We start from the raw sequence: 57,671 nt of genomic DNA, 5'->3' as shown, positions 1-57,671 counted from the left end.
CTACATCGCCCGGCGGGTGGTGCGCATGGCCTCGGAGGATATCGGCAACGCCGACCCGCGCGCGCTGGAGATCGCGCTCAACGCCTGGCAGGCCCAGGAGCGCCTCGGCAGCCCGGAGGGGGAGCTGGTGATCGCCCAGGCGGTGGTCTACCTGGCCTGTGCCCCCAAGAGCAACGCGGTCTACATGGCCTGGAAGCAGGCCCTGTCGGTGGCGAAGAAGTCAGGCTCTCTGGAGGTACCGCTGCATCTACGTAACGCCCCCACCAAACTGATGAAGGAACTCGACTACGGCAAGGCCTACCGCTATGCCCACGATGAACCCCACGCCTACGCCGCCGCTGAAAACTACTTTCCGGAGAGGCTGGAAGGAAGCTGCTTCTACCGTCCAGTCGATCGCGGCATGGAGATCAAGATTGGTGAGAAGCTCGAATTCCTCAAGCGACTCGACCGGGAGCAGGGCGCTGGTTGAGTGACAAGTGGATCGAGAGAGGGTAGGGCGTCTGTCTGTCGTTTGGTGTTATTACAATAGATCTGCCGTTCAGCCTGACCTGTCCGTCTGAAGGCGGACTACGACCTGCCTGTTCGAGGCCGGCCAACGAAGGCCCCGCTATCATTCACGGCAGGCTATTTCAATCGTTGTGGGCTGCAGCGATTTCGCTGCATCCTGCTGCGTTTCACGGCCCGCTGCGATGGGTGTAGAATGCGGCAGTTTATCATTCTAGAGACTCGGAATTCTGATGCAGATGATCGCCATCGCAGCCGGAGGCGCAGCAGGAGCGCTGTTCCGGTTCTGGGTCTCCAGCGGGGTTTACGGGCTGCTTGGCCGGGCCTTTCCCTTCGGCACCCTGGCAGTGAATCTCATCGGCTCGCTGTTGATGGGCTTTCTCTACGTCTACCTGTTGGAGCGTGCTAGTGTCGGGCCGGAGCTGCGTGCGGCACTACTGGTCGGTCTGCTCGGTGCCTTTACCACCTTCTCCACCTTCTCCATTGAGACCCTCAATCTGCTGGAGCAGGCGGACTATCTGAAGGCAATGTTAAATGTGCTGATCAGCGTTATCGCCTGTCTCTCAGCCTGCTGGCTGGGGTTGACCCTGGGAAGACAGTTATGAAACAAGAGAGCGTTACCATGGTGCGGGTCTACCTTACCGAGGGTGATCACCAGATGCAGCGACTGATGCACTTTCTACATGCGGAGGAGAAGGTGCGCGGTATCACCGCGTTTCGTGGTATCGCTGGCATTGGCGCCTCGGGGCGCATGCATACTTCATCGCTGATCGATGTCTCGTTGGACCTGCCGCTGGTGGTGGAGTTCTTCGACCGCACGGACAAGGTGGAGGGGATCCTCGAGGATCTCAACAAGATTGTGGAACCGGGCCATGTGGTGAGCTGGCCCGCAAGTTTGAATATGGGTGAATAAACGATGCTGGACCCCCGTCTGTTAAGAAACGATCTGGAGAATGTCGCGGCGCAACTGGCGCGACGCGGCTTTCAACTCGACACGGATAAGATCACTGCGCTGGAGGCGCAGCGCAAGTCGCTGCAGGTTGCAGCCCAGGAGCTGCAGAATCAGCGCAACAGCCGCTCCAAGTCGATCGGCAAGGCGAAGGCGGCAGGCGAGGATATCCAGCCGCTGCTGGCCGAGGTGGCGTCGCTGGGAGACCGCCTGAAGCAGACCCAGGAGGCGCTGAACCAGGTCCAGGCTGAGCTGGGCGCGATCACCCTCGGCATCCCCAATATTCCCCATGAGTCGGTGCCCGATGGCAAAGATGAGGCGGATAACCGAGAGGAGCGTCGCTGGGGTGAGCCGCCACAGTTCGACTTCGAAGCAAAAGATCATGTGGATCTAGGCATCGAAAACGGGCTGCTGGATGCAGAGGCGGCGGCCAAGCTGACCGGCTCGCGCTTCACCGTGATGTCAGGCCCGCTGGCGCGCATGCACCGGGCGCTGATCCAACTGATGCTCGATACCCACATCCAGCACGGCTACACCGAGGCCTATGTGCCCTATCTGGTCAATACCGACAGCCTGCGTGGCACCGGTCAGCTGCCCAAGTTCGAAGAGGAGCTGTTTAAGCTACAGGGCGAGCATGAATACTATCTGATCCCCACCGCCGAGGTGCCGCTCACCAACCTGGTGCGTGATGTAATCATCGACGCCGACGAGATGCCGCGCCGCTATGTAGCCCACACGCCTTGTTTCCGCTCCGAGGCGGGCTCCTACGGCAAGGACACCCGCGGCATGATCCGCCAGCATCAGTTTGAGAAGGTAGAGCTGGTGCAGGTGGTCCGGGCCGAAGATTCCTTCGATGCGCTGGAGCAGCTCACCTCGCATGCCGAGGCGATCCTGCAGAAGCTGGAGCTGCCCTACCGGGTGGTGACCCTCTGTACCGGGGATATCGGTTTCTCCGCCACCAAGACCTACGATCTGGAAGTTTGGCTGCCGGGGCAGGGCAAATATCGGGAGATCTCCTCCTGCTCCAATTTCGTGGATTTTCAGGCACGCCGGCTGCAGGCGCGCTGGCGCAATCCCGAAACTGGCAAGCCGGAACTGGTACACACTGTGAACGGCTCCGGTCTGGCGGTCGGTCGTACCCTGGTGGCGGTGATGGAGAACTATCAGGATGCGGAAGGCAGGGTCAGGGTACCCGAGGCGTTACGTCCCTACATGGGCGGCATCGAGGTAATCTGATCAGGGGAAAGCGGTCCCGGCACTGGCGGGGCCGCTAGACTTCAGACCATCGCCATCAGCAGGATCACAAAGCCAATCACGGCACCGATCGGCAGCAGCACCGCCATCCAGTCACCTTTCTCTGCCTTAGGGCCGTTCTGGCTCCAGTGTTTGTAGGCGGGCCACATCGCAAACAGCATCATCACCATTGCAGCGGCGGCCAAAATCTTCATCCAGTCCATCGATTTTCCTCCTCAGCAGATATAAAAAAACCCCGGCACCGGGCCGGGGTTTGCCGTCAGACAAGGGTCTGATCAGTCATCACTCATCACGCCGAGCAGATGCAGCAGGCTGATGAAGATGTTGAAGATGCTGATGTAGATGCCATAAGTGGCCATGATGTAGTTGGTCTCACCGCCGTGGATGATGCGGCTGGTGTCGAACAGGATGAAACCGCTCATCAGCAGGATGATACCGGCAGAGAGCGCCAGCGAGAGGGCTGGCATCGCGAGGAAGATATTGGCCAGCATTGCGACCACCACAACCATCATGCCGGCAAACAGGAAGCCCCCCATGAAGCTGAAGTTCTTGCGGGTGGTCAGTGCATAGCCAGAGAGACCGAGGAAGATCACGCCGGTGCCGCCGAAAGCGGTGGTGATGATTTCAGGGCCTTTTGGCAGTGCAGCGTAGATGGAGAGGATGGCGCCCAGTCCAAAACCCATCAGACCGGTGATCATGAAGATCACGCCGATACCGGCGGAGGAGTTGGCGGTACGGGGCAGCACAAAGATGCCGAGCACCATGGCGACGATGACAGAGACCATGTAGGTCATCGGCGGCATCGCGATGAACATCGAGATGCCGGCCATGACTGCGCTGAATGCCAGTGTGGCAGAGAGCAGCATGTAGGTGTTCTTCAGCACCTTGTTACTCGCCAGTACCGATTCCTGGGTACGGGTAGAGGTGAAATCAATCTGGTTCATGTCGGCTTTGCCTCCTGGGTAAATGCCAGCAAATCAATAGGTTGTGTATAAGACACTGGATATCCGTTTCGGTTCCGCAAGGATACATCTATCCAGCCAAAGATCAACACGATGAAAGTAGAGTTTCGACTGGTATTTTCAAGTCGATTTCAGGTATCCTAGCGCGCTCTTGGAGAGGTGGCAGAGCGGTTGAATGCACCGGTCTTGAAAACCGGCGTGGGTTTGTAGCCCACCCAGGGTTCGAATCCCTGCCTCTCCGCCACTCAATAAGCATAAGCCATTGATATAACAGCTTATTAATCAATTGGCGGCTTACGCTTCCCACAAATTAATCCACAATATAATGCTGGATTGCTCTGTGCCTCTTTGAACGACAGTACGTGATGATGTGTTATTTGGTAACACTTAGCACCGTTTACTGGAAGTTTGTCTGAGCATTTTCTGAAAGTCTGCCGGCCTTGCGATGTAACAGCACACTGTGATGTAGCGCAATGATGCGGTCGGCTAGAGCCTGGTGAGCGGCATACAACAGCCCGCGATGGTTCATGAAGGTGGAATCTGGTCGGTTAAGCTCCATGGGGTGGCCGTAGATATCGGAGGCCACGGCCCCAGCCTCATGGAACAGGCAGGCGGTAGCGGCATAGTCCCATAAACTGCCGCCGCTATTGTCGCTGCGGGGGTATTTGAAGTAGCAGATGTTGGGGTCTTCGAGGATGCCGCAGGCATTCATTACACCACCAGTGCGAAACTGAATATCGGAGCCGTCCAGACCCAGTTGCCGGGCGATATCATGTAAACCAGTCCGGGTATGTTCCAACCAGGGATGTGACTGGAAACTGAAGTCGATACTCAGGATTAGGGGCTGTTTCGGGTCCAGGTCAGGGATCTGTATGGGGTGTCCATTTTTGTATGCCCCCTGGCCACGGATGGCATGAAACAGGACTTGCTCCACCGGATCATACGCCACACCGATCAGCGGGTCGCCATTCCGAGCCACCAGGGCAATAGAGACGGAAAAGCCGGGGGTGTTGTTGATGAAGGCCAGCGTGCCGTCCAGGGGATCGATACACCAGAAGGCGGGTTTTTCCTGGCGTTGACCGTCATCGGGGGACTCCTCCGTGAGCAAAGCGAGATCATATTCAGCACGGCTGGGTTCCAGTATCTCCAAAATAGCGGCTTGAGCCTTGTGATCCACTTCAGTGACCACCTGACCGGCGAGGCTGGCGCTACTCTCTTTGTGGTGAAACTGGATCTTGGTTTGTCGGTGGGTTTCGATGATATGGCCTGCGGCATGGGCCGCGCTGAAGGCCAGCTGGCTCAGTTCGTAGAGTTGATCATTGCTGAAGATCATGGGGTGTCCTGTAATTGGCTCACCACCTCATGGGCGAGGCGTTCACTGTAACTGTGAATTTTCCAGTGGCCGGGGCTCCAGCCTTTGAGGAAACGATAGAAATCGATCCAGGCCACGCTATACAAGGGCCGCCAGGCCGCTTCCACAGCTGCAGCATCGATCCGGGGGTGGTGCAGAGCCAGGGCCTGTTTCAGGACAGCGAAGTAGGCGTTGAGCAGGGGTTCCTCCCAGCGTTCGCATTCGTCTTCGTTGAGGCAGCTGCCGATGAAATAGGCCACGTCCTTCATGCCACAACCGCCGCCCACGTATTGAAAGTCCACTGCCGCGACCTGGATTCCGTCCAGCGAGAAACAGAAATTGGCCAGCTTGGCATCGCCATGCACAAAGGTTTGGAAGGGGGGCCTCGTTCAGAGTCCGGTCCAGAACCTCTGCAGCCTGTTTTAGTTCACCCTCCTCCATGGTGGCCAGTTCATCGGGGCGTGTGTCCAGGTGCCAATAGGTGCCTATGTCCCACAGCCCTTCCGGTTTCTCGTCCATGAAGGTGGCATGGAAGTGGGCAAGCCAGCTCAGGCAGCGGATCATTTCGGCCTCGGTAACACTGCCCTTGCGGGCCGGGAAACCGCTGCCGTCCAGATCTTCCAGCACCATCAACACTTCATCGTCGTGATGTTCCAGGGCCAGACAATGGGGGATGCGGCAGTGGTCATCACAGCGTGCGGCCCAATGTTCGTACCAGGCGGTTTCCACCTGATAGGAGTGCAGTTTGCGTTGGTGGGATCGATCGGTGTTCCAGCCACGCGGGTGTCTGCTCTGATCCGGTAACCGTACGTGTTTGACCACCACGGTGTTCAGTTCCGAACCGATCAGGCCGTAGCGGTCGATACTACCGTAACCACTCCACAGACTTTGAATTGAACCGCCTTCGAACAAATCATCGGCGCCGGTGGCATTGAGGATAATGCCGCGTACGTGTGAATCCATGAATTAACACTAATTAGGGAATATGGGCAATCATACCCTGAGCGGATACGGGGGAATTCCAGCATTTGCTGCCTGTGATGTGTGGAGCTGAAGGTAATATCAGCGTAGCCCTCACAGCTCCACTTCCGGCTGCTGGTCTGTCAGCCAATAGAAGCGGTAGGGCGGTATCACCAATTGCTCTTTGAACAGGGCTGGTGACTCGCCGCTGCAGAGGTCTTTAACCTGGCCGTAGCAGAACATGCCGCGGTTGCCGAGTTCGTTCAGGTTGATGTATTGGGGTGAGGCGTCGAAGTTGGCGACTACCAGCACCCGGTCGCCGCTCTGGTTGGGGTGGCTGCGCCAGAAGGCGAACAGGTGTGGGTTGTCGAGTTCGAGCAATTCGCGGTTGTTGAAGTCGGCGAAGGCGGGAATGCTCTTGCGCACCGCGATTATCTTCTTCAGGCCGTCAAAAATTTGCTGTTCGACAGTGCCGTGGCGTAGCCGCAGCTCGGCTTTCTCCCAGTCGAGCTGCGGACGGTGCATCCAGCGGTTATCGCCGGCCTTGCTCTCATCCTGCAGAAAACTGCAGTCGTTGAGAGTACCGATCTCGTCACCGTAGTAGAGCAGCGGGATGCCGCCAAAGGAGAGGATCATGCTGTGCAGCAGCAGGATCAGTTTGACAGCGCGCTCGATCGCCTCCGGATCGTCCTGTTCCAGTGCCCACTCTAGCCCCACCAGCGAGGCCAGCGAGCCGGAGATACGGGCGTCACCGGTCTTCTCATTGACGCCGAAGGGTTGTCCCTTGGCCTCGGAGTCGTCGTAGGCGCCGGTGAAGTAGTCCACCAGAAAGCGTCGGTGGGCGAGGGGTTCGTAACCGGCAAGGCGGATGTCCCGGTCATCGAAGCCGAGGCCGATATCGTCGTGGCAGCGGATATAGTTGAGCCAAGTGGCACGGTCGAGTTTGCCCGGCAGGTTGCGGATACCCTGGTTGAGCAGCTTGGCATTGCGGGTAGCGATCGCATCCCAGAGTAGCGCCATGAAGGTGGCGTTGTAGGCGATCTCACACTCCTTGGCGATCACAGCATCCTCGCCGAAGTATTTGATGATCTCTACCGGTGCGACGATCGCCTCGGCGATGAACAATACGCCGGGGGCGGTGACTTGGCAGCAGTCCTTCATCAACTGCAGGATCAGGTGGGCCTCGCGCTCATTCTGACAGTTGGTGCCAATCTTCTTCCAGAGGAAGGCCACCGCATCGAGGCGCACGATGTCGGCCCCCTGGTTGGCCCAGAACAGGATGATGTCGATCATCTCGATGAACACCGCCGGATTGCTGTAGTTCAGATCCCACTGGTAGTCGTGAAACACGCTCATCACCCACTTGCCCATCGTCTCGTCCCAGGTGAAGTTGCCGGGTGAGGTCTCGGGGAAGATCTCAGGCATGGTCTCCTCAAACATGTCGGGCACGTCGCGGTTGTCGAAGATGTAGTAGTAGTCCTGATATTTTTGCTCGCCGCTGCGGGCCATCTGCGCCCAAGCGTGTTCGTCGGAGGTGTGGTTGACCACCACGTCGAACACCAGCAGCATCTCCCGTTTGTGCATGGACTCGGCCAGCTCGCGCAGGTCGTCGAGGTTGCCGATGCGGCTGTCGAGCTGGCGGAAATCACTCACCGCATAGCCGCCATCGCTGGCGCTCTCGGGGCACTTCAGCACCGGCATCAGGTGAACCATGTTGATCCCCAGCTCCTGCAGATAGGGAAGCCGTGAGCGGCCCCCCCGCAGGTCGTCGGCGAAGCCGTCGGCATAGAGCGCCATGCCAACCCACTGCTGGCTGAGAAACCAGTTGTGCTCCTTCTCCCGTGCTATATCGCTCTGTTCCAGCCGCTTGCTGCGGGTGATGTATTGGTTGGCCATTACTTCCACCAGATTGATCATCTGTTCGGTGAAGTCGCTACGCTTGCCGTAGAGCAAGTGGAACAGGCTGTGGATGGCGTAGAAGTTGGCGCCGAGACGAGTGTAGAAGTGGCGCAGATCCTGGCGCCGGATCTCCGGCTTGAGGCGGTCGAGGATCTCGTTCAGTAGGGAGTGGGCGACCTGTTCGTACATGCTTGGCTTCTTTTATGTTGGGGTGGGACGGGGTACCAGAGTCCCCACTGCTGTTTCAGTCTCTGGTAGAGGGCGGTATCCCGCACGGTTGCGCCGCGCATGCCGACGATCAGCGAGGCAAACACCTGGGCGCGACTCAGCATGCTGGCAAGATCCCAGTCCCTGAGCAGCCCCAGGATGCAGACGCTGGCGAAGGCGTCACCGGCACCCACTGTGTCGACCACCCTGGTGTCGCTGGTGGGAACGATCTCGGCGTGGTGCTGCTGGCTGTCCAATGCAAACGCGCCCTGGCTGCCGCGGGTGACGATGATCAGCTCGAGTTGATGGCACTGCAGCAGGTGCTCCGCTTTGTTCCGCAGGTTCTCGCTGCCCGGCAGCAGGGCATTCACCTCGTCATCATTGAGCTTGGCCCAGGTGGCGTCATCCAGCATCTGGTTGATCGATTCCGCATCCCACCAAGGGGGGCGCAGGTTGACGTCCAGGAAGATCGGGGCTGGATGGCTCTGTTTCAGACTGGCGAGGGCGCTGGCCGAGTGGGGCTGGCGTAGCGCCAGACTGCCATGGTAGATCAGGGTGGCCTCGAGCGATGGTAGCGCATTGGCCTGAATGAAATCATAGGCGCGCTCGGCGACAATCTCAAAGTGTGGCTCGCCATCCTGGATGGTCACCTCGACGCTGCCGGTGGGGTGGGCAGAGTCGAGCTGCAGCGCGGCGCTGCTCAGCCCCCACTGCTGCATGGTGTCGCGGATCTGCCGCCCCAGCGGGTCGTCCCCCACGCGGCTGATGAAGAGGGGGGCTGCGCCCAACGCCTGCAGATGCCAGGCGACATTGAAGGGGGCACCGCCCAACACACGGCTGCCATCTTCAAAGCAGTCGAACAGCACTTCGCCAAAGATGATCGGGTGTGATTCCATTTCTGCCTCAGCTTATTGGGTGGCTTGTCTGATAACTCGGCAATCAAACATCGCGCCTGCTGGCCCGACCCTATCTGACTGGAGCCGGCTCTACAAATGACTCTCCACCCCCTCGATCAGTGGCTGCAACTCGGGGTGGAAGTGGGCGACGCCCTCCAGAATGCCGGCGCTGTAGTTGCCATTCATGCCGAACAGCCCGCCGCTGGCCAGGTAGAGTGCAGGGAGGGTGCCGTTGACGCGACTGGCGGCGATCGCATCCTCTACCACTGAGGGCATGGCGTTGGCGACCAGCACCGAGGGGATCGGGCTCGCCAGCACCGGCAGATCGTTACCGCTATCACCGGCAAACAGGGTCTGATGGCGCGGGATGCCGAGATAATCTTGCAGGAACTCTACTGCATGCAGCTTGCTGGCTCGGCGCGGAAGGATATCAAGCAGGCCAACGCCAGCCGGCTCATCGACGCTAAGAATCAGGTTGGCGGCGACACCATACTGCTGAAAGCGTGCCTCTATCTTTTTCACCAGCGACTGATGCTCCAGGTGCAGTGGCAGATAGTAGCTGAGCTTGTAGCGGTTCTGTTTGCTGTGCTCTTGCAACCGCAGGTTGTCGAGATCACTCAGCAGCAGGCGCAGTGCCTGGTGATCGAGACCGTTCCAGTCGGGAGCGATCTCCTCCTGCCAGTGAGACCAGAGCTGCCAAGCTCCCTGTCGAAGGTCGTAGATCGTGCTGCCGACATTACTGATGACAAAATCGGGACGTGGCAGCAGATAGTTCTTGATCGCCTCCTGCACCAGACGACGATCGCGTCCGCTGACAAACACCAGGATTACTTCTGGCTGCTCGACCAAATGGGTGAAGCGCCAGCGTGCATCCGGTGATTCAGGCTCGACCCCGTTGGGCAACAGAGTGCGGTCGAGGTCGGTACAAAGCAGCAGCGGAGTCGTCATCTGGCGCTCCCATCGGGCTCCGCCAGCTGACAGCTGCGGAAGAAGTCGTAGTGCTGCAGCGCTTCGAGGATGCCCGCGGCGTAGGGGGCATGGGCGAAATAGATGCGCTCGGCGTCTTCCAGCTGCGACAGCTCCTCATGGTGGCGGTTACCCACCACCACCGCCAGGGTATTGCCACGCATCATATCCTCGTCGGCGCCGGAGCCGCCAGCCACCAGGATGCGTTCCAGTGGGATGCCCCAGTGCGTCGCCATGAAGCGCAGCGCCAGCCCCTTGGAGGCGCGGATCGGCAACACATCGAGGAACTGGCCGAACGAGAGCACCACGTTGACCGAGAGCTCCTCCTGGTGCAGCAGCTGGTTGATCTCGTCGAGGCAGGGCGCCTTCTCCGGATCGATGTAGTAGCTGATCTTGAAGTGGCTCTGTTCGACCCGTGGCTGCGGCTGCAGACCGGGCAGCGCATTTAACACCCGGCGCACGAGTTGCGGGGTCCACTGTTTTTCAATGTGGCGAGTCCAAGCCGTGTCCTCGGTCAATTTCGGCGCATAGTGGATGGCGCTGCCGCCGCTGGTGATCAGCACGTCTGGCTCCGGGATGTGGTACTTTTTCATCATCTTCAGGGCCGAGTCGAGGCGGCGTCCGGTGGCGATACCGAAGGAGACGCACTTACGATTTTTTCGTAGCAGGCTGACCAGCTCCGCCAGTGATTTCTTATCACCCAGCAGATTTTGATCGAGGTCGGTAAAGATCGCCCGGTCGTGATAAAGCATGGGACGCCGACCGCGTGCAGTGCGCACCAGCGGTGGGGCCGTCTTCGCCACGACCGGCAGCACCATCTCCAGATAGCGCTGCGCATGGGCATTCCAGACGTAGTGTTCACGCACCCCCTGCAGGCCGAGAACCGAACGCTGCTGCCACTGCTCCCAGTCGAGCAGCACGCTCTTCAGGGCGAGGGCGATATCTTCCGGGTCGAGGGGGTCAATCAGCAGGCCATTCTGACAGTTGGCGGTGATGTCGCGGGGGCCGCCATCCTCAGTGGCGACGATCGGCAGGCCGCTGGCCGCCGCCTCGATCAGGGTTAGACCGAAGGGCTCGGTCAGCGCTGGATTGACGAACACGCCGTTGGAGAGCGCTGCCAACCGATAGATCAGCGGCACGTCATCCGCTGTGTGGTGTTTGGGGTAGGCAACCTTGCCATACAGGTCGAAACGGTCGACCAGCTGCAATAGCTCACCCAACACCTCCTGGGCACCACCATCCAGCTCGGCAATATCGTCCCGGTTACCCACCACCACCACCAGGTTTGCCATCTCCTGCAACTCTTCGTCCTCGCCGTAGGCGGTGAGCAGGGCGGCGATGTTTTTACGTGGATCGGGGCGCGACAGGGCAAGGATGATGGGGCGTTCGGGTTCGCGCAGGAAGCGCCCCAGCTCGGCGGCGATATGGGTTTGCCACTCACCACCCTGGGGTGGATGGAAGCGGGTCAGGTCGGTGCCGGGTGGAATCACCACCATCTGTTCGGGTTGGTAGTGGTCGTAGAGCTCGTACTGCTCCTCGATCTCCTGATGGGTGCTAGTGATGACCCGCTCGGCGGAGGCCAGGGTCATCTCCTCTGCTTCGATGCGCCGCGACATCCGGTAGCGCTCCTCCACCTCGGTGGCGCTGATGCCGCTGGCGAGCAGGCGGCGGCGCTTGACCCGGCCCAGTGAGTGGCCGGTGTGGATCAGCGGCAGGCCGAGGATGTGTGAGAGGCGACTGCCGATATAGCCTGCATCCGCATAGTGGCTGTGCAACAGGTCGGGCAGCTGCTGTTGTTCATCGAACAGCCTGGTGGTGTTGTCGATGAAGCTGTCGAGATGTTCCCAAAGCGCCTCTTTTGGGAGATAACCCCGAGGCCCTGCCTCGATGCGAACGATGCGTGCGCCGTTGCCCAGATCCTCCAGTGGCTGCGCATAATCCTGGTTCACGTCCGGATCGTCGACCAGGCGTGTGAGCAGGTCGACCCTGCCGACAGCAGGTTGATTGGCCAGCGCCTTGGCCAGTTCAACCACATATTTGGTCTGACCGCCGGTATCGGCATCACGGCCCAGTTCCAGGTCCTCGCCCCGGATCAAGCCATGCACACTAATCAGACAGAGGTAGAGTGGTTTGCTGTTATCGATGGTGGCTCCTGAGCCAAGATGCGTCACTGACTGGTCTCACCTGTTCGACTTCCGCCCCGGCCGTTCTCTGGGGGGCGTTTTCTGTCACTGATGATAGTCGAAATGGTATCGCTCACACCACAGAAGATGTTTTACAACAGGCTCTTTTGCTGGGCTGCAGGAGTGTGGGACGAGTCGTCTCCTGGGGAGGGCAACCGGCCCGACCCTGCTGTGTAGTGCTCAGGAGCCTCTTCAGCAGCTCGTTGCGCAGATGGAGACGTGGCAGGTGGGGCGAAAAAAGGTCTGTGTTTTTCTAAACGGGCATACAGTATGCCAGATGACGGCCGAAGATTTCAGCAACAAATATGCCATTTATCTGCTAAGCGTGAGCCTTATCACGGCGCCAAATCATCCTGGTTGATCAGTTTTTCGGAAGAAGTAATTTTAATTCGCATATAAAGAGGAAGAAAAAATCAACGATTAACAGGGTGATCGACCATGGCATGGGGCACTTTTCAGCGGCAGATTTTTGCCCCGATTCTTTTCGCAGCGGTTCTCTTGAGTATTTCGATTGAGAGTCATGCAACCACCATGGCGGCGATGACCGGCCCTCTGGGCCCTGGAGTGACCTATACCGACAGTTCCACCCCGGTCATCGTCAAGGCCGCCCAGGGAGGGCAGCCCAACACCATTGTCTACATGCCGCCGGGCAGCCCGGCTCGTGGCAGCCAGTTTGGACCCTACACCTACGAACACGGCTTCATCTGTATCGGGCCTCCCGAGGACGGGCCGAGGCAGTTCCACTCCTGCCTGAACGATGCTGGCCTCACCTGGAACACCCAGAATGCCGGTGGCACCGGCGGCCCGGATGACCGTGAGGTGCGTGAGCATGCCGCTGCCCTGGGTTCTGACTTCGAGGAGATGGCGGAGCTGATCGCACCGGAGGCGATCCCCAACACGGTATTGCAGACCGGGCCTTCCCGCAATGGCGGGATGCGCACCGCCTACATCCGCAGCAACGGTATCAATGAGTTGGGTCCGGATGACCCCTTCTACCTGGTGGGGTTTAAGGAGATAGGCTTCTGGAGCGAAGTCAACAACATGGATAACTGGAGTCGAGGTGATCCGAATCTGTTTGAGGTGCGCGATCTCGCCCACATTTGGCACATGCACAATCCGACCTCGATCTGGGGCAGCATGACAGTGCCGAACCATCGCCTGATCTGGATCACCGCCGGTCCGAGCAACTATGGGCCGTTTATCCCGTTCAGCATCGATGATCCCTACATCCATGAAGCCTTCAAAGACAGTAGCTACGAAAGCTCGATTATCAGCAATCCCTATACGCATGAGGAGATTGCTGAGATCGAGGATCTGATCATGGCGCCGGATGGCGCGGTGATGGGTGATATCCGCGAGATTCAGCGGCGCATCGTCGAGCGGCTGCCGATCATCCCCGGCGCGGTCCTGCTCACCAGCAGCAGCCTGCCAGACGGCAACGTGCTGGAGAACTACAGTGCCAGCCTGAGCGCCTACGGTGGTGCCAAGCCCTACAGCTGGCATCTGGTGGATGGTGCGCTGCCGCCCGGTCTGCTGCTGGCCGATGGTGTCATCAGCGGCCTGCCCATCGACGATGGCCTCTACCCCTTTACCATCGAGGTGATGGATGCCAATGGTAACAGTGCTAGACGCGAACTCTCGATCAAGCTCAGTGACCCGGAATCGACCCTGTTGGAGGCGCGCTTCGATAGCGGTAACGACGGCTTCGTCTATCAGGACGACAGCTTCCGAGGCACCAGCCAGCCGGTCTATGCTGCCGGCGTCTGGCAGCCTGCCGGCGGCACCAGTGGCGGTGCTCTGGAGGTGATCCTGGGGGGAATGGACAATGCCACTATCCAGGACATGTCGGGTGGCTGGCAGCGCAGCTTCAGCCTCGACGTACCCACTGAGCTGATCCTCTCATTCCGCTACAAGCTGAGTCAGAGCCCCTTCTATGCGGGGAATGAGCTGGTTCAGCTGATGCTGAACCTCGACGGTGAACTGGTCGGTCTGGGCAGTGATGATTTTCTCACCCAACAGCAGGCGGGTGACAATGCGCAGACCGATCAGTGGCACAGCGTCGAGATCAACCTAGGTAACCTGGCGGTGGGCGAGCACAGCCTGATCGTCGGTGCCTACAGCGACAGGAAATCCGACCTGAACCAGACCAGCACGCTGCGCTTCGACGACCTGATGCTGGTCTACGCCAACCGACGCCCGCAGGCGCAAATCTCAGCCAGCCGCACGCTTGGTGCCATCCCGATGGATGTGGGCTTCAGCAGCAGCGGCTCCATCGACACCGATGGCACCATCGAGAGCTATCTGTGGAACTTCGGTGACGGCAACAGCTCCAGTGATGCAGATCCGCTCCACATCTTCGAGACCCCCGGCCTCTACAGCGCGACCCTCACCGTCACCGATGACCAGGGCGCCACTGACAGCGCCACCCTTACCATCGAGGTGGCGGAGGAGGAGGATGTCGATCCGCCCAGTGAACCGGCGAATCTTAGCGCGACCCCGATCAAGTCGGATCGCATCCAGCTGAGTTGGGATGCCTCCACAGACAACACCGGGGTGGCCGGCTACCGTATCTTTCGCGACGCGATAGAGATTGCGGATATTCAGGAGACCAGCTATCTGGACCAGGCACTCAGCCCGGCTACGCTCTACGACTACTGGGTTATCAGCTACGACGCTTGGGGCAATGAGAGCACGGAAGCCATGTTGGCGGTCACCACTGGTGACGCGCCGACACTGGCCACTCTGAGCCTAACCCCGACCACACTGCTGGTCGAGGTGGGGGGCACCCGCCAGTTCGATGCCCAAGGCACAGATCAGTATGGTGACCCGATCACGGAGACCTATAGCTGGTCATTGACCGGCGGCGGCACGCTCAACCAAAGCGGCTACTTCTACGCTGAAACGGTCGGTGAGTTCACCCTGACGGCAGCTTCAGGGGGCGTCAGCGCCAGCGCCGCGCTCACCATCATCCCGTTCAATGATCCCCCGGTGGCGCGCAACAGCAGCGTGACTACCGATGAGGACCAGCCTGTCAGCGCCAGCCTCGATGTGGAGGATGTCGACAATGAGCAGCTCAACTACCATCTGCTCACTGCACCGAGCATGGGAACCCTGGAGCTGAATCCCAGCACTGGCGCCTTCATCTACACCCCGGCGCTCAATGAGCACGGCAGCGACAGCTTCACCTTCAAGGCCGACGACGGCGAGAAGGAGTCCGGCATCGCCACTGTCAGCCTCACCATCACCTCGGTGAACGATGCGCCGCAGATCGTTCAGGGTGAGCAGCTCAACATGGCCGCCAGCGAGGATACCCCGGCAAGCCTGAATCTGAGCGCCACGGATGTGGACGGTGATGTGCTGAGCTGGTCGATTCAGACCCCGCCAGAGCAGGGTAGCGCCAGTGTCGATGCTGATGGTCTGGTGAGCTATACTCCCGTGGCTGATGCTAGCGGGACCGCCCAGTTCGTGGTCGAGGTGAGTGACGGCAGCTTGAGCGACCGCATCACCATCGATGTCACCATTACCGCAGTCAACGATGCCCCCACTGTCAGCGGCGCCAGCCTCACCACCGACGAAGACCAGCCGGCCAGTGGCACCCTGAGCGGGGCGGATATCGACAGCGAGGCGCTGAGCTACCGCATCAGCCGCCAGCCCACCCTGGGTAGTGTGACTTTGGTTGCCGAAACCGGCGTCTTCACCTACACCCCGACAGCTGATGCCCATGGCAGTGATAGCTTCGCGTTTGTGGTAAGCGATGGCGAGGTGGAATCTGAGCCTGCCGAGATTGCCATCACCATCAGCCCGGTGAACGATGCGCCGCAGATCGTTCAGGGTGAGCAGCTCAACATGGCCGCCAGCGAGGATACCCCAGCAAGCCTGAATCTGAGCGCCACGGATGTGGATGGTGATGCGCTGAGCTGGTCGCTCCCAACCCCGCCAGAGCAGGGTAGCGCCAGTGTCGATGCTGATGGTCTGGTGAGCTATACCCCCGCGGCTGATGCCAGTGGGACCGCCCAGTTCGTGGTCGAGGTGAGTGACGGCAGCTTGAGCGACCGCATCACCATCGATGTCACCATTACCGCAGTCAATGATGCCCCCACTGTCAGCGGCGCCAGCCTCACCACCGACGAAGACCAGCCGGCCAGTGGCACCCTGAGCGGAGCGGATATCGACAGCGAGGCGCTGAGCTACCGCATCAGCCGCCAGCCCACCCTGGGTAGTGTGACTTTGGTTGCCGAAACCGGCGCCTTCACCTACACCCCGACAGCTGATGCCCATGGCAGTGATAGCTTCGCGTTTGTGGTAAGCGATGGCGAGGTGGAATCTGAGCCTGCCGAGATTGCCATCACCATCAACCCGGTGAACGATGCGCCACAGATCACTCTGGGTGAACAGACCACCATTGCAACCGCTGAAGATACTCCGCTGAGCCTGGCTTTGAGTGCCAGCGACGTGGATGGTGACACGCTGAGCTGGTCGATTCAGACCCCGCCTGGGCAGGGAAGCGCCACTATCGATGCGAGTGGCCTGGTGCGCTATACGCCCAATCCGGATGTGAATGGCACGGATGAGCTTCAAGTGCGCGTGATCGACCCCAATGGGGCAGTCGACAGCATCACCATCCGGATCCTGATCGGTATCGAAAACGATACGCCGAGAGCCACTAGCGCCAGCTTGACTACCGATGAGGACAGACCGCTAGTGGGCACGCTGATCGCCAGTGATCCCGACGGAGATCCACTGCGCTTTATCATCCTGACGCCACCCAGCACGGGCAGCCTTGCGCTGGATGAGCAGAGCGGTGCATTCACCTTCACACCGTCGCCTAACCTGCATGCTTCGGACAGCTTTAGCTTCAAGGTGAATGACGGCATGCTGGACTCCAGCCCCGCGATTGTCCGCATCGATATTCGATCGATCAACGACCGCCCGACAGTGAGCGGCACCAGGTTGAATCTCGTTGAGGATGGTGTGGCCAGTGGCAGACTGCAGGCCAGCGACGCCGATGGAGACAGGCTCCTCTACACTCTTGTCGCCGAACCTGCCAAAGGGGCGCTGAGCCTCGATGGCGCCACCGGCGAGTTCAGCTATACTCCGGCAGCGCATGCCAATGGCGATGACAGCTTCAGCTTCAAGGTTAGTGATGGGCAGTTCGATTCCGAGATCGCCCAGGTTGAGATCCATATCAACTCGATCAACGATGCCCCACTTGCCTCAGCCGCATCGCTTGAAATAGATGAAGATGGTGCGATTCAGGGCACCTTGGTAGCCAGCGATGCCGATGGGGATGCGCTCAGCTACAGGCTGATGAGTCAACCCACCAAGGGCAGTCTGCGACTCGACAGCAGCAGCGGTGAGTTCAGCTACACGCCGAAGACCAATCTGAATGGCCGCGACAGCTTCAGCTTTAAGGTCAGCGATGGCAGGCTGGAGAGTGCTGTGGCTACGGTCAAAATCAGCATCAAGGCCGTGAATGACAGGCCGTTGCTGCAACGAGGCATCAACGGCCTGGTGCTGAAACAGGGTGAGAGCCGCCGGATCCGCTTTGTCGTGCGGGATGCTGATCTGGATGATGAACACAGCTTCACCATCACCGAGAGTAGTCTTGGTAAGGTCGAATTTGATGCCAACCAGATGAGCTTCACTGCCAGCCAGGTCGGTAGCGAGACCCTGCAGGTCAGGGTGAGCGACACTGCTGGCGCCAGCAACACATTGGATCTGAAGATTACCGTCAATTCGGCAGAGATAGCGGATGCCAACGGCGATGGCCTGAGTGATGAGCAGGCGCAGCAGCAGGGGCTCGATCCTGCCGCTGAGAATGCTGATTCCGACGCGGATGGGGTGCCAGATGCCCAGGAGTTGGGCGATCCTGAACATCCTAGTGACCGAGACGGCGACGGCATCATCGATGCTTTGGAGGTCGGCTTGGAGGCCTCCCAGGATTCGACCAGCCTCGCTTTTCGGATCCCCGCACCGACGGCTGAGAGGCTGGGCCTGCCAGCGCTGCAGGGGCAGGCGATCACAATCGCATCGAGTGACGGGCAGCGCCTGATCGCGCACAGCAGTGGGGAAACTGGTCTGCCGATCCTCAATGAGGAACAGGGCGTCGAAGATAACCGGCATCGCTTCCCGCTGGGCATCTTCGACTTCAGCGTCGAGGCCCCCAATGGCAGCGCTAGGGTGGTGTTCAGCTTTCCTGAAGGGGTCGACCTGCCCGCTGATGCGGTGGTGCGAAAGCTCGACACCAATAATCAGTGGCAGGACTACCCATACGCCACCATCGACCATGCCTCACGCACCCTCACCCTCGAGCTAACTGACAACGATGGCTGGGACCGGGATCCAGCCGTAGGTGTGATCCGCGACCCGGTGGGGCTGGCAGTGGCCGAGGAAGGCACCAGTACGCAAGCGACAAGCAGTGGTGGCGAGAGCGGTGGCGGCGGCAGCATCGGCCCGCTGTTTGGGTTGCTGCTGCTATTGCTACCGGGAGTGCAATCCCGGCGGCGGAGGGGCTGATTTTTCAGGCTGGCAGCCTGAGGGATCGGGATAGCGCAGCTCAGCCTTTCCCCAACAGGTCGATCAGCAATTGTCTTGAGAGATCCCGTCCCAGCTCGCCGATGGCGGTGGTGATAGGTATCCGCTTGGGGCAAACTGAGATACAGACCTGGGCGTTGCCACAGTCGCTCAGGCCCCCGTCGCCCATGATCACATGCAGCCGTTCGGTTTTGCTGTAGCGCCCGGTGGGGTGGCGGTTTTTGTGCTGAACTTGAACCAGTGCAGCAGGGCCGAGGAAGGCACTCTGTTCGCCATACTGGGGGCAGGCCTCCAGGCAGCAGCCGCAGCTCATGCAGCGGCTGTAGGCGTAGCTGTTGAGCCACTGCTGGGGCGAGATGCGCGGGGCCCGTTCGTGGATGTCGTAGGGGCCATCCAGGGGCACCCAGGCCTTGACCTGTTTGAGGCTGTCGAAGATGCGGCTGCGATCCACCAGCAGATCCCGCACCACAGGAAACTTGCTCAATGGCTGTAGCCGGATCGGCTGTTCCAGCTCATCCACCAGGGCGGAACAGGCCTGGCGCGGCGTGCCGTTGATCAGCATGCTGCAGGCACCGCACACCTCCTCCATGCAGTTGTGCTCCCAGACTACCGGCTCCACCAGTTGGCCATCGGTGGTGACCGGGTTTTCGCGGATCACCATCAGCACTGAGACCAGGTTGTGCCCCGGCCGCCAGGGGATCTCAAATCCCTGCCAGTAGGGCGCCGACTGCGGGTTGTCGCGACGTTCGATCTGCAACCGAATGGGGGCTTTCATCGATAGTCCCTCGGCTCTTCTGGGGCGATGATGCTGAGATCCACCGCCTCATAGCTGATGCGCGGCCCCGCACTGTTGTGCTCGGCAATGGTGGTCTTGAGCCAGTTGTCGTTGTTCTCTTTCCAGGCCTTGCGATAGGCTTCAAACTCCGGGTCGCCGGGGAACTTGCCCTGCGGAATCTCAAGGTTGAAGGCCGGCTTGTAGTGGGAGCCGCGGGACTCGTCACGGGCCCGGGCGCCAGCAGTGATGACCCGCCCGAGTACGATCATGTCGTGCACCTGGCGAGCGTAGACCAGGCTCTGGTTGGCCCAGCCGCTGCGCTCACCAAGGCAGAGCTTCCAGAAACGCGCCTCAAGTTTCTGTAGCGCCTCGGCTGCCTGGTCGAGGCCGGGATTGTCGCGCACCACGTTGACATGGGTGGCCATGATCATGCCTAGCTCCCGGTGCAGGGCGTAGGGGTTTTCTGGGCCATTGGCCCGCATCAGCCGCTGGTTGATCTCAGTCTGCCGCTGTTGCTCTGCGCTGTAGTGGGCCTCATCGACGGCATCGCATCCCGATTCAATACCCTGCAGATAGCTGGCTACCGCCTCGCCGGCCACCTGGCCACTGTAGGAGGCGGAGAGCAGCGAGTTGGCGCCGAGTCGGTTGGCGCCATGGTAGCCGTAGTCGCACTCGCCACAGGCGTAGAGGCCGGGGATGTTGGTGGCATGGTTCCGCGGGCTGTCCCAGCATATGCCGCCGCTGGTCGTATCTGTTTCGAAATCGATCCAGAGGCCGCCCATTGAGTAGTGAATGCCAGGGAAGATCTTCATCGGCTCTTTGACCGGATCGACTCCCTGGAACTTGCGGTAGATGTCGAGAATTGCGCCGAGCCGGGTCTCGATGAAGTCGGGTTCGAGATGGGTCAGGTCGAGATAGACTGCGTCCTCACCGCCGATGCCGTAGCCTAGTTCTCGCACCAGCTTCCAGATCGCCCGGGAGGCCACATCCCGCGGCACGGTGTTGCCGTAGCTCGGGTACCACTCCTCCAGGAAGTACCAGCGGGCCGACTCGGGGATGTCGTTTGGCATGCGCTTATCGTGCTGATCTTTGGGTACCCAGATCCGTCCTCCTTCGCCGCGGGCCGCCTCACTCATCAGACGGGTCTTGTCCTCGCCCAGCATGGTGGTGGGGTGGAACTGGATGAACTCACCGTTGGCGAAGTGCGCCCCCTGCTGATAGACACGGCTCGCTGCCGCCCCGGTGGAGTTGGTGGAGTTGGTGGAGCGGCCATAGATCAGTCCCAGCCCGCCGGTGGCAAGGATCACCGCATCGGCACGGAAGCTGACCACATCCAGACTGCGCAGGTCCATGGCGACGATGCCGCGGCAGTTGCCATCAGTGTCTTTTACCAGGGAGAGGAACTCCCACCACTCGTGCTTGCGGATGCGGCCAGCTACTTCCTGGGCGCGTACCTGCTCGTCGACCCCGTAGAGTAGCTGCTGGCCGGTGCTGGCGCCGGCGAAGCAGGTGCGGCGTTTCTTCACTCCGCCAAACAGGCGTAGATCCATCAGCCCCTCCGGGGTACGGGAGAAGGTCACCCCCATGCGCTCGAAGGTGCGGATCAGGCCGGGGGCCGCCTCGCAGAGGCTCTTGATAGGCGGCTGATTGGCCAGATAGGCACCGCCCTTGATGGTGTCGAGGATGTGCTGCTCGATCGAATCATGTTCGCCCTTGCTGTCGAGCACCGCGTTGATCCCCCCCTGGGCACAGGCGGAGTGGGAGCGCTTTACCTCGAACAGGGAGAAGAGATCGACCTGCACGCCGCGCTCCGCCAAGGTCAGAGCCGCCCAGAGTCCACCCAGGCCACCGCCCACTACGATCACCCTGCGCTGCGCTCTCATAGGCTGACCGCCGGATGGATAAACCCCCAGATGCCGTGCAGGCCGATAGCGGCAAGCAGCAGGCCAACTCCCATGAAGAGGATAAAGGCACGCCGTTGGGCCACTGGCGAGGTGGTGATACCCCAGGTAATGCAGAAACCCCAGAGGCCGTTGGCCAGATGAAACACCGAAAGCAGCAGGCCAATAATATAGAGCCATAAAATCCAAGGCTGTAGCAGCAGCGCCTGCAGATGCCCGAACAGATCGGCGCTCAGGCTCGGGTTCACAAGGGTCTGAAAGCGGGTGCCGCCCAAATGCAGCAGCAGAAACAGCAGGATGCCGATGCCGGAGATGCGCTGCAGCAGATAGAGCCGGTTGTGCAGCAGCGGATAACGCTGTGGCTGGGGTCGCATCTCGCTGGTGATCAACAAGCCGTAGAGAGAGTGAAACAGCAGGGGCAGGGTGATCAGCCCGATCTCGATAAACGGCAGGTAGTTCATCCCCTGCAGGAACCCCACTACCTTCTCGTTGTAGTGTTCCGCGCCGAAGCGCGACTGGGAGTTCTCCCACAGATGGAACATCAGGAAAAAACCGAGCGGCGCCACGCCAAACAGCGAGTGCAGACGGCGCAGTAGAAAGTGACGGTTGTTGATCGAGTAGCTCAACTTCCGGTTCTCAAGAAGGTTCCCAGTCCGATATGCTGGATGCTACTGGCAAGCAGCAGTCATTGCATGGATCGATATCAACTCAATGAACATTTTTCGCTGGATCCTATGTGAACGAAACGGTTGACTGGGATGATTCGATCATAACAATCTCAGGCATCGTTGAAACCGCTACCGAGGTAAACTGATGGAATCGTTGACGGAAATCGCCGCTTGGAGCAGCCAGAAGGGTTGGGTGGTCCAGGTCTTTCTGGTGATCTTCGCTGCCTTGGTGCTAGACCTGGTTCAACGCCGTCTGTTGAACCGCATGGCCAGAACCCTGGAGCGGACCCGTAACCCCTGGGATGACGCCCTGTTGCATGCCATGCGCAAGCCGCTGGGGATGTTGATCTGGACCCTCGGCATCACCTTCGCCGCCTATGTGGTGCGGGAGGAGACCGGTGCCACTCTGTTCGAGCTTGCCGAGCCCCTGCGCAACATCGGTGTAATCTTCTGCCTAGCCTGGTTTCTAGTGAACTTTCTGCAGCAGGTGGAGTACCGCTATGTAGAGCACCGCGAAGCTGAGGGCAGGGAGGTGGACCACACGGTGATAGAGGCGGTTGTGCGCCTGCTGCGCGCTTCGGTATGGATCACCGCCGCACTGGTCATGCTGCAGACTCTCGGTTTCTCCGTCTCCGGGGTGCTCGCTTTCGGCGGCATCGGCGGCATCGCGGTGGGTTTCGCCGCCAAGGATCTGCTCGCCAATTTCTTCGGCGGTATGATGATCTATCTGGATCGCCCTTTCAGCCGCGGTGACTGGATCCGCTCCCCCGATCGGAAGATCGAGGGCACAGTGGAGAAGATCGGTTGGCGTCTGACCCAAATCCGCACCTTCGACAAGCGCCCGCTCTACGTGCCCAACTCAGTGTTCGCCTCGATCGCAGTGGAAAACCCCTCCCGTATGAGCTACCGGCGGATCTATGAGACAGTCGGTATCCGCTACGCCGATGCGGGCAAGATGCGAGTGATTATCCAGGAGATAAAGGCGATGCTACGCGCCCATCCGGAGATCGCCAGCGACCAGACCCTGATCGTCAACTTCAACGAATTTGCCCCCTCATCCCTCGACTTTTTTATCTACACCTTCACCAAAACCACTGATTGGGTCCATTTCCATGAGGTAAAAGAGGATGTGCTGCTCAAGGTACTGGATATCATTGAATCCCAGGGGGCGGAAGCGGCCTTTCCCACCTCGACGCTGCATATTCCTGACGGGGTAGCCCTGCAACAGGGGACTCGCGAGGGCTGACCCACTCACACCACATATTTTGGAGGCATTAATGGATGCAGCATTCTGGCTCGCCCGCTGGGAGCAGCAGCAGATCGGTTTTCACCAGACCGAGATCAATAGCCATCTGCAGGCGTTCTGGCCGCAGCTTGGACTGGAGCAGGGGGCGCAGGTGTTTGTGCCGCTCTGCGGCAAGAGTCGTGATCTGCTCTGGTTGCGGGCCCAGGGACATTCGGTATTGGGGGTGGAGATCAGCCGTCTCGCCGTCGCGGCATTTTTTGAGGAGAACGGGCTGACCCCGGAAGTCTCGCAACTGGCTCCCTTTGAACGATGGGAGTGCGATGGCATCACCATCCTCTGCGGTGACTTTTTTGCGCTGTCGGCGGCGATGCTGGAGGGGTGTGCGGCGGTCTTCGACCGGGCCTCGCTAGTCGCTTTGCCGGCGGAGATGCGGTCGGTCTATGCTGCCCATCTCAACGCGTTGATGCCTCAAGGTATGGAGATCCTGTTGGTGGCTCTGGAGTATGACCAGGCCCTCATGGACGGGCCGCCGTTCGCGGTGCATCCAGAGGAGGTGGAAGCACTCTATGGGGAGCGGTTTGCTGTCGAAACTTTATATATGATCGACACTATCGATGAGAGTCCGAGGTTCCGCCAGAAGGGGCTGCAACATCTGTTGGAACGGGTCTATCGACTCTCGCCGCGTTGAAGTCATTCCGCGGCGGATCACGTTACTGCCAATCAAGCCCGGGAGATGAACTTTCCGGCGGTGGTGTTGACCTTGATACGCTCGCCCGGCTCTAGATACTCGGGCACCTGAACCTCCAGCCCAGTGGAGAGGGTCGCCGGTTTGGTACGGCCGGTGGCGGTGGCGCCCTTGATGCCGGGAGCGGTGTCGACGATCTCCAGGGTCACCGATTGGGGCAGCTCGATACCAAGCAGCTTGCCATCCACCAGCAGCGCGGTGATACCCTCCAGACCCTCGTAGAGATAGCCAGCCTGTCCCTCCAGCTCTTCGGGGTTGAGACCATGCTGACTGTAGTCCTCCAGATCCATGAAGATGAAAGTCTCACCATCTTTGTAGGAGAACTGCACCGGTTTGCGGATGCAGTCCGCCTCCTTGAAGAAGTTGTCCCCTCTCAATGACTCATCCAGCTTCTGTCCGGTCTGTAGGTTAGTGAAGCGGATCTTATAGAGGGTTGAGGCACCACGGGAAGAAGGGCTCTTCGCCTCCACCTGACGCACCGCATGGGGTGCACCGTTGATCTCTACGATGGCACCTTTTTTCAATTCGCTTGCCTTGGGCACGGGCCTCTCCTGTTAGCCGGTTTGGGCGGCAATTATAACAGCGATCGGCCAGCACGCAGCCGTATCCTGTTGGAAAGGTCAGAGGTGGAACGGGGGAGAGAGAGGCTAGCTGGCAGCTGTGCCGCCTTCATTGCAGCAGCGGGGCAGGGTAGTGTGTTGTGGCTTCAGGATCTGCCCTCGCAGGCGGTTTGGACGATAACAGGTGCAGCCCTTTAGCCCCAACCGCCATGCCTCTTCATAGATCGAGGCAAAATCATCGAAATTGAGCTTCTCCGGCAGGTTGATCGTTTTTGAAATCGCTTGATCCACATGGGGCTGCAGGGCAGCCTGCATCGCCAGCTGTGCGTTAGGGGTGATCTCATCGGCAGTGGCAAACTGACATGGCAAGGGCTGCCCACCTTGCTGCTTTTGCCATTGCTGAGCCGCATAATCCTGTAATTTGTGCCACGCTTGCCGGCCATCCGCACCGCGGATCAAACGTCTTTGGGTCAGCGCAAAAATTGGTTCGATGCCGCTGGATGTGTTACCCGCTAGCAGACTAATACTGCCGGCTGGGGCGATGGCCGTAAGGTGGCTGTTGCGGATCCCCTGGCGGGCGATGGCGTCGCGGACCTCTGCCGGCAGGCGGCGGATAAAGGGGGAGGCGAGATAGGCGTCGAGCTCGAACAGAGGGAACGCACCCCGCTCTGCCGCCAGTTTGGTCGAAGCAAGATAGGCGCTGTGACAGATGGTCTGCATAACGCGGCTGGCCATCGCCCGAGCCGCCTCGCTGCGATAGTCGAGCCCGAGCATGATCAGGGCATTAGCCAGGCCGGTGATGCCAAGGCCGATGCGGCGGCTGGCGCGGGCCTGCTGACGTTGTTGCGGCAGGGGGTAGGCTGACAGATCGATCACGTTATCGAGTAACCGGACAGCAGTGGTGCTCAGGCGCTGAATCCCCTCGAAATCAAACGCTGCCTCGGAGCTGAAGGGATGCAAGACACAGCGGCTGAGGTTGATCGATCCCAGGTTGCAGGCCCCGTAATGGGGCAGGGGGATCTCACCGCAGGGGTTGCAGGCGACAATCTGCTGGCACCAGGCTAGATTGTCCTCCTGCTGCATCCGGTCGATGAAGAGCACGCCGGGCTCGGCGTTTTCATAGCTGGCGTGCAGCAGTTGCTGCCAGAGTTGTCGTGCCGGCAGCCGCTCTATCACGACGCAGCGCTGGGGGCGTTCGCTGCCGGGCCAGCTGCACTCCAGCCACTCCTGGTGCGACTCGGCAACGGTTTCACTCAGCCCCTGTAGCGGAAACAGCAGCGGCCAGCTCCGATCTTGTTCGATCGCTTGCATAAAGGCATCGGAGATCAGCACTGATAGGTTGAAATGGGGCAGCGCCCCAGGCTGGCACTTGGCCTCGATAAAGGTGCGGATGTCAGGATGGTCGCAGCGCAGGGCTCCCATCATTGCGCCGCGGCGCAGGGCGTTGGCGCTGATGGCCTGGCTCATGCTATCCCATAGCTGCAGTAGCGCAACCGGACCCGCCGTAAATTGGGTGGAGCGCCTGGGCCGAAGGCCTGCCGGTGGCAGGGTCGAAAAATCGAGGCCGATGCCACCTTCCTGCTGCAGGGTCAGGGCGCTCTCTTTAAGCGCATTGAAGAGCGGATCGAGGTCGCCATCCAGTTCTCCCATGACAAAGCAATTGAACAAATTGCTGGGTGTGACGCTGCCAGCACCTGCCAGGATTCGACCGCCGGGCAGGAAACGATAGCCAGTGAGTATCTGAAGGAAGCGCTGTTGCCAGAGCGATTTTTTATCGGCCTCTACCGTGGCGAGGGCGTGAGCTAGCCGGCGCCAACTTTGCTCAATGGTCTGCTCACCCGATTGGCGATAGCGGGTCTGCCAGATGATCTGTGAAACCGGTATCGGCCCCATCGGTACTCTCCTGAACTAGGTGGTAGCCTCATAGACAAGTGTGAACCATTTTTTTCGATCGCTGCCGGTTGTAGCGAAGTGCCGTTGATCCCCCACTGAAACCTAGCGATTGGTGTGGAGTGTTGGCGCAGAAAACACACCTATCTCCTGCCTGTATGAGACCGTTTCTTGTTTAGAATCTGGTAATAGACTTCTTGATAACTTGCTGTTCCGTAAGGATTTACGGAGGTTTTTCATGTTGCTATTGTGGTAAACCCTAGTACCGATTCACATATCTTCCACTGTTTTCTTTTGAGTGAAGAGAAGAGAATTTAGCGCAGCCATAAAAAGTGCCCATCTAGAGGCAGAGGTTGGCGTTTCATTTTGATGGTGCGAACAGAAAAAACATCCCGCATCAGATTGGTGAGACGCATTGGATTCCACCTTTCCCTGGAGGAAATAATGTTAGATAGAAGCAGAAAAGTGGTTGGTATTGCCAGTATCGCTGCTGTGTTGGCAGCATCCCTGGTTACGGCTCCAGCCATGGCTGCAGGCGCAGCCAGCGCAATGGAAGAGGGCAAAAAACTTGCCTTCACCCGCAAGAAAGGCAACTGCCTTGCCTGTCATCTGATCGAAGGCGGTAAGGCTGCCGGCAATATCGGTCCACCGCTACTGGCGATGAAGGCCCGTTACCCCAACAAGAAGGATCTGCATGACCAGATCTGGGATGCGACAGCTAAGAACCCAGAGTCACCGATGCCTGCTTTCGGCAAATATGAGGCCCTGTCGGCTGCAGAGATCGACAAGATCGTCGATTTTATCTGGTCTTTGTAAGCGGCCCAGTTCGGAGGAATAGTGATTATGATCAAACTGTTAAAAACGATGGCCGCGCTGGCGATTACAGCTAGTGTCGCATTCTCTGTGCAGGCGGCCACCCCCGAAGAAGATCTGAAGGCGTTTCAGAACCACTTCAAATGGCGTTTCCCCGGCGTGCCGACTGAAGAGTATGTCAATGGTGTCTATGCCATCGACAAGATAGGCCGCGAGAGTTGGGAGGCGATCGAGGAGTTTCCCCCATATGAACCCTTCATCGATGCTGGTGAAGAGATGTGGAATACCCCTTTTGCCAATGGAAAAGGCTATAAGGACTGCTTTCCCAAAGGTCCTGGCATCAAGGGCGACTATCCGCACTGGGATAAAAAGAAGGGTATGGTGATGACCTTGGCTCTGGCGCTTAATGAGTGCCGCAAGGCGAACGGCGAGAAGCCGCTGAAGTATAAGAAGGGTCCGATCAACGATATCCTTTCTTATATAGCCTACGAGTCTCGCGGGCAGGTCACCAATGTAGTGATCCCCAAGGATGATCCTAAGGCGCTTGAGGCCTATGAGAAGGGCAAGAAGTTCTACTACACTCGCCGAGGTCAATTGAACTTCTCTTGCGCCCACTGCCACCTCCAAAATGCCGGCATGAACATCCGCTCCGATGTGCTGAGCCCTGCATTGGGTCACACCACTCACTTTCCGGTCTATCGCTCCAAGTGGGGCACCGTCGGTACTTTGCACCGTCGTTTCACCGGTTGTAACAAGCAGGTGCGTGCCAAGCCCTTCAAGGCGCAGGGTGAGCAGTATCGCAACCTGGAGTACTTCCTCACCTACATGAGCAACGGTCTGCCACTAAATGGCCCCGGCGCACGTAAGTGATTAGAGGTTTGATAGATGCGAAAGCAAGCAACAGAAAAAAATCGGAGTGGGATGATGCAGAAGCAAATCTTCGCTAGAGTAATCTTCGCCTCGGCACTGCTCGCGCTGGTAGGGTGTGCGACAGCCAGTGCCCCGCAAGGTGACATGGCGGCTGGTACGGCTGCCGAGGCCAAGGCGGCAATCGCAGCCGCTGACAAGGCACGCAAGAAAGCGGCCGGCGTTGAGGGCGAGTGGCGCGACATCGGCAAAATGTTGAAGAAGGCCAAGAAGGCGGTCGAAAAGGGTGACTATGCCAAGGCAACGAAACTCGCCAAGAAGGCCAAACGCCAAGGTGAACTGGGTTATCAGCAGGCAGTTTCCCAAAAGGAACTGAAAATGCCGTCTTACCTGAAGTATTGATAACAGGCTTCCTGCAGGAGGAAATGCATAATGAAACATGCCAAGTCATTCGTGACACTCGCCCTGGGGCTTACTCTCTCGGGCCTCGCCCTGGCTGATTCGGGCACCCACATCAGTGCCGGCCTGGAGTCTGTGGAGGTTCAGCACAAAACTAAGCTAGTCAAGATCGAGCGAACCGGCGATAAAAATTCGGTCATTCCAGCTACCTACGCTAAGAATGGCCGTCATTGCCCACCATTCTGTGTGCAGCCAATAACGGTCGCCCAGGGGGTGGAGACTATAGGAGAGCTGGAGCTGCTCGGTTATCTTAAGCGGATCGGTAGCGGTGATAGGACCGTGTTGGTAGTCGATTCTCGCAGCCCGGAGTGGCTTGCCCGCGGCACCATCCCCGGTTCGGTGAATATCCCCTGGAACCTGATCAGTGTTGACATGGCCGGCACCTTCGCGGTCGATGCTGAGGCAGAAACGCTCGCTACAATTTTGAAGGATCAGTTTGGTGCCCATCTGAGCAATGGCCAATGGGACTTCCGCAATGCCAAGACTCTGGTGCTCTTCTGCAATGGTCTCTGGTGTCCGCAGTCTGGCAACAACATCAAGACCCTGATTCGTCTCGGTTACCCGGCCTACAAACTGAAATGGTACCGTGGTGGCATGCAGGATTGGGTCAGTGCCGGTTTGACCACTGCCAATCACTGATAGGGATCCGGCTGGAAAAAGCGACCCGACCGGCTCTGTCGGTCGGGTTTTTTTCTGTCCGGCGTATGCGCATGCGAGTTTGCCGCTGAACACAGGGAGTGCATGAATGCCATCATCTTCAGCCCAAAGCCTGCAGGCAGATCAGCCGCTGGTCGATATCGCCGATTATGTTTGCCACTATCAAATCACCTCCGCCCGTGCCCTGGATAACGCCCGTATCTGTCTAATGGCGGGGCTGGCGGCGGCGTTGAATGCACCGCGAGACCCTGAGGCGGCAAAACTGCTGGGGCCGGTGGTGCCGGGCACCTTGGTACCCCATGCTGCCCGAGTGCCCGGCACCCGCTTTGAACTCGACCCGGTAAAAGCGGCCTGGGATATTGCTCTTCTGGTGGATTGGGCGGGTGACGAACAGATCTGCGCTGGCGGCGGTAGTCTTGCCTGTCTTGGGCCGATTCTCAGCCTTGGCGACTATCAGAGTCGCAATGCCGTGGCTGTGGCCAAGGCACCGAAAATAATTGAAGACCTGCTTCATCGCCAAGTCAAGGCGATGGAGATCCAAGGTGTACTCGCGCAGGACAACCCCATCAGTGAGCAGGGGCTAGATCCGGTCTGCCTGCTGAAGCTGGCCACAGCTGCGGTCAGCGCGACCATGCTTGGTCTCGATCATCGCCAGGTGGTCGATGCCTTATCCCTGGCCTGGGCTGACGGGGCCTCGCTGCAGGTCGATCGGCACAGCACTAGCAACAGCACTCGGCAAGGGTGGGCCGCGGCTGATGCAGTCAGTCGCGGCCTGCAGTTGGCGATGCTGGTAGAGCGGGGGGAACAGGGCATTCCGCAGGTGCTGAGTTGTCCTAAATGGGGTTTTCAGGATGCACTTTTGGGCGGCGCTCCGATCAAGCGCCAACAGGCCTACGCTAGTCAGGTGATGGATGAACTGTTCTCCTCCGGTGAACAGCGGCAGAGGCTGGTTGCAGAGATTGAAAACCAATTCTGGAAGGCACTGAAGCTGCGTTTTGCCGAACGCCGGGCGTGCGGAATCTACAATCTCTGCCTCAATATTGGGGATCTGGAGACAACATCGGTCGATCAGTTTATTGAGATGCTGGTGATCTAAGGCGCCTCTGAACAAGTCATAAACTCGTATCTTGCGTCCAGACTTGTTCAGAGGCTCCCTAACTGTATTCGATAGCGATGATGCAGTAAGCGGTTATCCCGCCGGGCACTGCGATCTCCACCTCATCATCCAGCGAACGTTTCATCAGACCCCGCGCCAGTGGTGAATCCATGCTGATATAGTCGGCCTGATGGTCGATCTCATCAGGGCCAACAATCCGATAGCGATGCGTCACACCCTGCTCATCTTCAAGGGTCACCCAAGCGGCAAAGAAGACTTGCTGGCGGTTGCTGGGGGGCTGTTCGACCACCTTCAGCTCGGGGATACGCTTCTGTAGATAGCGGATGCGCCGATCGATCTCCCGCAACTCCTTTTTGCGATAGATATACTCTGCGTTTTCCGAACGGTCCCCCTCCGCTGCCGCTGCAGAGAGCGCCTTCACTACCTCCCGCCGACGTTTCCAGAGCCCCTGCTCCTCGGCAAGCAGGCTCTGATGGCCATCAGAGGTGATATAGGGGGATTTGGGCGGGGCAGGGGGGCGGTATCTTCCCATTGAGCTCAGTTTCCGGTTGATCTCCAGAGGGCATTTTAAAGGGATTCGCGGTGGTTTTTGAGTAATCATCCTCATCTGTGGTGACGCCGTACCGAAGAGTGCGGATTTGTCACCAATCATTAACCACCCTATGGGATAAACTGCCAGATGATTTCGTCGTGAACCTCAGGCAAGCAATCTCAGGATGAATAGAATAAGGATGTGGATTAGCGCTTTAGCAATATCGATGATCGTGCTGATGACTGCCGGGTGCGGCGGCAGCAGCGGCGAGGCGGTGGTCACCAACAGTGGCGACCTGTCGGACATCATCCCCTACCAGACAGCAGGCCGCTACAGCTCGGTACTGAAGGGGTGTGTGGATATCGACACGATCCTTTCATCCTGCCTGCTCAGCGAGCTGCCGCTGATCGGTCAGCAGAGCGACAACCCCGATATCGCCACCATCATGGAGCGGGTTCTCGTTTCGCACCAGTGGATGGGGCAGCGTTTCGAGGCGGCGCTAGCGCTGCTCCCGGTGGAGACGCTGAAGCTGTTTCGGTCAGTCACCGCCATCGTCATCGACAGCGACATCCGCCCCTCCCACTACCGCACCAGTACCGCGGCGATCTATCTCGATCCGGCCTATCTGTGGCTGACCAATGCGGAGAAGGCCGACATCTCCAAGCAGGAGGACTATCGCACTGATTTTGGCGCCGATCTGAATTTTGACTACCTCTGGCGTTATGTTAGCGGCAGTAGCTATGCCTACGAGAACTATGACCTGAATGGCACAGAAGAGCGCACCCTGAACGACATCAGACTGCCACTATCTCGTCTGCTCTACCATGAACTGGCCCACGCCGCCGACTTCGCCCCGCCGGACCGGATCGCCAGCCTCAATCCCAGCATCTCGGTCTATGAGGCGATTCGCAGTGTTGAGAACGACTGGCTCTCCAATCGTCTCTATCGCCAACAGCCGTTAGCGTCACAGGAGCTGGATGGTATCGCCAGCGTACTCTATGACGGACAGACCGCCGACCAAACACAACAGCAGATGGAGGCCGACTACGCCGGTGCCTTACTACAGAATGACGGCGCCAACCACCTCTATAGCTACTACACCCAATATGAGGATCTAGCGATGCTGTTTGAGGCCGCTCTCATGAAACACTACGACGACATCGATATGGATATCGCTTTCGCTGGCAAACCGGCGGCAGAAGAGCCTGTTTGCGAGGACTATTTGGTCGGCTGGGGCGAGCGCAACCGGATTGCTGCTGAATCAGTTAAGGGTCGGGCCGAGTTCGCCGCCGAATCAATCCTGCCCGGCGCCACCGACTGGTCAGTCTTCTTTGCAACAATCGTGGGTACGCCTCAGTCGATGGTGGTAGGAGAAGACTGGTGCGCCAATCTGACATTGGGAACGGGTGCCAGATCAATCCGCGATGATGCGGCCCTCCAGAATTTGGCAAAACGCCCAATCAATCCACAGGACCGCATGATTCCTTAATAATCATCCAAAATTTTATCCGCAAATGACGCAAAATATGCGAGGAGTGGATCACTTTGGCGAGGCTAGTTCGTTGCTATTGGCGTTTTTGGCGGGACTAACTTCCCATGATCAACCTGTTACCCCCCGTAGCGCCAGCAAGGCAGTACCATAGGCGGCCTGCTGCTGCGCAGAGCGAATCACCGGTACCCCCAGCTGCTGCTCGCGAAACGCCAGCCAGGGTTGATTGGCGGCACCACCACCGATCGAGAAGATCCGCTTTGGTGGAGGAGCCCCCAGGCGCTGCAGCAGCGCATATCCCTCCACCTCGATGCGGGTGATGCCCTCCAGAATTCCCTGAAAGAAGCGCAGATCCTGCTCAGGTCGAGGGCTGAGATGGGCTGGCTTCTCCGGGTCGTTGAACGGAAACCGCTCGCCAGGCTGGAGCAGCGGATAGTAGTCGAGCCCGGTGGGCTGGGCGAAATCGAGCACCTCGCTGAGCTGCCTCATCTGCTCCTGGCTGAAGTGGGCGGCACAGACCGCGCCGCCGCTGTTGGAGGCCCCGCCAACCAGCCAATGATCCCCCAGCCGGTGGCTGTAGACGCCATACTCCGGTGCAGAAACCGGCCGCTCGGAGAGGATCTTTAATACCAGGGTGCTGCCGAGTGAGGTTACCGCATCGCCGATCTCTGATGCACCTGCGGCCAGTGTCGCGGCATTGCTGTCGGTGGTGCCGCTGACCAGGCGGCAACAACTAGGGATGCCGGTGGCCTGAGCCGTATCATCGCTGAGTCGTCCGGCAATCTCGCCCGGCTGACGGACCTGCGGCAGGGCATCGAACGGTACATCTAACCGCTCCAGCCACTCCGGCCATTCCCTTGCCTGCGGATCGAAACCCAGCTTCAGGCAGTTGTTGGCGTCACTGACGCCAAATCGGCCGCAGAGCCGGCCAAGAATCCAGTCGGCCTGATGCAGGGCGAGGAAGGGCTGATCGCCGACCTTCCGCTGCAGATGCAGCAGTTTAGCGAGGCTCGATGAAGCGCTATGCACCGGGCTCGATGCCGGGGCGACAGCCGCAATCCGGGTAAGCTCCGCCCGGCTGCGGCTGTCGTTATACATCAGCGCAGGGGTGAGCGGCCGGCCCGTCGGATCGGCGAGCAGCAGGGTGGCGGAGGTGCCATCCACTGCGATGGAGCGGATGCTATGCTCGTCGAGCCGCTTCCGCAGCATCCGCAGAACCTCAAGGCTAGCCTGCCACCAGAGCTCTGGATCCTGTTCGCTTGCGGCTGCAAAAGGGTGTAAGGGAGAGGACAGGTCCACCGCGGCCTCCGCCACCATCCGACGCTGGCCATCGATGGCAATGCCCCGGCAACCGGAGGTGCCAAGGTCGATGCCAATGTAGCAGGGGGCGTCGATCTCAGGGGAGCTGAACGGCAATCGGCGGCTCCCAGCCATCGGCCCTGTGCTCCGCAACCACCGTCGTATAGACGCCGCCGCGCACGTTGAAGTCGGCGGTCAGACGCATAAAGCGTGGCCGGGTCGCTTTCACCAGATCCTCCAAAATGTGGTTGGTAACGGCTTCGTGGAAGGCCCCCTCATCACGAAACGACCAGACATACATCTTCAGCGATTTCAGCTCCACGCAGAGCTGGTCGGCCACATATTCAAGGGTCAACTCGGCAAAGTCAGGTTGACCGGTCTTGGGGCAGAGACAGGTAAATTCAGGCACCCGGATGCGGATCGTGTAGTCGCGCTCCGGTTGCGGATTGTCGAAGGTTTCCAGCTGTTTGCTCGGTTGGCTCGGCATCTCGGTTTGTCGCCTCGGTTAAGAATCGGCGGAGATTATACGAAACTCCGGCCTGTGTCAGAAGCAATGGGAAAATATCTATAAAAAACAGTTGGATATGAATAATGAATTGACTGACTGATAGGCTGTGCAAGCCTGTATCAGCGGCTGGGATTAGTGTATCTTAGCCGCCCATGCGACTGGAGAAAATCAAACTCGCCGGGTTCAAATCATTTGTCGACCCGACTACCGTGCCGATGCCAAGCAACCTGGTGGGCATTGTCGGGCCCAATGGCTGTGGCAAATCCAATGTTATCGATGCGGTGCGTTGGGTGATGGGCGAAAGCTCCGCCAAGATGCTGCGCGGCGAGTCGATGGCGGATGTGATCTTCAACGGCTCCAGCTCCCGCAAGCCAGTTGGCACCGCCACCATCGAGTTGTTGTTCGACAATGCCGAGGGCCGCGCCGGCGGGCAGTATGCCCAATACAACCAGATCTCGGTGAAGCGCCAGGTCTCGCGGGACGGCCAGTCGAACTACTATCTCAACGGCACCCGCTGTCGTCGCCGCGACATCACCGACCTGTTCCTCGGCACCGGCCTGGGGCCGCGCAGCTACTCGATCATCGAACAGGGCATGATCTCACGACTGATCGAGGCGCGCCCGGAGCAGCTGCGGGTCTATCTCGAAGAGGCTGCCGGCATCTCCAAATACAAGGAGCGGCGGCGCGACACCGAAAACCGCATCCGCCATACTCGGGAGAACCTGGAGCGGCTGGAGGATCTGCGCGGCGAGGTGGCGAAACAGCTGCAACACCTGCAACGCCAAGCGGCCACCGCAGAGAAGTATCAGAGCTACAAGACGGAAGAGCGCCAGCTCAAGGCAGAACTGCTGGCACTGCGCTGGCGCAGCCTCGATGAAGAGCTGCAGCAACGCGACCGCTCCATCGCCGAGATGGAGAACCGTCTTGAACAGGCACTCACCGAGCAGCGCCGGCTGGAGGCGGGCATCGAGGCCCACCGTGAACAGCACACCGAGGCGAACGACCTGTTTAATGAGGTACAGGGGCGCTTCTACGCCATCGGCGCCGAGATCAACGGCCTGGAGCAGTCGATCCAGTTTGCCCGTGACGCGCGTCGTCAGCAGCAGCAGGATCTGGAGCAGGTGGAGCAGACCTGGCAAGAGTCGGAGGCGCATCGGGCCCAGGACCAGTCGCGACTCGAAGAGCTCAACGAAAATCTGCTGCGGGAAGAGCCTCGGCTGGAGGAGGCGCAGGCGCTGGAAGAGGAGGCCGCACTTGCCGTGGCCACTGCCGAGGAGGCGATGAACGCTTGGCAGTCGCAGTGGGAGGCGTTCAACCAGCAGGCGGCGGAGCCGGCCCAGAGCGCCCAGGTGGAGCGCACTCGGATCAACAACCTGGAGCAGCGCGAGCGGGATCAGGCACGTCGACTGCAACGCTTCGACGAGGAGCTGGCGGGTCTCGATGAAGGGCCGCTGCAGCAGGAGATCGCTGACTTTGAGCGGCAGCAGCAGGAGCAGCAGGCCCGCGCCGAGGTGGTACAGGAGCAGCTGGACCAGACCATGCAGCAGATCAGCGAGCAGCGCGACGTCAATCGCCAGCTGGCACAGCGGCTCGACGAAGTCCGCGCGCAACTGCAGGGCGACAAGGGTCGGCGCGCCTCGCTCGAGGCGTTGCAGCAGGCCGCCTTGGGCAAGCAGGGTGACGCGCTCTCCGAGTGGCTGGAGCAGAGTCATCTGAGCAGAGCGGCCCGTCTCGCGGAGCAGTTGGAGGTAGAGTCGCGTTGGCAGCGGGCAGTGGAGATCGTATTGGGATTCCATCTGCAGGCAGTCTGTGTGGAGAACCTCGACGATTTGAAAGAGGCTTTGGCGGGGCTGCAGCAGGGTGCCTTGAGCCTGCTCGATCAGACTCCGGTACCGCCCGATGCGCCGGAGCTGCCGGGCGACAGCCTGCTGGGGCGCATCCGCTCTCCCTGGCCGTTGCAGAACCTGCTTGGCGGGGTGCGTCTGGCAGAGGATCTTGATACCGCCTTGATGATGCGTCGCGGTCTGCGCAATGGTGAATCAGTGATCACCCCGGAAGGGGCCTGGCTTGGACCAAACTGGATCCGTCTCACCCGTGAGGAGGATGAAAGCGCCGGGGTACTGGCCCGGGAAGAGGAGCTGCGGCGCTTGAGTCAATTGCTTGAGCAGGGGGAGGCAAACGCAGCCGAGCTGGCCGAGCAGAGCGAACAGGGCAGCAGCGAGCTGCAACGGATCGAACAGCAGCGTGAACAGCTGCAGTCCGGTTTTAACGAGATTAACCGCACGCTCTCCGGGATCGCCTCGGCATTGAGCGGCAAGCGTACCCGTGCCGAGCACATCAACCAGCGCCGCGAGCAACTGCATCGCGAGCAGCAGGAGATCCTGCAGCAGATCGAGACAGATCGTGAAGAGCTGGAGCTGACCCGGCAACGGCTGCACAGCGCACTGGAGTCGATCGAGACCCTGGGCAACCGCCGCGAGTCACTGGTGGCGGAGCGCGACCGGTTGCGCGAGGCGCTGACCCAGCTGCGTGACCGGCTTAACCAGCAACGCGCCCAGAGCCACCAGGCCGCACTGCAGATCCAGTCGATGCGCACCGCACAACAGTCGCTACAGCAGAATCTACAGCGCATGAGTTCACAGTTGGATCACCTGGCACAACGCCGCGAGGAGCTCAGAGGCACCCTGGCCGCAGCCGAAACCCCGCTGGAGCAGCAGGGCGAGGCGCTGGAGGAGAAACTGGTACAGCGGCTGGCGGTGGAAAAGGAGCTGAGCGAGGTGCGTGCCAGCCTAGAACGGGTCGACCAGGAGCTGCGTGAACTGGAGCAGCAGCGCCAGCGCATCGAGCAGGTGGTACAGACGCGCCGCAGCGAACTTGATCAGGGTCGTCTGCAACGCCAAGAGGTACTAATCCGCTGCAAAACGCTGGAGGAGCAGCTGCGCGAGATCGACCAAACCGCCGAGGCGCTGTTCCGAGAGATGCCGGAAGAGGCTGCTGAGGGCGTCTGGCGTGAGCGGCTGGAAAAGCTGGCCAACCGCATCCAGCGACTCGGTGCGATCAATCTGGCCGCGATCGATGAGTTCAAGGAGCAGTCAGAGCGGCTCGCCTACCTGGATGAGCAGCATGCCGACATCAGCAGCGCCCTGGATACCCTGGAGGGCGCTATCCGTAAGATCGACCGTGAGACCCGCACCCGCTTCAAAGAGACCTTCGACAAGGTCAATGCTGGCATCAAGGAGCTGTTTCCACGCTTGTTCGGTGGCGGCCACGCCTATCTGGAGCTGACCGGCGAAGATTTGCTCGATACCGGTGTCACCGTAATGGCGCGCCCGCCGGGCAAGCGCAACTCCAGCATTCAGCTGCTTTCAGGCGGGGAAAAGGCGCTCACCGCGGTGGCAATGGTGTTTGCCATCTTCCAGCTCAATCCGGCCCCCTTCTGCATGCTCGACGAGGTGGATGCGCCGTTGGATGATGCCAACGTGGGGCGCTTTTGCCAGATGGTGAAGGCGATGTCGGACAAAGTGCAGTTTATCTTTATCACCCACAACAAGATCACCATGGAGATCGCCAACCAACTCTCTGGCGTCACCATGCATGAGCCTGGGGTGTCACGTCTGGTAACCGTTGATGTAGAGGAGGCGGCACAGCTGACAGCCGTTTGAACATGGATAGTGGAACACTGCGATTGATACTGATTGGCATCGGCATCTTATTTCTGATCGCCATCTACTATTGGGACCGACTCAACCGAAAAGATGCGCGGGAGCAAGCCCGACAGAAACTCGAAGCCGAGCTGGATGAGGCTGATGAGAGTTCCATCGAGAGTGCTTTCGCCAAGCCTGTGGGTGATCCCGATGAGCTCTCTCTCGGTCAGCTAGACTCCAGCCTGGATGACGATCTGAGCCCCTTCGATCGGGCCTTTTCTGCGACTGACGAGCCGGAACCGCAGGAGGAGATCCACCTAGAGGTGGATGAGACCTCACCGCTAGATGTACCCCACCTGATCCTGCAGATCCACCTGCTGCACCGGGGCGACTGGTTCGATGGTGAGCCGCTGGAGCGTGCGCTGAGTGCGGCCGGGTTGCAGCCGGGCAAGATGAAGGTGTATCACCGCCTCACCGGAGATGGCAGCCGGCGGGTGGTCTACACCGTCGCCAACCTGGCCGAACCCGGCACCTTTCCTCTTGGTCAGATGGGCGGATTCAAGACCCCGGGGCTCGCTTTTTTTGCTCAGCTGCCCGGCCCGCAGGATGGCCAGGCGATCTTCAACGACATGCTCAAGACCGCCGAACAGCTCGCCGCCCGCCTCGGTGGTGAGCTACATGATCAGAGCCGCAGTGTGCTGACCCGCCAGACTATCGAGCATATGCGAGAACAGATCACCGAACATGGCCGTAAGGTCCGCCTCGCTCGGAGCAAGGGATGAGCCAAGGCAGTGAGGCCGAGGCCCAGATCGAGGCATTACGCGAGCAGATCCGCTTCCACAATCGTCAGTACTACGTCTACGACGCTCCGCAGATCCCCGACGCCGAATATGACCGGCTGATGCGGCAGCTGCAGGTGCTGGAGGCGGAACACCCTGAACTGCTGAGTGACGACTCCCCGACCCAACGGGTCGGCGGTGAACCGTTGCAGGGGTTTGCTGAAGTCCACCACCGAGTGGCGATGCTCTCGCTGGATAACGCCTTCAACGCGCAAGAGATCCGTGAGTTCGATCGACGGGTTCGCGATCGGCTGAGGCTGGCGACTGATGCGTCGTTGATCTACGCCGCTGAGCCAAAACTGGACGGACTGGCAATCAGCCTGCGCTATGAGCAGGGGCGATTGGTGCAGGCGGCTACCCGGGGGGATGGCAGCAGCGGCGAGGATGTGAGCTCCAACGTGCGTACCATCAAGGCGATCCCGCTGCGGCTGATTGGTGACGATGTGCCTCCGGTGCTGGAGGTGCGTGGCGAGATCTTCATGCCCAAGGCGGGCTTTGCACGGTTGAACGAGGCCGCCCGCCAGCAGGGAGAGAAAGAGTTTGTCAATCCGCGTAATGCGGCGGCCGGCAGCCTGCGTCAGCTCGATCCACGCATCACCGCGCAACGGCCACTGGCCTTCTTCTGCTATGGCTTCGGTGAGATCGCGGGCGGACCGCTGGAGCAGAGCCAATCACAGAGCATCCTGCGTCTGCGCGACTGGGGTCTGCCGGTCTCGCCGCTGCTTGAACAGGTCGATGGTGTCGATGGCATAGTCGACTATTACCAACGCATTGAGGCGCAACGGGAGTATCTTAATTATGAGATCGACGGGGTGGTATTCAAGGTCGATCTGTTCGAGCAGCAGCAGCAGCTAGGATTTGTCGCTCGCGCACCACGCTGGGCCATTGCCTATAAATTTCCCGCCCAGGAGGAGCTGACCCGGGTCGAGGCGGTGGAGTTCCAGGTGGGACGCACCGGTGCGATCACCCCGGTGGCACGCCTGCAGCCGGTGTTTGTCGGCGGCGTTACGGTCAGCAATGCAACCCTGCACAATATGGATGAGGTGCTGCGCAAGGATGTGCGGCCGGGTGATACCGTCTATGTGCGACGCGCCGGGGATGTGATCCCCGAGGTGGTGCGGGTGCTACCTGAGCGACGCCCGTCCGACAGCAAACCGGTGGAGCTGCCGAAGCTCTGTCCGGTCTGCGGTTCCGAGGTGGTGCGTCCGGAGGGGAAGGCGGTGGCCCGTTGCAGCGGCGGCCTCTACTGTCCGGCCCAGCGCAAGGAAGCGATCAAACACTTCGCCAGTCGCAAGGCTCTCGATATCGAAGGGCTGGGCGACAAGTTGGTGGAGCAGCTGGTGGAGCAGGGGCTGGTGAAGGATCCGGCCGACCTGTTCACACTCAGCCTGGAGGAGCTGGCAGGGCTGGAGCGCATGGCCGAGAAGTCGGCGCAGAATCTGCTCGATGCCCTGGAGCGGAGCAAGCGGACGAGCCTGGCGCGCTTTCTCTTCGCGCTTGGCATCCGCGAGGTTGGAGATGCCACCGCCGCCGCACTGGCCCGCCATTTTCGCGATCTGCAGCCCCTGATGGCCGCGGAACGAGACGACTTCATCCACGACAGCGGCATCAAGGGGGTCGGCGCCAGCACCGCGCAGGCGATCTGCGAGGCGTTGGCCGGCCCACTGCCAGCAGAGCCACTAACCGGTGGGCTTGCCGACTGGTTGGCCGGGATGAATGTGCGCGGTCTCAATCGAGCGGTAGCTGAGCGCCTGAGTGAGCGTTTCGGTAGTCTGGAGGCGTTGCAGCAGGCTACCCCCGAGCTGCTGCGGCGTGAACAGCGCAGCCTGGTGGAGGGAGTGGGACCAATCGTGGCCGATCACATCGTCACCTTCTTCCGCCAGCCTCACAATCAGGAGGTGATAGAGAAGCTGCGCCAGGTCGGCGTCAACTGGGAAGAGGAGACGCCGCCAGAAACGCCTGCTGAAAGCCCACTGCTGGGCAAGACTGTTGTATTGACCGGTACCCTGAGCCGGCCGCGTAGTGCGATCAAGGCAGAGCTGCAAGCGCTCGGGGCCAAGGTGACGGGCAGTGTCTCGAAAAACACCGACTACCTGATCGCCGGTGCAGAGGCCGGTTCAAAGCTCAGCAAGGCGCAGCAGCTGGGGGTGGAGATCCTTGATGAGGCCGGGCTGGCGCGGCTGCTGGGCGGTGCCTCCGAGCAGAGTGATCCATGATAATTGGATGGTAATGGGGCTAAATGATTGGGTAAGCTGTGCCGATCTGCCCGTAATCTTTACACTGAATCAATGAGTCTAAAATGAGCGAAGAATCTGCAAAAGAGAGAGAGATCCTGATGGTCATGCGCAAAGTGCTGGCTGCAATCGTGAAAGATACCGCCCCGGAGCACAAGGCTCTGCAGCATCCTCTGTCGGAGCAGACGATTCAGGATATCCGCGCCTGTTTTGGGTTGATTACTGCCCGCGAGAAGGAGTTGGCGGAGTTGGCTGGTCGCATCGCCACAGAGCGCCCCTACTTCATCGATGAGGCGCCCGCCGCCACTACCGTTTCTATCTCCAGCATCGGTCGCATCGAGGGACAGAAGGAGAAGTGAGCCAAGTCTCTCTGCTTCAATCTACTCCGAGTGCTATGGAGATTCTGCGAGAGCGCTATTGGAAGGGGAGAGATCGATTCGGAAGCTTTGAGCAGAGGTGCAGGGATTTGGCTGGCTGATTAGAGCCTTGATCTTGGCATCACACTGATGGTTGTTCAGGCTGGCAGATGCTTGCGGGACCGGGGTAAAGGTCAGTGCGAATCCAGAAATAAGAGTCTTAAACAGTACCTTCATGCTCGAACTCCTCCCTGCTGTATTGTGGATAAAGCCATCCTGATCCCTGGAATCAAGAGGCAGGCTCACAGCCTGAGCAGATAGCATGCCAAAAATAATAAGTATCTGTTATTTAGTGAATAATAATCTTCTTCAGGAGCAGAGCAAAGAGTGGATGTAAAATTTTCCGACGGATCAAGACAAGAAAAGTGTGAACTGCGCCTCAGAAACAGCCAGGATCACAATAATAAACCCTAACATAATCACCTAACTTATTGTTATTAAAGGACTATGTTTGTCTTTGTCGACTTCTGATCGAGGACAGGGAAGTGTAAGTTTTTCTGACAGGCAAGAGGCACGCCGGGTTTTCCAGGAACGGCGCCGCGAAGTAGGACGCCGCTCCTGCGACAGGGATCAGCTCTCCCCAGATGCCTGCGCGGCCTTCTCCTTCGCCGGCTTCTGCTGTTCGTTGTAGTGGAGCTTGGTTTTTGCCCGCAACTCCTGAATATAGTCGGCGAGAACCTGCTGTTGCAGGCGGGTGGTCAGTTCTGAACGTACCGCATCTAGGCTCGGGGCGGGGAGGTCACGGCTATCTTCCAGCAGGATCACATGCCAGCCGAACTGGGTCTTGACCGGCGCTTCCGAGTATTTTCCCTTCTCCATCGCCTGCACCGCATCGGCAAAGGGCTTCACCATCTGCTCCGAGTCGAACCAGCCGAGATCGCCGCCATTGGCGCCAGTGGGGCCAGTTGAGTGTGTCTTGGCCAGTTCAGCAAAGTCACCTCCCTGTTGCAGTAGGGCGATGATCTCTTTCGCCTTCTCCTCCTCTTTCAGCAGGATGTGGCGCGCCTTAAATTCGATACTGCTCTTGTTGGCATACTCAGCGTCATAGAGCTTCTGGTAATCGGCCTCAGTTGGCTGATGCTCCTTCAGGTGGCGCTGGATCGCTGCCTGGGTCAGCAGTTTGGCGCGGAACAGGGTTAATGTCGCCTCTACCTCGGCAGATTTGTCGAGCTGTTTTTGCTCCGCATCCTGGGAGAGGATCAACAGGTTGGAGAGTTCATTCAGCACCTTCATCTGCAGCTGCGGATTGTCGTTAGCCTTTGCAGGATCCCTGACCCGCTCTTTAAAGTAGAGCCCAAACAGGGTCCTGGATACCGGCTGACCATTGACCGTGAGCAACACGTCGGGCGAGAGTGCCGGCTGTTCCCCGTCAACCGGCAGGATCGGGGAGTCGGCTGCGGGTTGCCCGGTGTCAGTCTGGGCCGAATTGGTTGCACCATCACCGGACTGGTTGCATCCGATGAGCAGAGTGCAACAGCTGAGCACGGTGATAAAAGTAAGCTTATTCATCGCTGGACCTTATGCTTGATTGGTAAAGTAGAGGTCAGGCCGGAAAGACCTTTTTAAAGGGTTTGATGGTAACCCGCTGATAGACTCCGGCGAGCACGTAGGGATCCTGATCCGCCCATTCGCGGGCTGCCTCCAGGCTGTCGAACTCTGCTACCACCAGACTACCGGTGAAACCGGCGGGGCCCGGGTCTTCGTTGTCGATTGCCGGATGGGGACCAGCTAGCAGCAGCCGACCATCCGCCTGCATCGCATTCAGCCGCTCAACATGGGCGGGGCGTGCTGCAAGACGTTGTTCCAAGCTCTCTTCCCGGTCTTCCGCAATGATCGCGTAGTACACTCAATTCTCCTCTGTCAATTGTTCCTGATCCTGCATGTGACGGGCCAGGTAGAAAGCCTGCAACAGGACAAAGGCCAGCGTTAGTCCCATCATTCCAAACAATTTAAAGTTGACCCAATCCGCTTCCAGGGATTGCATCTCAAGACACATTTGAAGTTCGTCGCCGTTGAATAGTTCCCCGCAGCTGGTCAGGTCGATCTGGGCTAAGCCGGTCTGGGCAGTCAGCGCCGCTTCGGCGCTGAAGAAAAAGCTGGCCACATAGAGGTTGGCCAGCCCCAGCAGGACAAAAAATCCCCCCCAGGCGAGATTGAGTCGGCGCCAGACCGGCGAGGGGACGCGTACCGCATCCCCCATCATGCGCTCCGCCAGCGGTTTTTCACCGATGAAATGGCTGCCGATGAAGACTGCGCCAAACAGCCAGTTGATCACTGAGGGTTTCCACATGATGAAGGTGCGATCCTGCAACAGGAGGGTCAGCCCGCCGAACACCAGCAACATCACCATGGTGATCAGGTGCATCTTCTCCACCTGCCGGTTGCGCAGCCAATGATAGCTGACCTGGATCACCGAAGCGCCGATAGCCACTGCAGTGGCGGCATAGATGCCGTAGAGTTTGTAGGTGACAAAAAAGAGAATGATGGGGAAAAAATCGGCCAGAAACTTCATGTCTCAGATATACCCTTAGATTATTCAGTGCAGGGTGCGCTGGGCGCTCCATTCGTGGAAATACTCCTGCACCAGTTTTTTTACAGGCTCTGGATAGCTCAGGGCTTCCATCTGTTCCATGCCTTCGCGGAAAAAGTGCGACGCCTCCTCAGGCATCAACTGCACCAGATTATCGAAGGCATCCTTCATCAGCAGGGTATGGTGGCTGCGTGTGGCGATGATCGCCCGGTTGACCAGCAGCACCCGCCAGGGGTGATTGGGATTGCCCTTGTCAAGATCGGTCTGCAGCAGCGGGCTCACCGCCAACTGGATATCACTGGACATCTGGTAGAGGTTCTCCAGATCGACCGCTTCCGTGGTGATGTTGGCCAGCGCAGCCAGGGCGTTGACCACCGGTTCCAGGGTGCTCAGTTCACCGCCCCGGCGGGCGATCCAGACCGCCAGCGGCAGAGAGAGGTTCTCCAGCATGCGGGCGTGCTCCTCCAGCCGCAACGTATCGGCCACATAGGCGAGATCGATTAGCAGATTGATGCCATAGTCGCCCAGCTCGTGCAGATCGTGGCCAACCAGCTGCTGCGGGGCATGCAGCTCCCTGTGGGTCAGGCTGGCATCGAGCGCCTGAGCCATCTCCGGCGAGTTGAGCAGGTCGAACAGCTGGAACAGTGCACTGGCGAGCAATTCTGGGGAATCGAGCTGCTCATCGGCGGATTCTTCATCCTCAAACACCTCGATCAGCTCTTCCACAGTGTCACGGAAGACATCGGCAATGGCAACTATATCGGCGGGGATTATCTGCATGGCGCAATTGTAACAGCCGCTTGTGGTGGCGTCTTGAGGGTGGGGGGAGATTGTTAGTAGATTGCGTGACGGCTCAAATTCCACGCATATCCCGCCGGATGGGGTACAATCCCCCGCCATGTTTCTAGGTTACGATCTGCACTCACACTCCACCGCTTCCGACGGCACCCTTACGCCGACGGCATTGGTGCGCGCCGCCGCTGCGGCTGGTGTAAAAGTATTGGCACTCACCGATCACGATAACACTGCCGGTATCGACGAGGCACAGCTGGCGGCCAGGGAGTCAGGCATCCAGCTGCTGCCGGGGGTGGAGATATCGGTCACCTGGGAGCGCCAGACAGTACATCTTGTCGGGCTGAATTTTGATCATAAAAATAGCGCGTTACAGGATGGACTTAAAGCACTGCAGGCGTTTCGGGTTGGGCGTGCAGAAGAGATTGCGCTGCGTCTTGGAAAGGCGGGCATCCCCGATGCGTTAGAGGGAGCACGCAGCTTTTCCAACGGCTGGCTGGTGAGCCGCACCCACTTTGCCCGCTTCCTGGTCAAGATCGGCGTGATGCCTGATATGCGCAAGGTCTTCAGGCACTATCTGGTGTACGGCAAGCCCGGCTATGTGCCAGGCGAGTGGGCCAGCCTGGAGCAGGCAATTGGCTGGATCACCGACGCAGGAGGGCAAACGGTGATCGCACACCCCGCCCGCTATCGGATGACCCGCAGCAAGCTGCGCCGGTTGATCAAGGCGTTTGCCGCGGCCGGTGGAGCCGGACTCGAAGTGGTGTCGGGCAGCCACAGCTGTGACGACTGTTTCAACATGGCACGTCATGCAAAAGATTTTGGCCTGCTCGCCTCGGCGGGTTCCGATTATCATGGCCCCGAGCATCCCTGGATAGAGCTGGGCAGGCTACCACAGCTGCCGGATGGCTGCGTTCCCATCTGGCGGGATTGGGGCATCAGCAGCCCCCAGGCTCGCGCGATTTAGATTAAGACAATGGCACTCTTTCTTCAGATTCACCCGGACAACCCCCAGCCTCGCCTGATTCAGCAGGCGGTAGAGATCATCCGCCAGGGCGGGTTGGTGGCCTATCCCACCGACTCCAGCTACGCCCTGGGATGTCACATCGGCGACAAGGGCGCGATGGAGAGGATCCGCCGCATCCGCAGGCTCGATGATAAACACAACTTCACCCTGGTCTGCCGCGACCTGACCGAGATCGCCAGCTACGCCAAGGTCAACAATCGCGACTACCGGCTGCTGAAGAATCTGACCCCTGGTCCCTACACCTTCATCCTCAAGGCAACCAAACAGGTGCCGCGCCGGCTGCAGCATGCCAAACGCAAGACCATCGGCATCCGAGTGCCGGACAATCGCATCGTCGATGCCCTGCTGACGGCGCTGGCTGAGCCAATCATGAGCTCTACTCTGGTGCTGCCGGGGGACGAGATGCCGCTGACCGATCCCTATGAGATGCGTCAGCTGATCGATCACGAGGTCGACCTGATCATCGACGGTGGTTATTGCGGTTTCGAGGCCACCACCGTGGTGCTGCTAACCGAAGATACCCCCGAAGTGGCACGACTCGGCAAGGGCGACGCCAGCTCTTTCAGCGAGGTATAATCCCGCGATGCAGGGGATCAATCTTATTCAGCTGGTAGTGGTGATCGCGATACCACTGCTGTTCGCCATCACACTCCACGAGGCGGCCCACGGCTGGATGGCCAAGCGACTCGGCGACAGCACTGCGCAGAGGCTCGGCCGGATCACTCTCAACCCGATCAAGCACATCGACCCGATCGGTACCGTGTTGATACCGCTGCTGCTGATCCTCTCCAGCTTTATCTTCGGCGGACCACTGTTCCTGTTCGGCTGGGCCAAGCCGGTACCGGTAACGGTGGAGAACCTGCGCAAGCCACGCCGCGACATGGCACTGGTGGCATTGGCCGGCCCCGGCATCAACCTGTTGATGGCCTTTATCTGGGGCATGCTGATCTATCCGGGGATTTTTCTGCTTCAATCGGTGCCCTGGATCGCCATCCCGCTGGTGCTGATGGGGGTAGCCGGCGCCTTCTTCAATACCATCCTGATGGCGCTCAATATGATGCCGATTCTGCCGCTGGATGGGGGCCGCGTGCTCTATTCACTGCTGCCGCGTCCGCTCGCCCGGGTCTATGCCGGCCTGGAGCGCTACGGGCTGTTCATCCTGATCATCCTACTGACGACCGGCCTGCTGGGGCAGATACTCTGGCCGCTGGTATCATTGACTATCCAACTGCTGCCGGCCAGCGATGTGGTCTCGCAACTTTTACCGATCATCCTCAACCCTTCAAGGAGTTAGTCTTGAACTCTCTCTCCCCCCAGCACTCGCGGGTGCTCTCCGGCATGCGCCCGACCGGGCGTCTCCATCTTGGCCACTACCACGGTGTCATCAAGAACTGGGTGGAGCTGCAGAACGAGTACGAGTGCTTCTTCTTTGTTGCCGACTGGCACGCTCTGACCACCCACTACGACGATCCTTCACTGATCCCGGAGAGTACCTGGGAGATGGTGATCGACTGGCTGGCGGCGGGGGTCAACAGTAACTCTGCGACCCTGTTTGTGCAGTCGCGGGTGCCGGAACATGCCGAGCTGCATCTGCTGCTGTCGATGATCACCCCGCTGGGCTGGCTGGAGCGTGTGCCCAGCTACAAGGATCAGCAAGAGAAGCTGAAAGAGAAGGATCTGGCAACCTACGGTTTCCTTGGCTATCCGCTGCTGCAGTCCGCCGACATCCTGATCTACAAGGCGGGCCAAGTGCCGGTGGGCGAGGATCAGGTGGCCCACGTGGAGCTGACACGGGAGGTGGCGCGCCGCTTCAACCACATCTACGGCCGCGAGCCCGACTTCGAGGCGAAGGCAGAGCAGGCGAAGAAAAAGATGGGCAAGAAGAACGCCAAAATGTTCGACAAGCTGCGCAGAGCCTATCAGGAACAGGGCGACCTGGAGGCGCTGGAGGTGGCGCGCGCCCTGCTCGGTTCGCAGCAGAATATCACCCTGGGCGACCAGGAGCGACTGTTTGGCTACCTAGAGGGTGGTGGCCGGGTGATCCTGGTGGAACCCCAGCCGTTACTCACCAAGGCATCGAAGATGCCGGGGCTGGACGGGCAGAAGATGTCGAAATCCTACGGCAACACCATCGCCCTGCGCAGCAAGCCGGCGGAGTTGGAGAACACTCTCAAGCGTATGCCGACCGATCCGGCGCGGGTACGCCGCACTGATCCGGGTGACCCGGCGAAGTGCCCGGTCTGGCAGTTCCACGAGGTCTACTCCGATGACGATGTGAAAGCGTGGGTGCAGCAGGGGTGCCGCTCCGCCGGCATCGGCTGTCTCGACTGCAAGGAGCCGGTGATCAATGGCGTGTTGGAGGAGCTACGGCCGATTCAGCAGCGTGCTGCGGAGTTCGAGGCACAGCCAGAGCTGGTGCGCAGCATCATCAATGAGGGCTGTGAACGAGCACGGGATGTAGCCCGAGCCACCATGGAAGAGGTACGCCACGCGATGTCTCTCAGCGGCATTTAAGCCAGCACATGGATTTGACCGAAAACCACCCCCACCATCATCCTGAACAGGAAGAGATGCCGTTCGCGGTGGTGCAGGGTGAACCGGTCACCACGCCGCCGAAAGATCTCTACATCCCGCCGGATGCCCTGGAGGTGATCCTTGAGGCGTTTGAGGGGCCGCTTGACCTGCTGCTCTACCTGATCAAACGACAAAATCTCGACATTCTCAACATCCCCATCGCCGAGATTACCGAGCAGTACATCCAATATATCGAGATGATGGAGGAGCTGCGCCTAGAGCTGGCGGCCGAGTATCTGGTGATGGCGGCGATGCTGGCGGAGATCAAATCCCGCATGCTACTGCCGCGCCAGAGCAGCGAGGATGAGGATGAGGCCGACCCGCGGGCCGAGCTGATCCGCCGACTGCAGGAGTATGAACGTTACAAACAGGCGGCCGAGGATATCGACCAGCTGCCGCGCATCGGTCGTGACAACTTCCAGGGCCAGGCAGAGCTGATCGAACGAAAGCAGGAGGTGCGGGAGCCCGATATCTCGCTGCAGGAGCTGCTGCTCGCCTTCAAGGATGTGCTGCAGCGGGCAGATATGTTCACCAGCCATCGGGTGGAGCGCGAAGCGCTGTCGGTGCGGGAGCGGATGTCGCAGATACTGGAGCGGGTGAATGGGGAGAGTTTCTGCGATTTTTCCACCCTGTTCGACTTCGAAGAGGGGCGGCCGGGAGTGGTAGTAACCTTTCTTGCGGTGCTGGAACTGATCAAAGGATCGCTATTGGAGCTGGTGCAGAACGAACCCTTTGCGCCAATCCACGTGAAAGCGATCGTCTCCTGAAACCGAGTGATGCATGTCCTCTGACGATAAATTAAAACAGATTGTAGAGGCCGCGCTGCTGGCCGCCGGCCGGCCGCTGAGTCTCGACCAGCTGCAGGGAGTGTTTGCTGAAGCGGAGACGCCAGATAAAGAGCGTCTGCGCACTGTCCTTGAGATGCTGCAGGCAGACTATCAGGGACGCGGTATCGAGGTCAGCGAGGTCGGCAGCGGCTTTCGTGTCCAGATTCGTTCGGAATACGCCCCCTGGGTATCGCGACTCTGGACAGAACGTCCGCCGAAATACTCCCGCGCGCTGCTCGAAACCCTCGCCTTGATCGCCTATCGGCAGCCGATCACCCGTGGCGAGATCGAGGATATCCGCGGTGTCAGCGTCAGCACCAATATCATCAAGGCCCTTACCGAACGCGAGTGGGTGCGGGTGGTTGGGCACCGGGATGTGCCGGGCAAGCCGGCCCTCTATGCCACCACCAAGGCATTTCTCGACTACTTCAACATGAAGGGCCTGGGTGAGCTGCCAACTTTGGCGAAAATACGCGATTTGGAATCAATCAACCGGGAACTGCAGCTTAAGGAGCCGAATATGGCGGAGCCGGGGGATGAACCGTCCGGGGATGATGATGCGGCCGAATCAGTGGCCAGCCCGGATGCTGATCTCTCTCAGAAGGATGAGATTGCAGCCTCTCACAGTGGTGAGTTGCCACTTCAACAGGGTGAGTCGGAATGAGTCAGAATAAACCTCAGATGGGGGAGCGCCTGCAGAAGGTGCTGGCCAACGCCGGTGTCGGCTCGCGTCGTGAGATCGAGGGCTGGATCAGTGAAGGCCGGATCGAAGTCAACGGTGAAACCGCCAAGCTGGGACAACGAGTCGTTGGCAGCGATCGCATCCGGATCGATGGTCGTCCTTTCTCGCAGAAGCGCATGGAGGCGCCGGAGCGGCGGGTGTTGGTCTACAACAAACCGGAAGGGGAGCTGGTGACGCGTAAGGATCCAGAAGGCCGGCGCACCATCTATCACAGACTGCCCCGCCTCCAGCACGGCCGCTGGATTCCAGTGGGACGGCTCGACCTGAATACCTCTGGCTTGCTGCTGCTCACCACTGATGGCGAATTGGCTAATAGGTTGATGCACCCCAGCCGCCAGGTGGAAAGGGAATATGCCGTACGGGTGATGGGGCAGGTCAGTGAGGAGCAGTTAAAGCAACTGACCCACGGTGTCGAGCTGGAGGATGGTCCGGCCCGCTTCGAGGAGATTGTCGAATCCGGTGGCGAAGGGATCAACCGCTGGTTCCATGTCGTAATCATGGAGGGGCGCCAACGGGAGGTGCGGCGTCTGTGGGAGGCGATTGGTGTGCAGGTGAGTCGCCTCAAACGGGTACGCTACGGCAGCGTAATCCTGGAGAGCGCCCTGAAGGTCGGCAGGTGGCGCGCATTGACACACACTGAGATCAACCAATTGCTGGAGATCTCTGGGTTACCACCGGAAAAACGCCAACCACCAGCCAGAGCCAAGCATTACAGGTCGGATCGACAACAGGCGCCGCGCAAGCAGGGCAGAGGGCCAAAAGCGTCGGGTAGCTCCGCGAACAATCCATGGCGACGCTCAAGGAATCCCCGTTAAAACTTGATGGCAGACGTCTGCGGACTGCCTATAGCCAGCTGCTGCAGCGCTATGGGCCGCAGCACTGGTGGCCGGCAGATAGCGCCTTCGAGGTGATGGTCGGTGCGGTTTTGACGCAGAATACCGCCTGGTCCAATGTCGAACGGGCGATACAGAATCTAAAGGCGATCGAGGCACTTGATCTTCATCAGATCGACCGGATGCCGCCGGATGAGCTGGCGCAGCTGATCCGTCCTGCGGGTTACTTCAACGTTAAGGCAAGGCGCCTGAAACATCTCTGTAGTTTTTTGCGCGCGCACGCCGGGCAGCTGCAGCCGCTCTCTGATAAGGCGCTGCGCAGGGCCTTCCTTTCGGTCAACGGAATTGGACCAGAGACCGCTGACGACATCCTGCTCTATGCCTTTGAGCGGCCGGTATTTGTCATCGATGCCTATACACGGCGCATCTTTTCTCGCCTTGGCATGGTCCCGGCGCACTCAGCTTATGAGGCGCTGCGTCTGGCATTTGAACGGGCACTGGGGCCCGATCCGGAGCTCTTCAACGAATATCATGCGCTGATTGTGCGCCATGCTAAAGAGGCCTGTCGAAAACAGCCCGACTGCACAGTCTGCTGTCTTGCACTGGAGTGCGACTGGGCTGTTCAGCAGCACGCCTTGGCCTGAGATTCACTCGGCACGGTAGGTCTGGTTGCGTCCCTGTCTTTTGGCGCAATAGAGCGCAGCATCCGCCCGTTTGAACAGCGCCTCACCAGACTCATTCTCCTGCAGGGTTGCGACCCCCAAGCTGAGACGTGCCTGCAGTCCTTTTGGACTGCTGAAACTCAGTGCCTCGACATTCTTGCGAATCCGTTCGGCCAGTTGGTATGCACCCTCTGCACAGGTTCCACTGAGGGTAACGACAAACTCTTCACCGCCGTAGCGATAGAGGGCGTCACTGCTGCGGACGCTAGCTTCGACTGCAAGTGCGATGTTCTTCAACACCATGTCTCCTACGGTGTGACCATACTTGTCATTAACCCGCTTGAAGTAGTCCACATCGAGCATAATAACGGAAAGTTCAGTGCCGTTTCGGTTTGCCAGATCAAGCTCCCGGTTAAAGTTGCTGATAAACGCTGCGCGATTTTTCACTCCGGTAAGAGCATCGATAAAGGCTGAGTTGATGGCGGAACGGTAGAGGAGTGCGTTGCGCAGCGGATAAAGCAGAATGGTCAGATAGTGCTCAAGGTGCTTCAGTTCATCATCGTCAAAGGGTTGGTGTCTGAAATATGCTCAAATTAGAGGTCCGTGAGCGATTTTCGATGCTTTGCAGGGAACCCGTCATTTTTCTGGCCCTAAAATTGTTATTGACCACACTAACTTTGCGAATTGCGTGCCAAAACTATTTTTCCTTTTAAATCAATCAGTAAGATATTTTTTTGTCTTGCCGCGTCGAAAATACGACACAGTTTTTCGGAAGTATGTAGGTCTGTTGCATCTCTCATGAGCAAGTACCGAATGAAAATCTGCTAGTGTGGATAGAGTTATGACATAACAATGACTCGTGACTGAACAAGTCGGGGCATGATTCCGAAGGAGGAGAAATGAAACTGTCCTGGTTGCTTCTTGCCATAGGGCTGCTGTCAATTTCTATCGCCTGCCATGCAGATGAAGGCGACAGCAAGCTGGGTGCCGGTCTTGTCAATCCTGGATATCACGAAAAACCGGACTGGTTTAAGCAATCATTTCTCGATCTGCAGGAGGACGTAGAGGCGGCGGCCGGGGAGGGTAAGCGTCTGCTCCTCTATTTCCATCAGGATGGCTGCCCCTATTGCGCCAAGCTGCTCAATGAGAACTTTTCACTGAGATCGACCGTCGAGAGGATACAGCAGGGCTTTCATGTGGTGGCGATCAACATGTGGGGTGACAGGGCGGTGACCGATCTGCAGGGCAATGCCACGACAGAAAAGGCTATCGCTTCCAAACTAAAGGTCATGTATACGCCCACCCTGCTATTTCTCGATGAACAGGGCAGGGATGAAGTTTTCCGAACCGAGGCATTCTTGAAGACCTTCCACACTCACGCTGCAATTGACTATGTTTTGCAGGAAAAATATCGGACTCAGCCAAGCTTCCAACACTATGTCCAGGAGCGCGCCGAGCACCTAGAAACACAAGGCATCAAAGTTGATCTGATGAAGTAGCAGTGGTGGAGTTTTGTCGACGATCAAAGGGTTGCTTCAGATACAACCCTTTGATCAGCAGATGGTGGGTCGTGCAGGGATCGAACCTGCGACCACCTGATTAAAAGTCAGATGCTCTACCAACTGAGCTAACGACCCGATCTAAGCCAGGCTCTTCGAAGGGCCTGAATTTTCAAGAGCGCGAACGATACACCAGATTTTCCTCTGAGTAAAGTATTGCGTGGAGACATGGGGTAACTCCCCCATTTCTGCCTTTGACTCCTGTTCCTTGCGCCGTCCTCATACTCGGGCTGCTCAGCCTCGAAACGTTTTTCTACCCGCCGCTCGCTCGCTGCACGGGCCATGGAGAGTGAAACGGAAGGCGCGTCGTAACCCCTAAATATAGGCATAATGTATATTATGTTAAATATTGTATTTACCTTGCATAGTTTGGATTATCTCCAACAATGGACTTAAGAGGCCCTATTCACCTGGGGGTTTTTCAGCAAATCGCTGAAGATATTTATAGATACCGGTTTACAGAAGAAATAACCTTGAGCCTCATCGCAGCCAAGTTCCCTAAGAAAGTCAAATTGAGCCTTGGTTTCGACGCCTTCACCTACTGTCGTCATGCCGAAATTGTGTGCTAGGGAGATGATGGTTTCAGCCACCGGAGACTTGCGTTTCTGTTCGGTAAGTTTGTAGATAAATGACTGATCAATTTTTAGGCGGTCGATCACAATTTCGTTAAGGTAAGAAAGGTTTGAATAGCCTGTACCAAAATCATCAATCGAGATAATGATGCCCTGGTCTTTCAGGCTGTGAATGGTGCGTTTGATTTGTACAAAATTCTGCTCCAATGCGGACTCTGTTATTTCAAACTCTAGGTAACGCGGGTCAACACCGGTCTCTTTCAGGATAGAATTCACGCTGTTGATGAATTTATCATGACGGATTTGGACCGCCGAGATATTGATCGAAATGGGGATTACTCGCAATCCAGACCGCTGCCAAATACTGATTCTGCAGCAGACTTCTCTAAGAACAAACTCACCCAGCTGCTCAATTAAACCATTTTCTTCAGCAATCGGGATGAAATAGCTGGGATCGATATAGCCTTGCTGGGGGTGCTTCCAGCGTATCAATGCCTCCGCACCACTCAATTGTCCATTCTTGACATTGATCTTTGGTTGGAAGAAAAGGGAGAATTGGTCTCGCTGCAGCGCAATTCGCATATCATTTTCGATAGAAAGTTGCCGCTTAACCTTTGACAGCATTTCTGGATGGAAACAGCGAATACTATTTATCCCCTCCTCTTTCGCGGCTTTCCTTGTTGTATCAAGCTGATTGATGACACTTTCAGTTGTTATATTTTTTCCATCGAAAGTGGATATTGCGATGCTACTGGTGACATGTACTTCATGGTCAAAGATATGGAATGGTCGGGATATTCTGGCTTTAAATTTCTCAGCGATTGCGATCGCGGATTGGGTTGCAATATCTTGGTTTGAAGCAACTTCATTAAGAATCAAAGTAAACTGGCCGTCGCCAGACCTTGCCAGAGTATCGTCTCTTCGGACATTGCGCTTTAAGCGTTCGGCCAATTCCTTGAGTAATCGATCTGCAATCAAATGCCCAAGAGTCTGATTAACATTTACAAAGTGATCAATCTCAACGGAAAGAACTGCTCCCAGCACTCCGCTTCGTGCTGATCGTGCTAGAGATTGATCGAGTCGATCCAGAAGCAGTGTTCTGTTTGGCAAGCCTGTGGTCTCATCATGATAAGCACGGGCTATCATCTCATTCTGCTTGCGATATTGCGTGTTCAAGTCGACCATACTGACTAGGTAGTACGACTCTTTATCTTTTTCAGTTTGGATTGAGGTAATCTTGGCCCACAGAGGTTGCTGCTTTTGATCCTTTCTTTTACACCAAAGTTCGCCTTCCCATCTGCCTGCAGATTCCAAAGTCTTTATCATTTCAACGTAGAAATCATTGGAATGATGCTCAGAAGCAAGGATCTCCGAATCGCTTCCGACCAATTCATCAGGCTTGTATCCGGTCATGGTGGAAAATTCTTGGTTTACATGCTGAATTATTCCAGAGTGGTTGGTGATGAACATACTTTCCGGCACTTCAAATGCGGAGGCTGCCAGCCGAAGTTCAGATTCTGCCCTCTTGCTTGCGGTGATGTCATGATAGGTGACTACAACCGCCTCTAAATGGCCATCACTACCCATCAAAGGCTGGCTGTTTGCCAGAAGTGAGATGCGTTGGTTGGTATCTAGGTCGTAGAGAGAAAGTTCTAGTCCCTGCACTCTTTCACCATTCAGAGCAAGTATCTGCGGTAGCTCACTGTTCTTTAGAACTCTTTTCCCTTGTGCATTGAAAACTTTATTTTTTATTTCAGGGATTGATAGTTGAGGTTTTGGAGAAGCTGATTGAAATAGATGATAGGCAGTGGCATTTAGGTATAAAGGAACGCCTTGCACATCAAAGACCGCAACCCCATCAGCAACATGATCGAGGATTTGGTGCAGATACTCCTCCTCCGCATGAAGCGCAGTTTCATAACTTCTCCGTAAGCGAAATTCATAGAGGAGTTTTTTTCGAAAGTGATGGATAGCACCAATGAATGCTCCACCAACAAGCAGGTGAAGTGTGATTAGCGAAGAGATAAAAGCCGCGCTATTCGGAGTAACGAGCAGATTCCACGTAAGTGAAATGAAAAAAAAGAGCGTTACGCCGATATAGGCGAAGCGCGTCGCACGAGTTAGATGCCTCGTATCCGCATGCCCGTCTGATTTTGTATTCCATTGGGTGCTGGGCGAGAAATCCATGGCTGATCAACCCTAATTTATATAAGGGCCAATGTAGACGGATTATCCCCACAAAATCAATCAGGCAATCGCTTCTCTAAACATTTTTTTTGCGGACCAGTTCTGAAAATTAAGATAGGAATTGTGCTTTGTGTATGGTTTTCGGGACAGATGCGGAGCCGAAGACCCCATATGGATAGACATCTATCCATATGGGGTCGGGTTACATCAGTAGGCTGGATAAGGGAAGGTAGGATAGGCCGGGTACTGGTAATAGGGATAGTAGCCAGGATAAGGCCGCGGATAAACCGGGCGCTGCGCCGGTTTCATTGCATCCCTCAGATCCTTTTCTGCCTGCATCAGGTCTCTCATTGCCTTTATTTCGGTGTCGGCCGCGTTACGCAAGTCATCAAATTCCTCCATGATCTTTGCAACCGATTCGACCCGCTGCTGACTCTGCTGCTCTCTCGCAGCGGCCTGCTCTGCCTGCATTGCATCAACTGATTGCTGGAAAGCGGTTGTAGAAGCTGGAGTCGCCGTACTCGCGCTTTGCGCTGGTGCCTCAGCACTCCCTGTATCAGTACTGGAGGCAGCTTCAGGCTCCACTTGTTGGGGCTCAGCGCTTGCTTCAGCAGAGGCTGTCTCGACACTGACCACAGCGGCGGCAGTCACAGCTGCACTAGCAGGCGCTGCAGTAGTCTGTTGCTCGCCAGCAGCCGCAGCAATTTCAGGCTCTGCTTGTTGGGGCTCAGAGTTTGCTTCATCAGCGGTTGCCTCGACACTGACCGCAGCGGTCGCAGTTACAGTCGTACTTGCAGTCACGGCCTGTTTAGCCGGGCTATTTGCCGGTTCGTCTGCTGTCTTGATCTGCTCAGGCGCGGCAGCTGATGGTGCACCATTTGTTTTGCCGATTTCTGCCGCTGTTGTCGCTGGGGCCGAAGCCGTGGCGGCTTCGGCTACCTCATTACCGGTTTGAGTAACAGCAGGGTCTGTTGCCTGAGCGACATTGGGATTTTTAGCCAAGGACCGGATGTAGGCGAAGGCGACTATGATTATCAATAGTGCCACAACCACCTTCATCCAGAATCCGGAAGATGATGAACTCTCTGTAGACGACATTGGGGGGCTCTCCTTTTGCTTGATAGTTGTCGATGAATGGGAGTTTGCAGGGGCGGGAGTCTCAATTTCCTGACTCGTTTCAACTGGCGAATCCGGCTTCTCCCTCTCTTGAGAGGATTGCACTTGCCCTGCAACCATCTCAGATGTCTGTGTTGTGGTTGTGTCAGATTTCTGACTAATGGAGACAACAGTCACTAAGGCGGCAGTTTTTTTATTTGCTTGGGGGTTATCTGAAGAATCCGTGCTGGGTGCCTGACTTTTTGCAACCCTCTTTTTCGCCACTTTTTTCTTTGAGGCTTTCTTTTTAACGGCCACCTTTTTGGTGACCTTCTTCTTTGCCGTTTTCTTCTTTGCGGCTTTTTTCTTGCTTACCTTCTTCTTCGCTGTAGCCTCCTCCGCTGGGGGAGCCAAATCAGCGGAATCAGGGCCCAGTTCTTTCTCTTCCGTATCAGCCATGGCGATTAACTCCAGATTCGAAAAATACTGATGCGGGCAATCGTATCAGCCGGCTCCTGATAGGTAAATGAATCTCCGAATTTCAGATCAGAGTGTTTCTAATATTATCCGGAGAGATGGAAAGTGATTTTGCTTACGGAGTCGTTCTCACGGTAAGCCAATCGGCGATCCAACCGCGTTTTTTCGTATCAGGATTGATGATATACGACCAGTTGCCATGGTGGCCGATCTCGACCAATTCTGACCCTTCAGTCACAGTTTCGACAATTTCATTGCCAGTTCCTGGACCAGCGCGCAGGTTAGCGCGCTTCACCTTCACACGAAGTTTATCCCCGATCCAGGGGAGCTGAAGAATGCCATTGAGGTGCTCGTCCACCACCGAGCTACCAACTTGTATTAATCGTTCCGAAAGTATTGGCAGTGTATACTGCTTTCCATGGCTACGATAAAAGAACAGCGTGATCAGAAAAGGAAAGATGTAGTGGAGG

Annotated in this window: 50 protein-coding genes, 2 tRNA genes and 1 pseudogene (1 of these 53 running past the window's edge); 27 read left to right on the top strand and 26 right to left on the bottom strand. The window is 58.2% G+C overall.

Translation table 11 applies throughout. The annotated features are described in order from the left end of the window. The 4 genes from Ga0074115_RS09535 to serS all read left to right on the top strand — a co-directional run. A protein-coding gene (locus tag Ga0074115_RS09535; protein ID WP_060528457.1) for a replication-associated recombination protein A crosses the window boundary here: on the top strand, positions 1-469 show its final stretch. It extends 860 nt beyond the left edge of the window; the window shows 469 of its 1,329 coding nt (coding positions 861-1,329); its start codon lies beyond the left edge, outside the window; it ends in the stop codon at positions 467-469. 268 nt (positions 470-737) lie between these two features. Beyond that, entirely contained in the window at positions 738-1,109 is a 372-nt protein-coding gene (crcB, locus tag Ga0074115_RS09530; RefSeq protein ID WP_060528456.1) for a fluoride efflux transporter CrcB, read from the top strand. Beyond that, on the top strand, positions 1,106-1,417 hold the full coding sequence (locus Ga0074115_RS09525) for a DUF190 domain-containing protein (RefSeq protein WP_005959049.1): 312 nt from the start codon (positions 1,106-1,108) through the stop codon (positions 1,415-1,417). The genes crcB and Ga0074115_RS09525 overlap by 4 nt, the downstream gene beginning before the upstream one ends. A gap of 3 nt (positions 1,418-1,420) precedes the next feature. After that, entirely contained in the window at positions 1,421-2,689 is a 1,269-nt protein-coding gene (gene serS, locus Ga0074115_RS09520; protein WP_057955132.1) for a serine--tRNA ligase, read from the top strand. Positions 2,690-2,730: 41 nt separating this feature from the next. On the opposite strand, the gene Ga0074115_RS09515 is transcribed toward serS, so the two are convergent. Further along, positions 2,731-2,910, bottom strand: coding sequence for a hypothetical protein (locus Ga0074115_RS09515; RefSeq protein ID WP_057955133.1), 180 nt, complete (start codon positions 2,908-2,910; stop codon positions 2,731-2,733). Positions 2,911-2,982: 72 nt separating this feature from the next. Further along, on the bottom strand, positions 2,983-3,651 hold the full coding sequence (locus Ga0074115_RS09510) for a Bax inhibitor-1/YccA family protein (protein ID WP_057955134.1): 669 nt from the start codon (positions 3,649-3,651) through the stop codon (positions 2,983-2,985). A 171-nt stretch (positions 3,652-3,822) separates the two neighbouring features. On the opposite strand from Ga0074115_RS09510, the gene Ga0074115_RS09505 reads away from it, so the two are divergent. Beyond that, positions 3,823-3,913: transfer RNA gene (locus Ga0074115_RS09505), tRNA-Ser, on the top strand. A gap of 153 nt (positions 3,914-4,066) precedes the next feature. On the opposite strand, the gene Ga0074115_RS09500 is transcribed toward Ga0074115_RS09505, so the two are convergent. The 6 genes and pseudogenes from Ga0074115_RS09500 to Ga0074115_RS09475 all read right to left on the bottom strand — a co-directional run bounded on the left by Ga0074115_RS09500 (position 4,067) and on the right by Ga0074115_RS09475 (position 12,119). After that, positions 4,067-5,002, bottom strand: coding sequence for a 3'(2'),5'-bisphosphate nucleotidase CysQ family protein (locus tag Ga0074115_RS09500; RefSeq protein WP_057955135.1), 936 nt, complete (start codon positions 5,000-5,002; stop codon positions 4,067-4,069). Continuing rightward, positions 4,999-5,983: pseudogene (locus Ga0074115_RS09495) on the bottom strand (phosphotransferase). Before Ga0074115_RS09495 ends, Ga0074115_RS09500 begins: the two are co-directional and overlap by 4 nt. A 111-nt stretch (positions 5,984-6,094) precedes the next feature. Further along, positions 6,095-8,068, bottom strand: a complete 1,974-nt coding sequence (locus tag Ga0074115_RS09490; RefSeq protein WP_060528455.1) for an alpha-amylase family glycosyl hydrolase — start codon at positions 8,066-8,068, stop codon at positions 6,095-6,097. Next, entirely contained in the window at positions 8,038-8,982 is a 945-nt protein-coding gene (locus tag Ga0074115_RS09485) for a carbohydrate kinase family protein (RefSeq protein WP_232433021.1), read from the bottom strand. Before Ga0074115_RS09485 ends, Ga0074115_RS09490 begins: the two co-directional genes overlap by 31 nt. Positions 8,983-9,072: 90 nt before the next feature. Further along, a complete protein-coding gene (locus Ga0074115_RS09480) occupies positions 9,073-9,930 on the bottom strand; it encodes an HAD-IIB family hydrolase (protein ID WP_057955138.1) in 858 nt (285 codons plus the stop codon). After that, positions 9,927-12,119: an HAD-IIB family hydrolase gene (locus Ga0074115_RS09475; protein WP_057955139.1), complete on the bottom strand. Its 2,193-nt coding sequence runs from the start codon at positions 12,117-12,119 to the stop codon at positions 9,927-9,929. The genes Ga0074115_RS09480 and Ga0074115_RS09475 overlap by 4 nt, the downstream gene beginning before the upstream one ends. Before the next feature lie 510 nt (positions 12,120-12,629). Between Ga0074115_RS09475 and Ga0074115_RS09470 the strand changes: the two genes are divergently transcribed. Beyond that, positions 12,630-18,647, top strand: coding sequence for an Ig-like domain-containing protein (locus Ga0074115_RS09470; RefSeq protein WP_198295061.1), 6,018 nt, complete (start codon positions 12,630-12,632; stop codon positions 18,645-18,647). Between the two features lie 40 nt (positions 18,648-18,687). On the opposite strand, the gene sdhB is transcribed toward Ga0074115_RS09470, so the two are convergent. Genes sdhB through Ga0074115_RS09455 form a run of 3 tightly spaced genes read right to left on the bottom strand, consistent with a single transcriptional unit; the run spans position 18,688 to position 21,967 of the window. Further along, positions 18,688-19,440 carry a succinate dehydrogenase iron-sulfur subunit gene (sdhB, locus tag Ga0074115_RS09465; RefSeq protein WP_057956396.1) on the bottom strand — a complete coding sequence of 251 codons (753 nt, stop codon included), beginning with the start codon at positions 19,438-19,440 and terminating at the stop codon, positions 18,688-18,690. Beyond that, positions 19,437-21,323 carry a succinate dehydrogenase (quinone) flavoprotein subunit gene (gene sdhA / locus Ga0074115_RS09460; protein WP_057956395.1) on the bottom strand — a complete coding sequence of 629 codons (1,887 nt, stop codon included), beginning with the start codon at positions 21,321-21,323 and terminating at the stop codon, positions 19,437-19,439. The genes sdhB and sdhA overlap by 4 nt, the downstream gene beginning before the upstream one ends. Next, entirely contained in the window at positions 21,320-21,967 is a 648-nt protein-coding gene (locus Ga0074115_RS09455; protein ID WP_057956394.1) for a succinate dehydrogenase/fumarate reductase transmembrane subunit, read from the bottom strand. Before Ga0074115_RS09455 ends, sdhA begins: the two co-directional genes overlap by 4 nt. A gap of 187 nt (positions 21,968-22,154) precedes the next feature. Between Ga0074115_RS09455 and Ga0074115_RS09450 the strand changes: the two genes are divergently transcribed. Continuing rightward, positions 22,155-23,255, top strand: a complete 1,101-nt coding sequence (locus Ga0074115_RS09450; RefSeq protein WP_057956393.1) for a mechanosensitive ion channel family protein — start codon at positions 22,155-22,157, stop codon at positions 23,253-23,255. Positions 23,256-23,286: 31 nt separating this feature from the next. After that, complete coding sequence (locus Ga0074115_RS09445) at positions 23,287-23,943, top strand: thiopurine S-methyltransferase (protein ID WP_057956392.1); 657 nt, start codon at positions 23,287-23,289, stop codon at positions 23,941-23,943. Positions 23,944-23,975: 32 nt separating this feature from the next. Here the strand turns inward: Ga0074115_RS09445 and efpL are convergent, their stop codons facing one another. Both efpL and Ga0074115_RS09435 read right to left on the bottom strand, forming a co-directional pair. Further along, the gene (gene efpL, locus Ga0074115_RS09440) at positions 23,976-24,542 is read right to left on the bottom strand and encodes an elongation factor P-like protein EfpL (protein WP_057956391.1); all 567 of its coding nucleotides are present in this window, start codon (positions 24,540-24,542) and stop codon (positions 23,976-23,978) included. Between the two features lie 105 nt (positions 24,543-24,647). Beyond that, positions 24,648-26,453, bottom strand: coding sequence for an adenosylcobalamin-dependent ribonucleoside-diphosphate reductase (locus Ga0074115_RS09435; RefSeq protein WP_060528453.1), 1,806 nt, complete (start codon positions 26,451-26,453; stop codon positions 24,648-24,650). A 441-nt stretch (positions 26,454-26,894) separates the two neighbouring features. Between Ga0074115_RS09435 and soxX the strand changes: the two genes are divergently transcribed. The 5 genes from soxX (at position 26,895) to Ga0074115_RS09410 (ending at position 30,342) form a co-directional block, all read left to right on the top strand. Then, complete coding sequence (gene soxX / locus Ga0074115_RS09430; RefSeq protein ID WP_057956389.1) at positions 26,895-27,266, top strand: sulfur oxidation c-type cytochrome SoxX; 372 nt, start codon at positions 26,895-26,897, stop codon at positions 27,264-27,266. A gap of 27 nt (positions 27,267-27,293) precedes the next feature. Next, positions 27,294-28,133, top strand: coding sequence for a sulfur oxidation c-type cytochrome SoxA (gene soxA, locus Ga0074115_RS09425; RefSeq protein ID WP_057956388.1), 840 nt, complete (start codon positions 27,294-27,296; stop codon positions 28,131-28,133). 54 nt (positions 28,134-28,187) lie between these two features. Beyond that, positions 28,188-28,532, top strand: a complete 345-nt coding sequence (locus Ga0074115_RS09420; RefSeq protein ID WP_232433020.1) for a SoxXA-binding protein — start codon at positions 28,188-28,190, stop codon at positions 28,530-28,532. Positions 28,533-28,562: 30 nt separating this feature from the next. Then, a complete protein-coding gene (locus tag Ga0074115_RS16780; protein ID WP_005965222.1) occupies positions 28,563-29,228 on the top strand; it encodes a rhodanese-like domain-containing protein in 666 nt (221 codons plus the stop codon). Positions 29,229-29,334: 106 nt separating this feature from the next. Further along, positions 29,335-30,342 carry an MmgE/PrpD family protein gene (locus tag Ga0074115_RS09410; protein ID WP_057956386.1) on the top strand — a complete coding sequence of 336 codons (1,008 nt, stop codon included), beginning with the start codon at positions 29,335-29,337 and terminating at the stop codon, positions 30,340-30,342. Positions 30,343-30,400: 58 nt separating this feature from the next. Here the strand turns inward: Ga0074115_RS09410 and greB are convergent, their stop codons facing one another. Then, entirely contained in the window at positions 30,401-30,895 is a 495-nt protein-coding gene (gene greB / locus Ga0074115_RS09405) for a transcription elongation factor GreB (RefSeq protein ID WP_057956385.1), read from the bottom strand. Positions 30,896-31,121: 226 nt separating this feature from the next. Here greB and Ga0074115_RS09400 point away from each other — a divergent pair, with 226 nt between their 5' ends. Next, a complete protein-coding gene (locus Ga0074115_RS09400) occupies positions 31,122-32,384 on the top strand; it encodes a hypothetical protein (RefSeq protein ID WP_060528452.1) in 1,263 nt (420 codons plus the stop codon). Between the two features lie 111 nt (positions 32,385-32,495). Here the strand turns inward: Ga0074115_RS09400 and Ga0074115_RS09395 are convergent, their stop codons facing one another. Both Ga0074115_RS09395 and queF read right to left on the bottom strand, forming a co-directional pair. Then, positions 32,496-33,818 (bottom strand): FGGY-family carbohydrate kinase, encoded by a 1,323-nt coding sequence (locus Ga0074115_RS09395; protein WP_057956383.1) that lies wholly within the window; start codon positions 33,816-33,818, stop codon positions 32,496-32,498. Continuing rightward, complete coding sequence (gene queF, locus Ga0074115_RS09390; RefSeq protein ID WP_005964673.1) at positions 33,781-34,170, bottom strand: preQ(1) synthase; 390 nt, start codon at positions 34,168-34,170, stop codon at positions 33,781-33,783. The genes Ga0074115_RS09395 and queF overlap by 38 nt, the downstream gene beginning before the upstream one ends. Positions 34,171-34,343: 173 nt before the next feature. On the opposite strand from queF, the gene smc reads away from it, so the two are divergent. The 4 genes from smc (at position 34,344) to Ga0074115_RS09370 (ending at position 41,267) form a co-directional block, all read left to right on the top strand. Then, positions 34,344-37,853, top strand: a complete 3,510-nt coding sequence (smc, locus tag Ga0074115_RS09385; RefSeq protein ID WP_060528451.1) for a chromosome segregation protein SMC — start codon at positions 34,344-34,346, stop codon at positions 37,851-37,853. A gap of 2 nt (positions 37,854-37,855) precedes the next feature. Next, positions 37,856-38,617 (top strand): cell division protein ZipA, encoded by a 762-nt coding sequence (locus tag Ga0074115_RS09380; RefSeq protein WP_232433019.1) that lies wholly within the window; start codon positions 37,856-37,858, stop codon positions 38,615-38,617. Continuing rightward, on the top strand, positions 38,614-40,890 hold the full coding sequence (gene ligA / locus Ga0074115_RS09375) for an NAD-dependent DNA ligase LigA (RefSeq protein ID WP_057957027.1): 2,277 nt from the start codon (positions 38,614-38,616) through the stop codon (positions 40,888-40,890). The genes Ga0074115_RS09380 and ligA overlap by 4 nt, the downstream gene beginning before the upstream one ends. Positions 40,891-40,973: 83 nt before the next feature. Then, positions 40,974-41,267 (top strand): hypothetical protein, encoded by a 294-nt coding sequence (locus Ga0074115_RS09370; protein WP_005964658.1) that lies wholly within the window; start codon positions 40,974-40,976, stop codon positions 41,265-41,267. A 33-nt stretch (positions 41,268-41,300) separates the two neighbouring features. Here Ga0074115_RS09370 and Ga0074115_RS16280 read toward each other — a convergent pair whose 3' ends face one another. From Ga0074115_RS16280 to Ga0074115_RS09350, 5 genes are all read right to left on the bottom strand, one after another. Then, positions 41,301-41,501, bottom strand: coding sequence for a hypothetical protein (locus tag Ga0074115_RS16280; protein WP_157292727.1), 201 nt, complete (start codon positions 41,499-41,501; stop codon positions 41,301-41,303). A gap of 393 nt (positions 41,502-41,894) precedes the next feature. Next, positions 41,895-42,833: a peptidylprolyl isomerase gene (locus tag Ga0074115_RS09365; protein WP_057957028.1), complete on the bottom strand. Its 939-nt coding sequence runs from the start codon at positions 42,831-42,833 to the stop codon at positions 41,895-41,897. A 34-nt stretch (positions 42,834-42,867) separates the two neighbouring features. Continuing rightward, positions 42,868-43,170 carry a YciI family protein gene (locus tag Ga0074115_RS09360; RefSeq protein ID WP_057957029.1) on the bottom strand — a complete coding sequence of 101 codons (303 nt, stop codon included), beginning with the start codon at positions 43,168-43,170 and terminating at the stop codon, positions 42,868-42,870. Next, entirely contained in the window at positions 43,171-43,836 is a 666-nt protein-coding gene (locus tag Ga0074115_RS09355) for a septation protein A (RefSeq protein WP_060528450.1), read from the bottom strand. Between the two features lie 24 nt (positions 43,837-43,860). Beyond that, positions 43,861-44,634, bottom strand: a complete 774-nt coding sequence (locus Ga0074115_RS09350) for a hypothetical protein (protein ID WP_006474447.1) — start codon at positions 44,632-44,634, stop codon at positions 43,861-43,863. A gap of 118 nt (positions 44,635-44,752) precedes the next feature. Here Ga0074115_RS09350 and Ga0074115_RS09345 point away from each other — a divergent pair, with 118 nt between their 5' ends. Genes Ga0074115_RS09345 through Ga0074115_RS09310 form a run of 8 tightly spaced genes read left to right on the top strand, consistent with a single transcriptional unit; the run spans position 44,753 to position 51,293 of the window. Then, entirely contained in the window at positions 44,753-45,613 is an 861-nt protein-coding gene (locus Ga0074115_RS09345) for a PHP domain-containing protein (RefSeq protein ID WP_057957134.1), read from the top strand. Between the two features lie 9 nt (positions 45,614-45,622). Continuing rightward, on the top strand, positions 45,623-46,249 hold the full coding sequence (locus Ga0074115_RS09340; RefSeq protein ID WP_005964640.1) for an L-threonylcarbamoyladenylate synthase: 627 nt from the start codon (positions 45,623-45,625) through the stop codon (positions 46,247-46,249). Between the two features lie 7 nt (positions 46,250-46,256). Further along, positions 46,257-46,967 (top strand): site-2 protease family protein, encoded by a 711-nt coding sequence (locus Ga0074115_RS09335; protein ID WP_057957133.1) that lies wholly within the window; start codon positions 46,257-46,259, stop codon positions 46,965-46,967. Between the two features lie 2 nt (positions 46,968-46,969). Next, positions 46,970-48,187, top strand: a complete 1,218-nt coding sequence (locus Ga0074115_RS09330) for a tryptophan--tRNA ligase (protein WP_005964633.1) — start codon at positions 46,970-46,972, stop codon at positions 48,185-48,187. An 8-nt stretch (positions 48,188-48,195) separates the two neighbouring features. Beyond that, on the top strand, positions 48,196-49,014 hold the full coding sequence (locus tag Ga0074115_RS09325) for a segregation and condensation protein A (RefSeq protein WP_005964631.1): 819 nt from the start codon (positions 48,196-48,198) through the stop codon (positions 49,012-49,014). Between the two features lie 13 nt (positions 49,015-49,027). Further along, on the top strand, positions 49,028-49,738 hold the full coding sequence (gene scpB / locus Ga0074115_RS09320; protein ID WP_057957132.1) for an SMC-Scp complex subunit ScpB: 711 nt from the start codon (positions 49,028-49,030) through the stop codon (positions 49,736-49,738). After that, positions 49,735-50,631, top strand: coding sequence for a 23S rRNA pseudouridine(2605) synthase RluB (gene rluB / locus Ga0074115_RS09315; RefSeq protein ID WP_057957131.1), 897 nt, complete (start codon positions 49,735-49,737; stop codon positions 50,629-50,631). Before scpB ends, rluB begins: the two co-directional genes overlap by 4 nt. Next, positions 50,604-51,293, top strand: a complete 690-nt coding sequence (locus Ga0074115_RS09310) for an endonuclease III domain-containing protein (RefSeq protein WP_057957130.1) — start codon at positions 50,604-50,606, stop codon at positions 51,291-51,293. Before rluB ends, Ga0074115_RS09310 begins: the two co-directional genes overlap by 28 nt. A gap of 3 nt (positions 51,294-51,296) precedes the next feature. Here the strand turns inward: Ga0074115_RS09310 and Ga0074115_RS09305 are convergent, their stop codons facing one another. Beyond that, complete coding sequence (locus tag Ga0074115_RS09305) at positions 51,297-51,758, bottom strand: GGDEF domain-containing protein (RefSeq protein WP_060528448.1); 462 nt, start codon at positions 51,756-51,758, stop codon at positions 51,297-51,299. 452 nt (positions 51,759-52,210) lie between these two features. Between Ga0074115_RS09305 and Ga0074115_RS09300 the strand changes: the two genes are divergently transcribed. Next, positions 52,211-52,810, top strand: a complete 600-nt coding sequence (locus tag Ga0074115_RS09300; RefSeq protein ID WP_087959759.1) for a thioredoxin family protein — start codon at positions 52,211-52,213, stop codon at positions 52,808-52,810. Positions 52,811-52,872: 62 nt separating this feature from the next. On the opposite strand, the gene Ga0074115_RS09295 is transcribed toward Ga0074115_RS09300, so the two are convergent. The 4 genes from Ga0074115_RS09295 to Ga0074115_RS09280 all read right to left on the bottom strand — a co-directional run. Then, positions 52,873-52,948 (bottom strand) — tRNA-Lys (locus Ga0074115_RS09295). Positions 52,949-53,262: 314 nt separating this feature from the next. Continuing rightward, positions 53,263-55,629 carry a sensor domain-containing protein gene (locus tag Ga0074115_RS09290; protein ID WP_157292726.1) on the bottom strand — a complete coding sequence of 789 codons (2,367 nt, stop codon included), beginning with the start codon at positions 55,627-55,629 and terminating at the stop codon, positions 53,263-53,265. A 207-nt stretch (positions 55,630-55,836) separates the two neighbouring features. Further along, complete coding sequence (locus tag Ga0074115_RS16275; protein WP_057957193.1) at positions 55,837-57,183, bottom strand: hypothetical protein; 1,347 nt, start codon at positions 57,181-57,183, stop codon at positions 55,837-55,839. A gap of 133 nt (positions 57,184-57,316) precedes the next feature. Next, the coding region (locus tag Ga0074115_RS09280; RefSeq protein ID WP_232433018.1) for an SH3 domain-containing protein at positions 57,317-57,671 on the bottom strand (355 nt) is incomplete at its 5' end.

It is taken from the genome of endosymbiont of Ridgeia piscesae (genome assembly GCF_001443665.1).
Classification (GTDB): domain Bacteria; phylum Pseudomonadota; class Gammaproteobacteria; order Chromatiales; family Chromatiaceae; genus Endoriftia; species Endoriftia persephonae.
The sequence above is the reverse complement of the archived record's forward strand: the minus strand, read 5'-3'. Positions and strand labels throughout refer to the sequence as shown.

Bases quoted from the DNA above. Each gene is read 5' to 3' on its own strand.
- Ga0074115_RS09335 (WP_057957133.1), top strand. From the start codon at position 46,257: ATGCAGGGGATCAATCTTATTCAGCTGGTAGTGGTGATCGCGATACCA.
- Ga0074115_RS09435 (WP_060528453.1), bottom strand. From the start codon at position 26,453: ATGGGGCCGATACCGGTTTCACAGATCATCTGGCAGACCCGCTATCGC.
- rluB (WP_057957131.1), top strand. From the start codon at position 49,735: ATGAGTCAGAATAAACCTCAGATGGGGGAGCGCCTGCAGAAGGTGCTG.
- Ga0074115_RS09340 (WP_005964640.1), top strand. From the start codon at position 45,623: ATGGCACTCTTTCTTCAGATTCACCCGGACAACCCCCAGCCTCGCCTG.
- Ga0074115_RS16275 (WP_057957193.1), bottom strand. From the start codon at position 57,183: ATGGCTGATACGGAAGAGAAAGAACTGGGCCCTGATTCCGCTGATTTG.
- Ga0074115_RS09365 (WP_057957028.1), bottom strand. From the start codon at position 42,833: ATGAATAAGCTTACTTTTATCACCGTGCTCAGCTGTTGCACTCTGCTC.
- Ga0074115_RS09515 (WP_057955133.1), bottom strand. From the start codon at position 2,910: ATGGACTGGATGAAGATTTTGGCCGCCGCTGCAATGGTGATGATGCTG.
- crcB (WP_060528456.1), top strand. From the start codon at position 738: ATGCAGATGATCGCCATCGCAGCCGGAGGCGCAGCAGGAGCGCTGTTC.
- Ga0074115_RS09500 (WP_057955135.1), bottom strand. From the start codon at position 5,002: ATGATCTTCAGCAATGATCAACTCTACGAACTGAGCCAGCTGGCCTTC.
- Ga0074115_RS16280 (WP_157292727.1), bottom strand. From the start codon at position 41,501: ATGAAGGTACTGTTTAAGACTCTTATTTCTGGATTCGCACTGACCTTT.
- Ga0074115_RS09480 (WP_057955138.1), bottom strand. From the start codon at position 9,930: ATGACGACTCCGCTGCTGCTTTGTACCGACCTCGACCGCACTCTGTTG.
- queF (WP_005964673.1), bottom strand. From the start codon at position 34,170: ATGCCGAGCCAACCGAGCAAACAGCTGGAAACCTTCGACAATCCGCAA.
- Ga0074115_RS09400 (WP_060528452.1), top strand. From the start codon at position 31,122: ATGATCGTGCTGATGACTGCCGGGTGCGGCGGCAGCAGCGGCGAGGCG.
- soxA (WP_057956388.1), top strand. From the start codon at position 27,294: ATGATCAAACTGTTAAAAACGATGGCCGCGCTGGCGATTACAGCTAGT.
- Ga0074115_RS09380 (WP_232433019.1), top strand. From the start codon at position 37,856: ATGGATAGTGGAACACTGCGATTGATACTGATTGGCATCGGCATCTTA.
- Ga0074115_RS09345 (WP_057957134.1), top strand. From the start codon at position 44,753: ATGTTTCTAGGTTACGATCTGCACTCACACTCCACCGCTTCCGACGGC.
- sdhA (WP_057956395.1), bottom strand. From the start codon at position 21,323: ATGAGAGCGCAGCGCAGGGTGATCGTAGTGGGCGGTGGCCTGGGTGGA.
- Ga0074115_RS09310 (WP_057957130.1), top strand. From the start codon at position 50,604: ATGGCGACGCTCAAGGAATCCCCGTTAAAACTTGATGGCAGACGTCTG.
- Ga0074115_RS09510 (WP_057955134.1), bottom strand. From the start codon at position 3,651: ATGAACCAGATTGATTTCACCTCTACCCGTACCCAGGAATCGGTACTG.
- Ga0074115_RS16780 (WP_005965222.1), top strand. From the start codon at position 28,563: ATGAAACATGCCAAGTCATTCGTGACACTCGCCCTGGGGCTTACTCTC.
- scpB (WP_057957132.1), top strand. From the start codon at position 49,028: ATGTCCTCTGACGATAAATTAAAACAGATTGTAGAGGCCGCGCTGCTG.
- Ga0074115_RS09450 (WP_057956393.1), top strand. From the start codon at position 22,155: ATGGAATCGTTGACGGAAATCGCCGCTTGGAGCAGCCAGAAGGGTTGG.
- Ga0074115_RS09370 (WP_005964658.1), top strand. From the start codon at position 40,974: ATGAGCGAAGAATCTGCAAAAGAGAGAGAGATCCTGATGGTCATGCGC.
- Ga0074115_RS09410 (WP_057956386.1), top strand. From the start codon at position 29,335: ATGCCATCATCTTCAGCCCAAAGCCTGCAGGCAGATCAGCCGCTGGTC.
- Ga0074115_RS09485 (WP_232433021.1), bottom strand. From the start codon at position 8,982: ATGGAATCACACCCGATCATCTTTGGCGAAGTGCTGTTCGACTGCTTT.
- greB (WP_057956385.1), bottom strand. From the start codon at position 30,895: ATGGGAAGATACCGCCCCCCTGCCCCGCCCAAATCCCCCTATATCACC.
- ligA (WP_057957027.1), top strand. From the start codon at position 38,614: ATGAGCCAAGGCAGTGAGGCCGAGGCCCAGATCGAGGCATTACGCGAG.
- sdhB (WP_057956396.1), bottom strand. From the start codon at position 19,440: ATGAAAGCCCCCATTCGGTTGCAGATCGAACGTCGCGACAACCCGCAG.
- serS (WP_057955132.1), top strand. From the start codon at position 1,421: ATGCTGGACCCCCGTCTGTTAAGAAACGATCTGGAGAATGTCGCGGCG.
- Ga0074115_RS09490 (WP_060528455.1), bottom strand. From the start codon at position 8,068: ATGTACGAACAGGTCGCCCACTCCCTACTGAACGAGATCCTCGACCGC.
- Ga0074115_RS09350 (WP_006474447.1), bottom strand. From the start codon at position 44,634: ATGCAGATAATCCCCGCCGATATAGTTGCCATTGCCGATGTCTTCCGT.
- Ga0074115_RS09395 (WP_057956383.1), bottom strand. From the start codon at position 33,818: ATGGCTGGGAGCCGCCGATTGCCGTTCAGCTCCCCTGAGATCGACGCC.
- Ga0074115_RS09355 (WP_060528450.1), bottom strand. From the start codon at position 43,836: ATGAAGTTTCTGGCCGATTTTTTCCCCATCATTCTCTTTTTTGTCACC.
- smc (WP_060528451.1), top strand. From the start codon at position 34,344: ATGCGACTGGAGAAAATCAAACTCGCCGGGTTCAAATCATTTGTCGAC.
- soxX (WP_057956389.1), top strand. From the start codon at position 26,895: ATGTTAGATAGAAGCAGAAAAGTGGTTGGTATTGCCAGTATCGCTGCT.
- Ga0074115_RS09420 (WP_232433020.1), top strand. From the start codon at position 28,188: ATGCAGAAGCAAATCTTCGCTAGAGTAATCTTCGCCTCGGCACTGCTC.
- Ga0074115_RS09525 (WP_005959049.1), top strand. From the start codon at position 1,106: ATGAAACAAGAGAGCGTTACCATGGTGCGGGTCTACCTTACCGAGGGT.
- Ga0074115_RS09290 (WP_157292726.1), bottom strand. From the start codon at position 55,629: ATGGATTTCTCGCCCAGCACCCAATGGAATACAAAATCAGACGGGCAT.
- Ga0074115_RS09300 (WP_087959759.1), top strand. From the start codon at position 52,211: ATGAAACTGTCCTGGTTGCTTCTTGCCATAGGGCTGCTGTCAATTTCT.
- Ga0074115_RS09325 (WP_005964631.1), top strand. From the start codon at position 48,196: ATGGATTTGACCGAAAACCACCCCCACCATCATCCTGAACAGGAAGAG.
- Ga0074115_RS09445 (WP_057956392.1), top strand. From the start codon at position 23,287: ATGGATGCAGCATTCTGGCTCGCCCGCTGGGAGCAGCAGCAGATCGGT.